47 protein-coding genes, 1 pseudogene and 1 riboswitch (2 of these 49 only partly in view) are annotated in these 57,671 nt (G+C 45.0%); of the genes and pseudogenes, 9 read left to right on the top strand and 39 right to left on the bottom strand.

Annotation, left to right across the window (positions count from 1 at the left end):
- The 9 genes and pseudogenes from AELLOGFF_RS04710 to AELLOGFF_RS04670 form a co-directional block, all read right to left on the bottom strand.
- Positions 1-617 (bottom strand): annotated as a pseudogene (locus tag AELLOGFF_RS04710) (thiolase C-terminal domain-containing protein) (its annotated part extends 385 nt beyond the left edge of the window); the annotation flags it as partial.
- Positions 618-629: 12 nt separating this feature from the next.
- Positions 630-791: a hypothetical protein gene (locus AELLOGFF_RS04705; RefSeq protein WP_200842602.1), complete on the bottom strand. Its 162-nt coding sequence runs from the start codon at positions 789-791 to the stop codon at positions 630-632.
- A 75-nt stretch (positions 792-866) separates the two neighbouring features.
- The gene (locus AELLOGFF_RS04700; RefSeq protein ID WP_159267594.1) at positions 867-3,332 is read right to left on the bottom strand and encodes a TonB-dependent receptor; all 2,466 of its coding nucleotides are present in this window, start codon (positions 3,330-3,332) and stop codon (positions 867-869) included.
- 141 nt (positions 3,333-3,473) lie between these two features.
- Positions 3,474-5,465 (bottom strand): acetoacetate--CoA ligase, encoded by a 1,992-nt coding sequence (locus AELLOGFF_RS04695; protein ID WP_159267593.1) that lies wholly within the window; start codon positions 5,463-5,465, stop codon positions 3,474-3,476.
- 14 nt (positions 5,466-5,479) lie between these two features.
- Positions 5,480-6,292, bottom strand: a complete 813-nt coding sequence (locus AELLOGFF_RS04690; RefSeq protein WP_159267592.1) for a hypothetical protein — start codon at positions 6,290-6,292, stop codon at positions 5,480-5,482.
- 50 nt (positions 6,293-6,342) lie between these two features.
- The gene (locus AELLOGFF_RS04685) at positions 6,343-8,580 is read right to left on the bottom strand and encodes a hydantoinase B/oxoprolinase family protein (RefSeq protein ID WP_159267591.1); all 2,238 of its coding nucleotides are present in this window, start codon (positions 8,578-8,580) and stop codon (positions 6,343-6,345) included.
- A gap of 59 nt (positions 8,581-8,639) precedes the next feature.
- On the bottom strand, positions 8,640-10,766 hold the full coding sequence (locus tag AELLOGFF_RS04680) for a hydantoinase/oxoprolinase family protein (protein ID WP_159267590.1): 2,127 nt from the start codon (positions 10,764-10,766) through the stop codon (positions 8,640-8,642).
- Between the two features lie 14 nt (positions 10,767-10,780).
- Positions 10,781-11,167, bottom strand: coding sequence for an acetone carboxylase subunit gamma (locus AELLOGFF_RS04675; RefSeq protein WP_159267589.1), 387 nt, complete (start codon positions 11,165-11,167; stop codon positions 10,781-10,783).
- Between the two features lie 15 nt (positions 11,168-11,182).
- The gene (locus tag AELLOGFF_RS04670) at positions 11,183-13,117 is read right to left on the bottom strand and encodes a hydantoinase/oxoprolinase family protein (protein ID WP_159267588.1); all 1,935 of its coding nucleotides are present in this window, start codon (positions 13,115-13,117) and stop codon (positions 11,183-11,185) included.
- A gap of 291 nt (positions 13,118-13,408) precedes the next feature.
- Between AELLOGFF_RS04670 and AELLOGFF_RS04665 the strand changes: the two genes are divergently transcribed.
- Together AELLOGFF_RS04665 and AELLOGFF_RS04660 are read left to right on the top strand one after the other, a co-directional pair.
- Positions 13,409-14,425 carry an NADP-dependent oxidoreductase gene (locus AELLOGFF_RS04665; RefSeq protein WP_159267587.1) on the top strand — a complete coding sequence of 339 codons (1,017 nt, stop codon included), beginning with the start codon at positions 13,409-13,411 and terminating at the stop codon, positions 14,423-14,425.
- 154 nt (positions 14,426-14,579) lie between these two features.
- Entirely contained in the window at positions 14,580-17,276 is a 2,697-nt protein-coding gene (locus AELLOGFF_RS04660) for a LuxR C-terminal-related transcriptional regulator (protein ID WP_159267586.1), read from the top strand.
- 57 nt (positions 17,277-17,333) lie between these two features.
- Here the strand turns inward: AELLOGFF_RS04660 and pyk are convergent, their stop codons facing one another.
- The 3 genes from pyk to AELLOGFF_RS04645 form a co-directional block, all read right to left on the bottom strand.
- Positions 17,334-18,755 (bottom strand): pyruvate kinase, encoded by a 1,422-nt coding sequence (pyk, locus tag AELLOGFF_RS04655; protein WP_159267585.1) that lies wholly within the window; start codon positions 18,753-18,755, stop codon positions 17,334-17,336.
- Between the two features lie 475 nt (positions 18,756-19,230).
- A complete protein-coding gene (locus AELLOGFF_RS04650) occupies positions 19,231-19,926 on the bottom strand; it encodes a hypothetical protein (protein ID WP_159267584.1) in 696 nt (231 codons plus the stop codon).
- On the bottom strand, positions 19,913-20,920 hold the full coding sequence (locus tag AELLOGFF_RS04645) for a helix-turn-helix transcriptional regulator (protein ID WP_159267583.1): 1,008 nt from the start codon (positions 20,918-20,920) through the stop codon (positions 19,913-19,915). The genes AELLOGFF_RS04650 and AELLOGFF_RS04645 overlap by 14 nt, the downstream gene beginning before the upstream one ends.
- Positions 20,921-21,000: 80 nt before the next feature.
- Between AELLOGFF_RS04645 and AELLOGFF_RS04640 the strand changes: the two genes are divergently transcribed.
- The gene (locus tag AELLOGFF_RS04640; protein WP_159267582.1) at positions 21,001-21,558 is read left to right on the top strand and encodes a hypothetical protein; all 558 of its coding nucleotides are present in this window, start codon (positions 21,001-21,003) and stop codon (positions 21,556-21,558) included.
- Complete coding sequence (locus tag AELLOGFF_RS04635) at positions 21,551-22,177, top strand: hypothetical protein (protein WP_159267581.1); 627 nt, start codon at positions 21,551-21,553, stop codon at positions 22,175-22,177. Before AELLOGFF_RS04640 ends, AELLOGFF_RS04635 begins: the two co-directional genes overlap by 8 nt.
- 387 nt (positions 22,178-22,564) lie before the next feature.
- Here AELLOGFF_RS04635 and AELLOGFF_RS04630 read toward each other — a convergent pair whose 3' ends face one another.
- The 3 genes from AELLOGFF_RS04630 to AELLOGFF_RS04620 form a co-directional block, all read right to left on the bottom strand.
- Positions 22,565-23,749, bottom strand: a complete 1,185-nt coding sequence (locus tag AELLOGFF_RS04630; RefSeq protein WP_159267580.1) for an acyl-CoA dehydrogenase family protein — start codon at positions 23,747-23,749, stop codon at positions 22,565-22,567.
- A 72-nt stretch (positions 23,750-23,821) separates the two neighbouring features.
- Positions 23,822-24,733, bottom strand: coding sequence for a VOC family protein (locus tag AELLOGFF_RS04625; RefSeq protein ID WP_159267579.1), 912 nt, complete (start codon positions 24,731-24,733; stop codon positions 23,822-23,824).
- Positions 24,734-24,759: 26 nt separating this feature from the next.
- Positions 24,760-25,824: a Rieske 2Fe-2S domain-containing protein gene (locus tag AELLOGFF_RS04620; RefSeq protein ID WP_159267578.1), complete on the bottom strand. Its 1,065-nt coding sequence runs from the start codon at positions 25,822-25,824 to the stop codon at positions 24,760-24,762.
- A 329-nt stretch (positions 25,825-26,153) separates the two neighbouring features.
- Between AELLOGFF_RS04620 and AELLOGFF_RS04615 the strand changes: the two genes are divergently transcribed.
- Positions 26,154-27,719 carry a tetratricopeptide repeat-containing sulfotransferase family protein gene (locus tag AELLOGFF_RS04615; RefSeq protein WP_159267577.1) on the top strand — a complete coding sequence of 522 codons (1,566 nt, stop codon included), beginning with the start codon at positions 26,154-26,156 and terminating at the stop codon, positions 27,717-27,719.
- On the opposite strand, the gene AELLOGFF_RS04610 is transcribed toward AELLOGFF_RS04615, so the two are convergent.
- The 6 genes from AELLOGFF_RS04610 to katG all read right to left on the bottom strand — a co-directional run bounded on the left by AELLOGFF_RS04610 (position 27,686) and on the right by katG (position 34,697).
- On the bottom strand, positions 27,686-28,549 hold the full coding sequence (locus AELLOGFF_RS04610) for a glycosyltransferase family 25 protein (RefSeq protein WP_159267576.1): 864 nt from the start codon (positions 28,547-28,549) through the stop codon (positions 27,686-27,688). The two genes, AELLOGFF_RS04615 and AELLOGFF_RS04610, sit on opposite strands and share 34 nt — an antisense overlap.
- Before the next feature lie 942 nt (positions 28,550-29,491).
- The gene (locus AELLOGFF_RS04605; RefSeq protein ID WP_159267575.1) at positions 29,492-29,908 is read right to left on the bottom strand and encodes a hypothetical protein; all 417 of its coding nucleotides are present in this window, start codon (positions 29,906-29,908) and stop codon (positions 29,492-29,494) included.
- Between the two features lie 253 nt (positions 29,909-30,161).
- Entirely contained in the window at positions 30,162-31,241 is a 1,080-nt protein-coding gene (locus AELLOGFF_RS04600) for a hypothetical protein (protein ID WP_159267574.1), read from the bottom strand.
- 118 nt (positions 31,242-31,359) lie between these two features.
- Entirely contained in the window at positions 31,360-31,797 is a 438-nt protein-coding gene (locus AELLOGFF_RS04595) for a hypothetical protein (protein WP_159267573.1), read from the bottom strand.
- 400 nt (positions 31,798-32,197) lie between these two features.
- Complete coding sequence (locus AELLOGFF_RS04590) at positions 32,198-32,395, bottom strand: CPXCG motif-containing cysteine-rich protein (RefSeq protein ID WP_159267572.1); 198 nt, start codon at positions 32,393-32,395, stop codon at positions 32,198-32,200.
- 133 nt (positions 32,396-32,528) lie between these two features.
- Positions 32,529-34,697 carry a catalase/peroxidase HPI gene (gene katG, locus AELLOGFF_RS04585; RefSeq protein WP_159267571.1) on the bottom strand — a complete coding sequence of 723 codons (2,169 nt, stop codon included), beginning with the start codon at positions 34,695-34,697 and terminating at the stop codon, positions 32,529-32,531.
- A 202-nt stretch (positions 34,698-34,899) separates the two neighbouring features.
- Between katG and AELLOGFF_RS04580 the strand changes: the two genes are divergently transcribed.
- Positions 34,900-35,088 carry a hypothetical protein gene (locus AELLOGFF_RS04580; protein WP_159267570.1) on the top strand — a complete coding sequence of 63 codons (189 nt, stop codon included), beginning with the start codon at positions 34,900-34,902 and terminating at the stop codon, positions 35,086-35,088.
- A 224-nt stretch (positions 35,089-35,312) separates the two neighbouring features.
- Here AELLOGFF_RS04580 and AELLOGFF_RS04575 read toward each other — a convergent pair whose 3' ends face one another.
- The 6 genes from AELLOGFF_RS04575 to AELLOGFF_RS04550 form a co-directional block, all read right to left on the bottom strand.
- Complete coding sequence (locus AELLOGFF_RS04575; RefSeq protein ID WP_159267569.1) at positions 35,313-35,828, bottom strand: adenylate kinase; 516 nt, start codon at positions 35,826-35,828, stop codon at positions 35,313-35,315.
- 259 nt (positions 35,829-36,087) lie between these two features.
- Positions 36,088-36,537, bottom strand: coding sequence for a GNAT family N-acetyltransferase (locus AELLOGFF_RS04570; RefSeq protein WP_159267568.1), 450 nt, complete (start codon positions 36,535-36,537; stop codon positions 36,088-36,090).
- Between the two features lie 81 nt (positions 36,538-36,618).
- Positions 36,619-37,455: a helix-turn-helix domain-containing protein gene (locus AELLOGFF_RS04565; protein WP_159267567.1), complete on the bottom strand. Its 837-nt coding sequence runs from the start codon at positions 37,453-37,455 to the stop codon at positions 36,619-36,621.
- Positions 37,456-37,603: 148 nt separating this feature from the next.
- On the bottom strand, positions 37,604-38,509 hold the full coding sequence (locus AELLOGFF_RS04560) for an AbiJ-NTD4 domain-containing protein (protein WP_159267566.1): 906 nt from the start codon (positions 38,507-38,509) through the stop codon (positions 37,604-37,606).
- A 227-nt stretch (positions 38,510-38,736) separates the two neighbouring features.
- Positions 38,737-39,549 carry a hypothetical protein gene (locus AELLOGFF_RS04555; RefSeq protein WP_159267565.1) on the bottom strand — a complete coding sequence of 271 codons (813 nt, stop codon included), beginning with the start codon at positions 39,547-39,549 and terminating at the stop codon, positions 38,737-38,739.
- A gap of 150 nt (positions 39,550-39,699) precedes the next feature.
- On the bottom strand, positions 39,700-40,032 hold the full coding sequence (locus tag AELLOGFF_RS04550) for a hypothetical protein (protein ID WP_159267564.1): 333 nt from the start codon (positions 40,030-40,032) through the stop codon (positions 39,700-39,702).
- A 341-nt stretch (positions 40,033-40,373) separates the two neighbouring features.
- Between AELLOGFF_RS04550 and AELLOGFF_RS04545 the strand changes: the two genes are divergently transcribed.
- Positions 40,374-41,042 (top strand): phage integrase N-terminal SAM-like domain-containing protein, encoded by a 669-nt coding sequence (locus AELLOGFF_RS04545; protein ID WP_159267563.1) that lies wholly within the window; start codon positions 40,374-40,376, stop codon positions 41,040-41,042.
- Here AELLOGFF_RS04545 and atzF read toward each other — a convergent pair.
- The 10 genes from atzF to AELLOGFF_RS04495 form a co-directional block, all read right to left on the bottom strand.
- Positions 40,999-42,798, bottom strand: a complete 1,800-nt coding sequence (gene atzF / locus AELLOGFF_RS04540; RefSeq protein WP_159267562.1) for an allophanate hydrolase — start codon at positions 42,796-42,798, stop codon at positions 40,999-41,001. The two genes, AELLOGFF_RS04545 and atzF, sit on opposite strands and share 44 nt — an antisense overlap.
- Positions 42,795-46,409: an urea carboxylase gene (uca, locus tag AELLOGFF_RS04535; RefSeq protein ID WP_159267561.1), complete on the bottom strand. Its 3,615-nt coding sequence runs from the start codon at positions 46,407-46,409 to the stop codon at positions 42,795-42,797. Before uca ends, atzF begins: the two co-directional genes overlap by 4 nt.
- 114 nt (positions 46,410-46,523) lie before the next feature.
- Complete coding sequence (locus AELLOGFF_RS04530; RefSeq protein ID WP_159267560.1) at positions 46,524-47,168, bottom strand: urea amidolyase associated protein UAAP2; 645 nt, start codon at positions 47,166-47,168, stop codon at positions 46,524-46,526.
- Positions 47,169-47,183: 15 nt separating this feature from the next.
- Positions 47,184-47,894 (bottom strand): urea amidolyase associated protein UAAP1, encoded by a 711-nt coding sequence (locus AELLOGFF_RS04525; RefSeq protein ID WP_159267559.1) that lies wholly within the window; start codon positions 47,892-47,894, stop codon positions 47,184-47,186.
- Between the two features lie 15 nt (positions 47,895-47,909).
- Complete coding sequence (locus AELLOGFF_RS04520) at positions 47,910-48,671, bottom strand: ABC transporter ATP-binding protein (protein WP_159267558.1); 762 nt, start codon at positions 48,669-48,671, stop codon at positions 47,910-47,912.
- Positions 48,668-49,492, bottom strand: a complete 825-nt coding sequence (locus AELLOGFF_RS04515) for an ABC transporter permease (protein WP_159267557.1) — start codon at positions 49,490-49,492, stop codon at positions 48,668-48,670. Before AELLOGFF_RS04515 ends, AELLOGFF_RS04520 begins: the two co-directional genes overlap by 4 nt.
- Before the next feature lie 74 nt (positions 49,493-49,566).
- The gene (locus tag AELLOGFF_RS04510) at positions 49,567-50,610 is read right to left on the bottom strand and encodes a putative urea ABC transporter substrate-binding protein (RefSeq protein WP_159269276.1); all 1,044 of its coding nucleotides are present in this window, start codon (positions 50,608-50,610) and stop codon (positions 49,567-49,569) included.
- 62 nt (positions 50,611-50,672) lie between these two features.
- Positions 50,673-50,803: riboswitch (guanidine-I (ykkC/yxkD leader) on the bottom strand.
- Between the two features lie 304 nt (positions 50,804-51,107).
- Positions 51,108-51,878: an acetoacetate decarboxylase family protein gene (locus tag AELLOGFF_RS04505; RefSeq protein WP_159267556.1), complete on the bottom strand. Its 771-nt coding sequence runs from the start codon at positions 51,876-51,878 to the stop codon at positions 51,108-51,110.
- A gap of 61 nt (positions 51,879-51,939) precedes the next feature.
- A complete protein-coding gene (locus AELLOGFF_RS04500; RefSeq protein ID WP_159267555.1) occupies positions 51,940-52,914 on the bottom strand; it encodes a Rieske 2Fe-2S domain-containing protein in 975 nt (324 codons plus the stop codon).
- A gap of 270 nt (positions 52,915-53,184) precedes the next feature.
- Positions 53,185-53,769 carry a TetR/AcrR family transcriptional regulator gene (locus AELLOGFF_RS04495; protein ID WP_159267554.1) on the bottom strand — a complete coding sequence of 195 codons (585 nt, stop codon included), beginning with the start codon at positions 53,767-53,769 and terminating at the stop codon, positions 53,185-53,187.
- 92 nt (positions 53,770-53,861) lie between these two features.
- On the opposite strand from AELLOGFF_RS04495, the gene AELLOGFF_RS04490 reads away from it, so the two are divergent.
- Both AELLOGFF_RS04490 and AELLOGFF_RS04485 read left to right on the top strand, forming a co-directional pair.
- A complete protein-coding gene (locus AELLOGFF_RS04490; RefSeq protein ID WP_159267553.1) occupies positions 53,862-55,001 on the top strand; it encodes an aromatic ring-hydroxylating oxygenase subunit alpha in 1,140 nt (379 codons plus the stop codon).
- Between the two features lie 434 nt (positions 55,002-55,435).
- Positions 55,436-55,846 (top strand): hypothetical protein, encoded by a 411-nt coding sequence (locus tag AELLOGFF_RS04485; RefSeq protein ID WP_159267552.1) that lies wholly within the window; start codon positions 55,436-55,438, stop codon positions 55,844-55,846.
- A gap of 522 nt (positions 55,847-56,368) precedes the next feature.
- Here the strand turns inward: AELLOGFF_RS04485 and AELLOGFF_RS04480 are convergent.
- Both AELLOGFF_RS04480 and AELLOGFF_RS04475 read right to left on the bottom strand, forming a co-directional pair.
- The gene (locus tag AELLOGFF_RS04480) at positions 56,369-56,980 is read right to left on the bottom strand and encodes a TetR/AcrR family transcriptional regulator (RefSeq protein WP_235035496.1); all 612 of its coding nucleotides are present in this window, start codon (positions 56,978-56,980) and stop codon (positions 56,369-56,371) included.
- Positions 56,981-57,073: 93 nt separating this feature from the next.
- A protein-coding gene (locus AELLOGFF_RS04475; RefSeq protein ID WP_159267551.1) for an SDR family NAD(P)-dependent oxidoreductase crosses the window boundary here: on the bottom strand, positions 57,074-57,671 show its 3' portion. It continues 281 nt past the right edge of the window; the window shows 598 of its 879 coding nt (coding positions 282-879); its start codon lies off the right edge, out of view; it ends in the stop codon at positions 57,074-57,076.

The raw sequence follows: 57,671 nt of genomic DNA, 5'->3' as shown, positions 1-57,671 counted from the left end.
ATCTCTGCACCGACAAGGTTCATTGGATCATTAAAACTAGCGGGTATATCAGTGACCATGCTTTGCGCCACAATATTTACACCTCTTGTGAGGCCGTGATGCTTAGCAAAATCAGGGCTGCAAATTATTGCTGCAGCAGCACCACACGTAGGAGGACAACACATTAATCGCGTCAGATAGTCCTTATATAAAACTGGCGCAGTCAGAACATCGCTAACAGTCAAAGGGGAATTAAATAAAGCATAAGGATTATTTTGCGCATGTTTTCTTGTTTTCACCGCAACTTGGGCAAATAACTCTGGCTTGGCATTGTACTGCTCAAGATAATAATGGCCAGCCGCACCAAAACATCGTAACGCCAGTGGCCCCATGGGGTAATCAAACTCATTGATTGAGTTATCAAACACATCAAATGGCGATTCTCTATCTGCCCACATTGACGAAATTGCACCGCTAGGCATCTCCTCAAACCCCAGCGCAAGCACACATTCAGCCTGTCCGCTGAGAATGGCTTGACGAGCAAGAAAGATTGCGCTCGAACCTGAGGCGCAATTATTGTTTACATTCACAACTGGAATTCCCGTCATGCCAAGCTCATACAAGGCATGTTGTCCACTGCAGCTGTCGCCTTAGATATATGCTGCAAAAGCTTGCTGAACATCGGTATAAACTAGCCCTGCGTCTGCCAGCGCATCACCAACCGCATCTTTAACCATTTCTCGATAAGGCTTCTGTGTTCCCGGTTTAGCAAACTTCACCATGCCCACGCCGGCCACAACAACATGACTCATACCCAAATTCCTAGTTATTTAAAAATAATCCTCATGCTTAAAGGTCTAGTGCCGTGGAATTACACGGCAACATCTTTAGTCATATTTGTAGTCAAAGGTAATGCCATACGTTCGAGGGTCGCTAACATAGCGAGTGACAATGTCACTAACAACTTGAACATGCCCTGTTGTCGCGTATTCATTAAAGACATTACGACCATAAAGCGTCAGCATCCACTTGGCATCTGAACGCCCAAAACGTAAGCGCGCATTAGTGATACCAAAATCATCATGGGCAAAATAAGGGTCGCCATCTAAGGTCGAGTTAGTTTCATCTTTATAACTATAATCAACGCCGGCACCCATTTCATACGCATCGCCAATCGGAAAGCTGTAATCAGCTAGGAATGTATAAGTCAACTTAGGTGAATAATTGAATTCCGCACCCGTTAAGTCGACAGGCTCACCGCGAGTATTAAATGCGTTTGGAAATTCCTTCACTTCGGTTTTTATATAAGCACCCGCTGCAGATAAATAGAGCCCAGAAAATGGCGAGCCCGACAGCTCAAGTTCAAAGCCAGTCACTTCAGAGGATGGGGCATTTTGTAATTGAGGAAGTGAGCCAAACAAAAAGTCTTGTATCCTAGAAAACAATTGCTTATCAATATAATCGTAATAAAAAGCAGCCGTATTCACTTGCAAGCGACGATCAAAGAAATTCAACTTAGCACCAATTTCATAGGCTTCAACTTGTTCTTGTCTAGCGGGTACATACTGGCCCTGATCCGTTGTATTGGTAACCGGAAATGAGCCAGACTTAAAACCACGAGACCGCGACAAGTACATCAGAACATTATCATTTGGAGTCCAGTCGCCAACCACTCGCCACGACAAACTGTTCTCTTCAAGCGTATCGGTAAAACGGTCAAACTGACCATCTTCAGTTAAGGTAATACATTCACCTGGGGTTGTTACATCTGGAGTCGTAAGCGCAAGCAAGGCACGCTGAACAGAAAGTGCGGTAAAGACTAAGTTAACATTGGTATTATTGTCTCGCTCATCATCTGCAAGACAACCATTAAAATCACGTTCTTCATCTGTGTATCGTGCACCCGCTGTAACCTTTAATGTATCAGTAAACTGCCACTCGACATTACCAAAAGCGGATTGAGACTGGTATTCCATCTCACCATCGCCAATGTAATAGCTACCCAGTACACTTATATCGTCCAGACCGGGTAAAGCACCCACCAAAGGTACAACATAGAAAACACTGTTATTATCACTGGCTCCAAATAAACGATAATCGGTACCAGTTTCATGCGGTGTGGCGTGTAGACCCACCATCCATGTGACAGGAGAAGAGAACAACTCACCACTTCCCTGTAAACGGAACTCTACATCTAAATTTTCTATCTCAGAAAAGAGCGTTGTTTCAATATGACGCTCGGAATAAGAAGAGGCAGGGATTTCTGTGCCGTCAGCCTCAAAATTATTATATGAAACCAATAAAATACTTTCGATAGTCTCTGTTACAAACCAAGAGAGGCGCAAGGCAGCCTGATAAAACGTTTCATTCTGAGTAAAGTCGTAAGGCTTGCCATTTACATCAACACACGAAGAGTGGCCCTTACAAAACTCAGCGGCCCTTGGGTCGTCTGAATCAGGAATATAAGGATAGTTTTGAACATTTACCGATGTCAGCAATTCACTCTGAGGGTTTTGTGCATTGAAATAGACGGGCTGGCCTGCACGCGCATCACTGCGATCTCGCCAGCCGGCCAACATCAGCCTTGCACTTACATCGTCAGAAATATCCCAGTCAAATAACGAGCGAAGTGAAAATTTATCTTGCTCACCCAATTCACGACTGCGGTCAGTATTGCTGTATTGCCAAGGATCACCCTGCAGAATATAACGTCCAGCAAAGCGATATCTAAATTCATCAGTAATCGGCCCGCTAACATATGCTTCTACATCTTTGCGATCAAATCGACCATAAGACGCTGACATACCTGCTTCAAACTCTTGTGTGGGCTTTTGTGCGATATAGTTAATCGCTCCCCCTGTCGTACTACGGCCAAATAATGTTCCCTGAGGGCCCTTTAAAATTTCAACTCGAGCGAGGTCGATGTTTGGACCTTTGGACATTATCGAATACGGCATACTCACTTCATCGATATAAACCCCCGTCGTAGGGCTGGCAAAGTAAGTAGAATCAGGAAAACCTACCCCGCGCAAAGTGTAAACAGGTGCACCGTAACCGCCCTCTGACGCGGAAAATCCCGGAACAATAATGTTTAAATCTCGGGTATCGGTAACACCTAAAATATCAAGTTGCTCACCATTTAATGCTGTGACAGCAATGGGAACATCATTTAAGTTTTCTTCACGACGCTGCGCGGTTACAACCACTTCTTCGAGAAGTACATTTCTTACTCGTGAATTCTGTTTTGACTCACCTTCTTGTGCATGAACTAGCGAGGCGGAACCAAGTAAAATAGGTAGGCAAGTAAATGCCACAAACGCTGGGACATATTTATTAATTATCATCGTAGACATCGTTTAAATTCATCCTTATTGTTATTTTTTTGCTCGATGTATTATCTTGATAAACCGAGCTCTCATTCAGCAATATCATTTTAGATAGTCATTAGCCACATTGGGCACTACCCATTCGAGCAGTATTTAATAATTATTAATTTAGCTATTTGCACTAACGGTTTTTGAAAAATCCACATAAAAGGCTAAGCTATCAGGATTTTTCATAGACCCAGGACTGGCGACCTTCTCAAGCTGATCACCTTTCAACAATTTTCTAACGGGCACCTCTAATTTCTTACCCGTCAAGGTATAAGGGATATCCGGAGCCACAACAATTTCATCGGGAACATGGCGCGGGGAACACTCATTCCTAAGAGCAGATTTGATCTTATTCCGTAACGCATCATTCAATTCAACATCATTTTCTAGAGAAATAAACAGTGGCATATAAAATCCACCACCATCGGTCTCAATGCAGACAATTAAACTATCTGACACACCCTCGATCGACTCTACAGTACGGTATATTTCTGCGGTGCCAATACGAACCCCGAAACGATTTAATGTCGCATCGGAACGACCATATATATAGCAACCACCACGTTGATTAATTTTTATAAAATCACCGTGACGCCAAACACCCGAAATCTCCTCAAAATATGACGAATTATAACGAGTCCCATCCTCATCGTTTAAAAAATAAAGCGGCATGGAGGGAAAGGGTAAATCACAGACAAGCTCACCCACTTGATCGAAAACTTCAACACCCTTGTCATCAAGCGCTTTTATCGACATGCCCAAGGCTCTGGCTTGAATTTCAGCAGCGTAGACTGCTTGGGTTGGCGTTGCGGCCACAAAAGCACTAGCAATTTCAGTTCCACCGCTCTGAGATGTTACCCACATATCGTGTTTTACATTTTGATAAAACCAATCAAACGTCGATGGCATAGACGGAGATCCACCAACCAGCACAGTAGACAAACGAGTCAGTGCATAATGATTTTTTGGCACAATACCGTTGCTTTCCATTAGTTGGACGTAGGTAGGGCTAGCGCCAAAATGAGTGGCGTCTGACTCCTCTGCTAAGCGCCATAATGTATCTGTTTCTGGATATACGGGGCTACCGTCATAGAGAATAATTCCAGCGCCAGTTAACATCATACCCACGAGCAAATTGAACATCACCCATCCTGTCGTGGTATAAAAAAAGCTGTTATCTCCCGGTTTCAAATTCATATGAAGACTCATGAATTTAAGCATTTCAATCAATACGCCTATATGGGAGTGCGCAATAGCTTTTGGTAAACCTGTGGTGCCTGATGAAAAAACAAACCACAATGGGTGATCAGACCCAACACGAGTGAAGATAAAATTCTCACGACCTGGGTCGTCTCCAGTAACAATGTCAGTCCAGCTATTAACACAATATTGGTTTGGAAACGGCTGGCAGCCACCCAATACATCCACCCGAACTACATTTTCAACCGATGGTAAGTGGTCCAATAGGTCAGAAAATTTTTCTACACAATCAAAACGACCACTATTAAATTCATAACCATCGCAAAAAAAGACCAGCTTTGGGCCAACCTGCCCAAGCCGGTCAAGTATCGCCTGAGTACCAAATTCAGGCGCCGCATTGCTCCATACCGCGCCAATACTAATAGATGCTAGCATTGCAACAACGGTTTCCACACGGTTAGGTAATACCGCACTAATTTTATCACCGGCCTCTATACCCAAAGTACGCAAAGACGTCGCAACACGCCGTACTTGTTCATTGAGTTCATTCCAGCTAATAACACGTAAAGCGTCACTTTCGGACATTGCCGATATTGCCGCGTGATTCCCCTCATGACGAAGAATATGTTCTGCAAAATTAACCTGACTACCTGCAAACCATTTAACCCCAGGACCCATGTCACGATGGCTCATAACCTGGGTATAAGGTGTATCTGAAAGAACCTCAAAGTAGCGCCACATTGCTCCCCAAAATGCTTCAGGTTCTGTTACTGACCACTGCCATAATTCCTGATAGTTCTCACATGCAACTAACTGCTGCGTTTCTAACCAGCCTATTAGAGCCATCATATTACTGTCTGCAACAAACGACTTAGAAGGCGTCCACAGACACTGTCCCTCTGATACCTGCATCACTAATCTCCTTGTTATAAGGTACGCAATTTGGAGATGTTTTCGCGAACCACATCGGGTTCGGCGAAGCCTGGTAGCTCTGCGTAAATCCACTTCTCGGCATGAGGTTTCACTGTTGAGCTTGTATTTCTCCAGAAGTCACTAGCTAAAGACACTAAATCTTTATTTTCACTGTCTTTATCATCACCAAGGCAATAAAACTGTTGGCTATTAAATGTGGACGCAACAACTGGCTTGCGAAAGGCAAACTGCCAATGATAATTTTCAGCCACATTAATCAATGGCTGATACACTTCAACAATTGCCCCTACATTGATGTCAGCTTCAGATAGCGTGCTTACAACCCCAGCAATACCCGAAGGTTTTAACTGGCGAACTGTATCCGCTAAGTAAACCGAGGTTGAATCTATATCCAGCTCCGTTAAAACCTCAATAGAAGCATTTGGATTAGCAAGAATATGAGCCCATGATATGAGTGCCGCATTGGACGGAATTTCGAGCACAATCTCTGCATCTACCATCGCACAGCACGTCGTCATCCACTCAGCTAAATCACTTCTTAGCGTTTCATTTGTCAAAAAGCGTTTAATTGCAAAGCGAATACGATTCTTACCCGCCATAGTTTGTAAAACATGTGGATTGCGACTAATCCAGTCATCTAAAAAACCCATCAGCGGCACGCTAAACCTGTCTGCATGAAGAATGCCTTGAAGTTTTTTATACACTTCTGCAAATTCAATGGCATTGTTCCACGGCAATGCTTTGCCACCACAAAGCACATGTTCGGCAAATGCATGAGCATTAAACCAAATAGCAGATTGATTCATAGTTTTCTCTACTAACATAATTTATTACCTGTCTAGAGTGATCAAAATATTTAACTGCGCGCGGCCAGTTGGGCTTTTAGCTGTTGTATTTCGACATCTTTTGGATCAGGTAAAATTATCGGGGGTAATGCTGATGGCAGAGCCTTGCCAAAAGGACCACAATATAATTCCTCAGAATCATTCCAGCCGCCAAAAAACGGAACGGCAGGCGGTGGCTCAGGACTAACTTTTGTTGCCATAAAATAATCCCATGACACGCCTTTTTTCAAACGACCCTGGCGAATATCTTGCCGGCGCGCTGCGGTTTCTTTCTCGTCAATCGCGTAAGTATCTGGGTCATAAACAACGCCATATAAATCACTGGCTGTGACATCCCGAATCAAACCTTCCTCCAAGTCTTTGATGACTAACTCAGGATCACGATCTAACACGTCACCATAGCCACCCCCGCCACCTTGACTTGTCATAAACAATTCACCTTCAGGGTATAATTCAAAAGCGACTGCCATAGAGTGACTGCTATATTCAGCCCCAGGTATCAATTGCTCATTCATGATACTGGCCATTGAGGCTTCAAATAGCTCTGGCGTTTCTTTCATCACCTTAAATAAATTTTTACCGCGAACTCGTACTGTGCCGTAAGTTGGGCAAGCATACCCACCGTAAAGCCCAAACGTTGATGGGAAATACGACCCTCCAGTGAACGTTTGAAAACCAAAGGGTTGCTCTCCATAGCGCATCAAACCGTATTCATACGCCGCCCCACCCCGGAATTTCCCAAAGCCACAATTTCCCGGCCAAATACGCTTAGAAATAGCGTAAATAAAAGGTAATTGCTCCTCTGCATCCTCACTTTCACCAATATCAACATTAGCGCCAAAACAAGGAGCGATACTGTGCTCACCATCTTCATCACATTTGGCGCCACCCGCCATACCGTTTAAATCCCCACACATATTTCCGCAGGAATCCTGATGCTGAGTAACACCACCATAGATAATGGCCGCAGGTTGATTAAACCAGCCCGCCTTTGTTTTTCCGTATTTCACCGGCGCGCCAAAATACAATTTGGCAAAGGCTAGCTCGGCCGCAGTCATAATTTTAAACATTGGCTGAATGCACAATGCGACCGGAACCTGATCTGAACAATCAGCGATTGTTCCGGGGTCAGTAATAAATTCAAAGCAATCTATAATCGCTTGCGCACAAGGCATATCAGGCCAAATATGATGTGCAAGCGTAATGGCAACACCAAGAACCTGTGTACTTAACAAGCTATTAATTGGGCGATTAAATAGCTCTGGTGAACTGCCACGTAAATCCACAATGACTTTGTCGCCCTTCACCGTAAAGCAATACATCACTTTCATTAGCGCAGGTTCGCGCATAGTGTCATCGATATAAAATTGGGTACGCACCGTACCATCGGGTAATTCAGCAATTCTTCGGCGGCCTTCATCGCGCATGTATTCAACATTGCTACGTAAAAAACCAATAATGGAGTCGACGCCGTAACGCTCAATATGCTCTTTTCCTCGGCGCTCCATTCGGCAGCATGCAGCTAAACGCGCCTTTAAATCTGCCAACATGGTCTGAGGTTCGCGACAGCTATTTTGCATAAATGTAACAAGGTCTGTTTTTAGCGCGTAATTCTCAACCATTTTAATTGGCGAACCCCGCAGCCCTTCATCCCACGGCGACTCAATCATTGGTCCCATACCACCGGGCACCCTGGCGCCAATTTCGCCTTCATGCATTGCGCATACACACCAACTCACAATGACACCATCATGAAATATCGGCATAAATAAATGCTGGTCAGGGCTGTGAATACCACCATAGTGAGCATCGTTTAATAAAAACCCATCACCTTCATTGATTTTAACGGTGTCATCAGTTTCAAAATATTTTCTAATAAAACGTATTGGATAGTGCAAGCTCACAGTAAAACCAGCAACACCCCGTGTTGACGCAAGGGATAAGTCACCGGCAGCAGTAAAGTAGCCCGTAGACATATCTGCACATTGTGCCGCAGGGGATGCAACCGTCATCTCAGCAATTTTGAAAGTTTCATCTAATGCAGCGCGTAAACCAGATCGAATTTCAGCATATAAATTACTATCCTGAGTGGTACTCAAAATCTCTTCTTCGCGAGCACTGCGGGGCGCAACATGGTGGTTGCGCTGAATTTCTGGATCGGGTCCTAAAAATGCACGGTTTTTACTTAAAAATCGATCCACCAAGTCTTGGTCATCAGTGGTATCCGGATTTATGGTATTTGTATTCATTGTTATTTTCCTCACTGCCGTTATCGGCGAGCTGTCAATTATCTATTTGCCACTGTATTTCATTCTTGAATAAACCAAACAGCACCCTGCGCTGCGGCCACATACTTCCAGCCTGGTTCAACTAAGTAGGTTGTCTCGCCTGGATTGACTATGGCGGGCCCTAAAATTTCAACGCCAAGCGCCAAGGCATTAGCACCATATATTGGTGTTTTCGTTGCCACTTTGACTCCGTTGAAATGACATTCGCGATAGCCTGACGGTGCGGGGGGAGCGATACGATTAACGGGTGGCCTTAAGTCAGAGAAACGCACTGTGCCCAAATCTACCCTCGATACCACGCGCACGGTAGAAACCCATACACCAGATTCTGGCGAAACAATTTCTTTGCCATAGCGCTTACCAAAATCGGCATTCATATATTCAATTGCAGCCAACACCTCATGGGGTTTATTAAGACGACGGTTTTCTAGGGCAATACTCACTTCCATTTTCTGAATGCCGTATCGCATATCTAACTCAAGGGTGTATTGGATATCTTCTTTCTTAAAACCCTGCCGCAGTAGATCAGCACACCCTTTAGCCTCAAGGGATTCGACCAAGGTGTTAAATGCAAGATAATCAGAATAAAGTGCTTGGGTGTGTTTATTGTAAAAACCTAGCGATACATTTTTTTCATGGATATGCATTTGGTCTAAACCTGCTCCTCCGCAGGCAGAGAAAACACTGCTATACGGTGGCGCTAGTATTTTTTTAATACCTGCTTTTTCGGCTATCCCACAACAATGTAATGGGCCATTACCACCGTAAGCCAAAAACACAAACTCACTGGCCTTGTATCCCCCGCCATTAAGTTCGCGAACCAAACCCGCGGCCATTTCACTATCAGCCATTGATTTAATAAGCAGAGCGGCTTCTACCTCGGGAATATCCATTTCATCACAGATATCTTCTAGCGCTTGATAACTTCGACGAATATTGAGCGGGATTGCGCCATTGGCATAATTTTCTGCATCGAGATAACCCAATATTAAATCTGCATCAGTCACCGTAGGATGCATCCCCCCACGGTCGTAACAGGCTGGCCCCGGATCACTACCTGCACTTTTCGGCCCTACGCGAACGGTATTAAATATGGCATCGTAACTAGCGATAGACCCGCCACCAGCCCCCAATGTGACAAGATGGACCATGGGAAGTGTTACACGCCAACGATCAACGACAGGATTAAAATCGTAATGCTTGGTTCCACCATCGGTAATTAAACCAATATCGAACGACGTCCCGCCCATGTCACCGCATACGATGTTTTGAATATCACCCTGTAGCGATAACTGACCCGCAGCATGAATACCCGCAACAGGCCCAGAGTGTAGCGTTTTCAGGGCATCGGTAGAATTTAATTGCGCCATCCCACCCGAGTTGTGCACCAACAACATGGGGCGGGTGTAACCATTCTCTCTTAGGTTTTGTTCTAGCGCACTCATCGCGAAATACATTGTTGAATGCAAGAACGCATCGATAATAGCTGAGGAGCTACGCACGTATTCACCTTTGCGACCCACTACCTGATGCGATAGCACCATCGGAATTGCGCCTAGCATAGAAGACGGGAATTCTTCTTCAAAAATTTCTTGAATACGCAACTCGTGATCAGGATTTTCAACAGAATTTATCAATGTCACCACAATTGCCTGAACACCGGTATCCACTAATTCCTTGAGCTTTTCACGTACATCGTCCTCATCTAAATCCATGAGCACCTTGCCGCGATAATCCATGCGCTGCTTTACAGAACGAATTCGCGATATGGGTACAATTGGATCAGGGCGCTTAGCGCGAGACATATCTCTCGCCTGCTCGTCTGGCAAACCATCACCATAACCACGACCTCTAGAGATAGGAATTGTGCTTTCAAAACCCGTGGTGATCAGCACACCAACTCGCGGTCCTTTCCTTTCAATTAAGGCATTTGTTCCCAGCGTTGTTGCATAGCGAACCGAATCTACTGATTTCAATAAATCTCGTCGGTCCAACGCTAATATTTCGCAGGTTTGATCCAAGGCATCATTAAACCCTAAGGCCAAATTATGGTGCGTGGTTAACGATTTAGTTTGAATAAACTGCTCGTCCCAACACACAAAACAATCGGTAAATGTGCCGCCAATATCTACTGCTATACGTTTCATTGTTACTTCTCCACTTATGAGCGAAACGTAGCTGCATTCGCAGCACTACCGTTAGTAAGATCAGCAGAACCGCACCACTTCTCTTTTAATGAATCAATGTCTAGCTCCAAGTCGTGTAGCGGTGCATGACCTGGAACGGTATATTCAACATCCATCATCAACCCGCAATGGGGGCAATAGAATTCATAGATCACGCAAACTTCTGGGTCTGGTGAAAAACAAAACCGGTAACGCTCAGGGTCCAGTAAGGGGTGGTGAACTTCGCGCGGGTTTCTGTCGTGAATTAATAAAAATTGTTTATAATTTTCTCTCGCAGAACCAAGTACATGGTTACACCTGTCGCATTCCCACACTTCTTCTTTTAAATCTACTCGCAAATATTCAGTCGCCAACACTTTCATTATTATTTCCTCTTATCAAATAGCGTCATGTTGAGTTAACACGCTAAGCACAATGTCTCGATTTGCGGTGAACTCAAAACCCCAACCCGCTGCAACATTACAAGTCCAAAAAGCCTCCTCAAGAACAACTGGCCCCACGCCAGTAGCGCCGGCAATTTGATCCTCAATACGAAAAACCGGAACGCGCTGACTTTCACCAGTGGGTGTTTGTAATACTCTGTCTGAAAATGCGGTAGGGTCCGAAGGCTCAAACACCTTGTTTTCAGCCAACTTCGCATGGCTTATACCGTGAATCGCCCTAACGCTCAGCAATATTTCGGGGCAATCGATAGCGGCTTCCAATTTACCTTCAGAACTAATTTGTAGCTCATACCGAGTTGATTCATGCTCATACCACGCGTCAATCTCACACTCATCTGCACCGTATCCTTCGGTCTGCATATCTCGTAACACCCGCGCTTTGAGGCGCTGATAGATATCAGTAATTTGTTGTGTGGATTCAACCGTAATTGACTCTGAGGCAAGGTGAGCAATATCACTGAATCCAATACCGTGTGCGCTGAACACCGCCGATAATCGCGGTATAAGAACCCGGGTAATGCCTGCACTTTTGGCAACAGCAGTAACCCCCATGGGCCCACCCCCGCCAAATGCCATCAATACCGTGTTGTCACATATTGTTGTATAAGCCCTAATGCCAGTTGCGATTTTACCCGCCCAAGCCTCCATCATTTGTGCGCAAGCCTGCGGTAGGCTTAGTGATAATGGCTCTGCAATATAACGACGTATAGCGGCCTCTGCCTTATCGTGTTTCAGCTGTAATTTGCCACCAAAATACGTTTTTGGATCCAGCAAACCCATCACCAATAGCGCATCAGTAATGGTTGCCTTATCGCCGCCCATTCCAAAACAAGCTGGCCCCGGGGCTCCACCTACTGATTCTGGCCCGACTTTAATCTCGCCGTCTTCGGCACGAATAATAGAACCGCCACCCACACCCACACTGACTATTTCAGCTAGCGGGTCGCTGCATCTAACCCCTTCAACAAGACCTAATCTGCTATCAACAATGTGTTGCTGGTCGATAAGACCGATATCCGTTGTCGTTCCACCAACATCAATCGTAATGACACGTTGATATCCATAGAATTTGCTATAGGCCAAGGCACCTTCTGCCCCACCCCGAGGACCAGAGCTGTATGTTTTTAAGGCAATGGTTTTGGCAACCCGACCAGAGTAACCGTCGTTTCGATAGACCAATAAAGGGTTTCTAGTCCTAAAATGACTAAGCTCATTCTCAGTGTTATAAAGAAACCGCTCCATTGCGGGGTGTAAAAACGCATTAAATAACGCAGTCCAAAGTCGTATATTGGGATTAGCATGGCGGCACAAAGCACTTGTATATAGCACCGGCACTGAACCCAACAAATGCTTGGGAAATAGTCGCAGCATGGTTTTTCGCAGCGCACTTTCCTGCGCCATATAATCAGATCCGACATAGGCCACCACAACTCGGCTAGCACCAGCTGCGGCAAGCTGAGCAACGGCGTCACTCAGGTTTTTCTGGTAGTCGGCCTCATTCTCACTGGTATTAAGTACAGCCACCCGATTGCCAACTAGATCGTTAAATAACGTCAGCTGGTGATCATCCTCACAACACCAGTCTTTATCTGGAGCATTCAGCAACAAACCCAGTGAAGGTCCTTTTCGCTCTACTAAGGCATTTGTACCCTGAGTAGTGCTATACCGAATATGATCTGTGGATTGGAGTAATGCGCGGATATCCTCATAACCATAAATATCTTCAGATATTTTCTTTAAGCCCTCGAAGAAGCATTTACTTAAATCAAAGGGCGTTGTGATCGTCTTCGTGTGATAGGAGTGATCACCATCGAGAACCCAGATATCAGTCAACGTTCCGCCATTGTCAATATTGATCAGTTTACCCATGCCATATCTCTTCTTATCTAGTTATGTATCGCATTCTCTCGATCACCTGACCTGCCGCCAACTACCCATACGAGCAGTTCTACTCACAACATAATCAAATTTCTTAAGAACGGTAGATGACGACTATTATTGACAGGTAAACTGGTCGCAGAGCACTACCCCAATGGGTAGATGATTACCAAACCGCTTTACGGTAAAAATAGTGGCAGCTGGCGATGTGCTTGGCGGCCCAATTTACGGCAACAATCGGCCCCAAGCCTCGTAAAAATCATAATAAAATAGGACAACACTATGACCACCTCCGAATGCCAATACTGGCGTTTTGATATCCGCCCTGAAAAAAACATCAATAATGAAACGTTTAGCCTCCAAACAAGAAGCCACCTTCATCCAGAAGAAGGGCAAATAAAGGTCAAAAATCGCATTATTTCCATGGATGCCACAAATCGCCTGTGGTTAGGCGAACGCGAAGAACTCTATATGGAGCCCGTTGCGTTAGGCGACAGCATGAAAGGTTTTGGCTTGTGTGAAGTGGTAGAGTCGAAGAGCAAATTGTTTCAAAAAGGGCAGCTAGTCACCGCACTTACCGAGTGGGCTGAATACTCCATTCTAGATGCGCACACCGTGAACCCCTTTATTGTGCCTGACGGTATGCCCTTGGACTTAGCCTTTGGCGCTATGAGCATAGCAGGCCCCACGGCTTATCATGGCTTGTTAAATATTGCCCACCCCAAGCCCGGTGAGACGGTCGTGGTGACTGCAGCCTCCGGTGCCGTTGGCAGCTTGGCTGGTCAGATTGCCAAACTCAACGGTTGCCGTGTAGTCGGCACCGCGGGCAGTGATGACAAGTGCCAATATTTAACCGATGAACTTGGGTTTGATGCTGCCATTAACTACCGCGAAGCTGATTTTGACAAGGCCTTAGCCGAGGCCTGCCCACAGGGCATCGACATTCAGTTTGAAAACGTCGGCGGCAGCATTCTAGATAGCTGCTTAACACTGATGAACAACGGTGGGCGTGTTGTGATTTGCGGCCTAATTTCAATGTACAACTCAAGCCAAAATGTTCCAGGCCCTTATATGTTTCACAATAGCATTATGAAACGGCTAAAAATTGAGGGCTTTGTCATACTTGATCACGCAGCCGATTTCCCCAATATGCAGCAATATTTGGCACGCTGGCTTCAGGACGGTTCTCTCAAATTCAAACTCCACTGCCACAATGGTATTGAACACGCATCCACTGCCCTGCAAAGCTTATACACGGGCGAAAACAACGGTAAAGTTCTGGTAAAAATACAAGAATAATCTATATAAACGCGCTGATTTCACTATAAGCACTGCATTAAAACAAAGTTCAAGGGCAATGCATGAACACGCCAAACCCAGTAAACTGGGTGAAATCAGCGCGCAACTTTATACAAATTACAGCGCCACTCCCTAGTCAATAACGATAAAAATTATGCCAAGCACTGTAAACAATATGGACCTTGAGCAATCTCATCATAAGTTTCACGCCCCCATGGGTGAACCCAAGCAAGTGCTGCGCGGTGACTTACTTAGCCACATCAATAGACCAGACGCCTGCCAATGTGTTGTCTTACAAGCACCTGCGGGACATGGCAAAACCACCTTGCTAAAACAGATAGTGGTAGCCAGCCAAGAAGCTGGCAAATTAACCGCTTGGCTAAAATTAGATGAGGCTGATAACGATTTAAACCGACTTTTACTGCACTTAGACAAAATCGCCAGTGATTTAGAAGAAAGCCAAAAATCAAAGCATAGTGTCACCCCAAAGGAAAACTCATTACCCAAAGGGCGCGCCGAACGCTTCAATAATCGCCTCGCCGAAATCGACACTGAGATACACTTATTCATTGACGACTTTCAATTCATTGAAGAACCCGACATTGAAATCCTATTTCGGCATATATTAAAGAACCTACCAAACCGCGTAAGAGTCTTTATCGCATCAAGATCGTTACCCAAGATTGGATTAACTGAGCTGCAAGTTGAACAGCGATTAGAGCTTCTCCGGTTTGAGGAAATTAAATTCTCACTTCAAGAAACAAAATCTTTTTTTGAAATTGAGCATCAGCTTGAGCTCAGTGATGACGACTTAAGTATTATTTATCATCGCTCAGAAGGCTGGGCAGCCGCCTTACAACTATTTCGGCTTACGTTAGCAAAGCGTAGTGTTAAAGAATCGCTGAACAATCTAGAGTCTTACACGCCGTTTCAAATTACGGAATATTTAGCCAATAATGTCTTACAACAGCAAGACCCAGACACCCAAGAGTTTCTTTTATACAGCTCTTTATTGCCTAAAATATGCGCCCCACTGTGTGAAAAAATAACAGGCCGCAGCGACTCACAAGACATCTTGGAACAACTTGAACGCCAGGGCCTATTTCTCAATAATATTGACCACGAAAGGCACTGGTTCCAATTTCATCGTCTATTTTCGGGTTACATGCAAGACGTGTTAAGAAAACGCTCTCCGCAGCGTTGTAAAAAAATTAATAGCGATGCTGCCACGTGGTTTTTAGAACATCAACTTTATGAAGACGCCTTATTTCACGCCGTTCAAGCGCAAAATTTTCAGCTTGCAACTCAGGCAATGGACATTTGGGCCTCAGAGCAAATATCCATTGCCTGCCTTCATTCAGTGGAACGCTGGGCAGATAAAATACCACTCGAAGATATTTTTAAACGCCCAAGTTTAGTCGTAAAAATCACCTGGGCACTCACCTTTCTAAGACGAAGAGCCAAAGTATTACCCTACTTAACTGAGCTGAGAAAACTCAAGGAACGCCCTTTAGATTGGCAGTTCGCAATAGAGCGTCAAATCACAATGGCCGTGGTAGAAATGGCACTAGATCACCTAGACCACGCTTTTGAGAATGTCGCCAATATAAAAACCGAAGATCACGAAGCGCGAGGTTTCTGGGCCTTTGAATTAGGCGCAGCCGCAAATATTCAGGCATTTCGTCGTATTGCCCACGGAAATTTCGCCGGCGCTCGCTACCATATTGCCGTAGGTCGAAATCACAACCATGGCGACAGCGCGCCATTTTTAGCTGGCTATAATACTGGCCTCACAATCATTAGCAGCTATTTACAGGGCAATATTAACGAAGCCTACGACCGTAGCTTGTCTACCCTAAAAGCCAAGGGACTTAATATTGAAGAGTCTTATGCCGCCACCGCAGCGGTATGCTGCACGCTCTACCCACTCTATGAAAAAGGTGACGCGGATACTGCAATAAAAGTCTTTGAGCAATATCACCAAGAGATTGACACAGGGCTTCTGCCAGACTTCGTCGCCGCGGCCTATCTTCCCATGATCAGAATTTACGACGCCAAGGGTGATGAGAATAAAGCAAGGATGCTGCTAGATACCCTGGAGGACATAGCAATTAGTGCGAACTGGCCGCGAATCATGAAACTTTGTGAATGGGAAAATATTCGCCGCAACCTGCTAAACACTCCCCATCAAAACACCGCTATCCTTGCCAAAGCCCTAGACAGCATAGATCCCACTACCATTAATACTGACTACCTAAGTTTTGGCGACGCTCTAGAAGACATTACTCTGAGTCACTTGCGATTAGAAGTGCACACTCGACCTAGCACCACTACCGCAAGCCGATTACACGATGCCATTTCGCGAGCTCAACATCATCATTTAATCCCAAGAGAAATAAAACTCCATCTACTCAGTGCCATCTATCAACATAATTGTGGCAGTACAGAACAAGCCTCGACGGAACTCAAAACGGCTTTAACGCTGGCAGCAGAATACGGTGTGGTCAAAACCGTTTTAGATGAAGGGCCAAAAGTGGAAGAGCTACTTAAAGCCCACCTAAACGGCAGCTGGTCAAGTAGCTTAAATCACTATATTAAATACCTACTAAGCTATTGCGAACACAGTGCAGAACTAGAAGTAAGCAACACTGAATTGCAGGAAGCACTTACATCCCGTGAGATGCAAATCCTCTCCTTGCTAGCAAAGGGTGAAACCAATAAAAACATAGCCCGAAATCTATTCGTGTCTGAAAACACCGTTAAATTTCATCTTAAAAATATATTCCATAAACTCAACGTGAGCACACGTACACAAGCCATTAGCAGCGCAAGTGCTCACGGTTTAATTTAACAGTATTCGTCAATCTTAGCGGGCAACGGCGTTACGGTGAGAAACATCACCGAAAACTTAATGCACCCGCACTATTTTTAAAGTATTGGTATGACCATCGACACCCACTTCGTCGCCAGTGGTGCCTAGAATTAAATCATTCTGTTGCACATGCCCTTGCGCTTGTATGACCTTAACGCAATCAGCAATCTCTATCCCAGCAGACGGACTTGCGATAGCGTAAACACCACGATACAAACTCACCCGGTTGCAGGTTTCTTCATTTCGACTAAATGCAAAAATAGGGATGCCAGACGTTAGGCGGGACATGAGCAAGGTGGTTTTCCCCGTCTCTGTCATTGATACAATCGCCTTCACACCAACTTGATGATTGGCCGCATATACCGCACTCATGGCCAAGGTCTCTTCTACTGAATCGAACTTTCGTTCCAAGCGATAACTGGATTTACGGGCAGAAGGATACAACTCCGCGCCCTCACAATTCCTTGCCATTGCAAGAACGGTATCAACAGGATACATACCAGAGGCTGTTTCTGCCGACAGCATCACCGCGTCGGTGCCATCCAAAACGGCATTGGCAACATCAAACACTTCAGCACGAGTAGGAACCGGGTTCGCCACCATCGACTCCATCATCTGGGTCGCGGTAATCACCGGACGATTTAAAACTCTAGCCCGCTTAATAATGTGTTTTTGCAGACCGATCAAACTCGCGTCGCCAATCTCAACACCAAGATCACCCCGCGCCACCATGACACCATCACACGCTTCAATAAGCTCATCCAAGTGTTCATCGTTAGCGACCGCTTCAGCGCGCTCAATTTTGCCAATGATATGAGCAAAACATCCCGCAGACTCTAACTTTAGTCGTGCATCCTTTATGTCTGCAGCACTACTCGGAAACGATACCGCAATAAAATCTAAGCCGATCCGGGCTGCTAATTTTATGTCTTCCATATCTTTGTCAGTCAAGGCAGGAGCTGACAAACCGCCACCCAAGCGGTTTATTCCTTTGCGAGATTGGAGCTGACCCACGCTTTCTGAGCGGCAAAACACCTGCTCACCCTCGACTCGATCAACAGACAAGCGTAAGCGGCCATCATCTAACAATAAAATATCACCCGCACTTACTGACCGCGCCAAGGGTTCATAATCCACGCCAATATGGCTAGCATCGCCGGCGCCATCCGCAAGCTGGGTGTCTAAAATCAGCTCGGTGCCCTTCTCAAGAGAAATAGGGTCAACAGCAAGTTTGCGCAGGCGAATTTTCGGTCCCTGTAAATCACCTAATATACCCACATGACAACCAGCCTCTGCAGCTAGTTCTCTAATCATAACCGCCCTATCAGCGTGTTCAGCAGCAGTGCCATGAGAGAAATTCAAACGAAATACATTCACCCCTGCACTAATCATCTCCGCCAGAATTGCGCGAGAATCACAAGCGGGCCCCACTGTAGCTACTATCTTAGTTCGACGCATGAATACCGCTATCCTTTAAATAAATAGTGAGTGAAAATGCTATGTTACACGTCTATTCAGAAGACAGCGACTAGACTGATGAGTAGTTTTTATGACAGCTTGTGGTGAAACGCATTGCTTTAGAGAATGGGGGTGCCATACGCAGTTGCGCATGAGAATGGAACAGTACCCACTATATCTAAGCTTCAATTTACATTTTTACTCATTCCAGCAGATATCAGGGCCTTATTTAGCAATAAGCAGTCTAAAAAGCCCCTATCCGTAGGGTCGATGCATTCGGTGAATGCAATTTAATATGCTCCTGCCCACCATAGCTGGATTTGTATTTCCGAGACTTAGATGATTAAAGTTTGAAGCCTACAAATCTTAAACTCATTGATTAAATTGAACAAAATCTCGCCACATAAGAAACGAATCAGGCTACAACAATTTAATGAACCATCGTATTACTTTGCATATAAGACTGACCAAGGGTTCAGACTATCGCCAATTGAATTGCTTGCTTTCTAGCTTCACGGCCGGGCAACCATCTTGGGTGACTAGTTCTGAAACACTGTATACCATCAATTTTGAACCTCCAAAGTAATCGTGGTATCAAAACTTCACTCTCTGTCAGCTCAAAAACTTCTTTTATAAAACTATCTCCTGTGTATCCGCATGCAAAAAAAATCACGTCTGGCTTAAGTACCTCTATTTGAGCTGACAGTAATTTCTGTGATATAAATTTTATTGACTCAAAAGCGGGGCTCTTTAGCGGACTCCCTTTCTTAAAAGAGACGCAAAAAAGATTTGACCAAACTGCGGAGTTTTCCACCCCACCCACTTCAGATGAAACCTTAAAATAGAATCGTTTAAACCAAGACCTTGATTTCTTCTCTAGATCAAACTTGTTAGCAACACGCATAGATGAATTAATAGAATTAATATCAGTATCTTTGCCAAGCTTATAAGGACAGCTAGCGTCTCGCCACCCCATTGGTTCTCTGCCAACTACCATCACCCGCTTTTTTGCCAAAAAAAATGCAATCGGGGGACTTGATAAGAAAACACCAGAATGCCCCTTTACTGTATAAATATCTAGCATACAATGATCTTCTAAAATCTGAAAATATTTTTCGGACAGCTGTGATTTAGCAGCTTCCCATAAATTTACTGCTTCATTCTTCTCCATATAATTCCCTCATCCTCTTTGCAGTAATTATAATATTCTTCCGGAGAGCTAGAGGTTTTATCACCTCCACCTGCTCACCAAACCCAAGAATCCACCAGCGAAAATCTTCACGATCCGGCAATGTCCCTGAAACAGTTACCCAACCTTCCATGTCAGGTTCTGTAATCACCTGATCATCTGAAATAGGAGTGTCTCTAAGATGTTTCGCCGCTGCGATTCTCATTTTTAATTCCAGGTTAATCTTTTTATTTGACTTAAGACATCCAAGAGCTCCAGTTTCTTCATACTTTTGAAGATTGAAACCTACTGGCACCTTTAAATCGCTATCTGTAACAATGCAATTTTTAATTCGATGTAGCGCTAACTGTCTCACATCTTTATAATTCCAAAATGTACCAACCAGATAGGTAATCTGATCTTTGAATATTAAACCCAGTGGATGAACTCTGACTCTCTTTTTTAAAGTGTAATCAAGCTCCAATATTTTCTCTCGAAGTAAACCGTCATAGACCGCATCTAATATTGAATGATTGATTTCAGCAGGTTGCAGTTTAAAACCTGCTGAAATTCGTACTACTTTTTTATCAAATGCCGCTAAATTTGATGAATAAGATTCAAGAGCACGCTTTGCCACAATCACTTGAGGTGTAAGGTATTGCGCAACTCCACTTGGTAAACGACTTGAAAATTCTCTGGCTGCAATAATAAATGCAAGCGCTTCAAACGGATTCATAGTCACACCCTGGTAGCTGTACCCAGCCATATATGACCAACCAAAGGGCTTACTTCGCTCGTCCAATACAATTGGATAAGTAGTGCTAATTTCATGAAGATCTCGTTGTATCGTTCGCTGAGTAACTGCAAGTCCAGCATCAGATAGGTAGCCCATAAGACGATCTGTTGAAATTTTAGCCGGCTCGCGTGGTATCAAACTCAACATTGCCATTATTCTCTGGATTTTCTTACCCATATCTAAATCTCCGACAGGAATCACTTTAACGACTCCCTGCGACAAAAATTGTCGCAGACTTGTAGACAATATGCCCATTATTAAAAAAAAGCGAGTAAAGGCATATGAATATAGTAATTGGTTTAGGTGGTGCCGGAAAAAATACTTTAGATAGAATTGTAATGGGCTTGCAAGTTCACGATATCAAATACCTATATGTGAATACAGACTCGAAATCCATCGAATCGGTACCAGAGAAGAATCGCATTATCCTCAAGGAAAGTGACTTCTCCCTGATCCGAAATAGTTTTTATCACCATATACAGTCTAATTTACTTGAATTAGTAACGGGAGCACGCCAGTGCTTCATAATTTGTGGACTTGGTGGAAGCTGCGCTAATGCAATACCTGCTTTAATCGAAGCTCTAATTCCAATTCGAGCGGAACTACATTTAATCGTTTTTTCGCCATTTGTGTTCGAACATGTACGAGTTCATAAATCAAAGGTTCAGTTCCAGAAAATATCTAATAGCCTAATTAATATTAATAGTTTCAAAAAGATAGCGTTACAAGATCGCCTAGAAAATCACCCAAATGAATCTCTGACTCAATTTTTGGAACGTATTGCGATAGAGGTTGAACAGTATATCTACAGAAACGTCAGGACCAAGAGTTATGATTGATCACAACGATACTCCAATCTGGGCTTTCGAGCATCTAATATTTATCTCTAGCACACCAATTATTTACATTGGATCCTGGAAAGAAAAATTAAACGTTATGTATCCCGACAACAATGGTAACTTTCACAATAAACATCTTTACGATTATGTAGGTATATCTCTTCGATGGAATAAAAACAACTGTGCATCGACAAATTCTTGGCTTGAAACCATACCTAAAGAAATTCGAGATATATTTAGCATTTATCCAAGTAACCAGTTCTATTTAGCTCGTGTCGCAGCGATGGAGCCTATTTCTTTAGACCTTGCTCGTCGAAATTTTATTTTTTTCGTGATCTGGCTAGAGCATTGCCGAAGAAATAACCTAAGGCCCGAAAGAATGCTCTATTATATTCGTGAAGGTGAATACACAATACTTAAGAAGCTAGGTGTTCAACGAGTCGATCAGGCTTTATTTTCGTGTAAAAGAATCGAGAACAATGTTGTGTCTGCAATTCCACCAGAATACATACTCAAATGCTTACTTAACGATGCTTGTCTAAACTTTCTTTCTCAAACCAAGCAAATCAAAACTTATCACTTCACCCGCCTTTCAACTGATTCGTACCTATCACATTGAATATGAATCATTTTTTATTGTAGGCAATGGCTCCACTTAACACCAGAAATTCAGATTTCATCCGCCCCTACTCGTATCAACTGCAAAGCAGTCGCAAATTTATAGTATATGCCATTTATCTGACAGAAAAATTATTTACCTTCTAATAAAATTCAGAAAAAGAAGAACTGAAATGGATATCAATAGTAGAGAAAAATTCTTTGATGGTCGCTTAATTCCACCTAATCTGAAGCGTGATGATTGCCCAACCACATAACAGTCGACAAAAAATATGTACACCTATATTCGATAAAAATATTCACAAGAATACCCCAAGCCCCCAATATCCAGGCATAAAAAAGCCCAGCTGAGCTGGGCTTTGATAACACAATGACCTAAACGGCTATATCATACAAAGAAATCGCCGTTCTCCATTCCTAGCCCCAAACCGCCCAAGTTCCTTGCAAAGCTTGTTGGATTATTGGCGACGTGCGCTCTAGCAGTATGAATATCAAGGAAGCGCTGTTGGATTTCACTGCCCAAGAATACCGACTGCCCTCCCGCCACTTCAAACAGGGAATCGACAATACCAATGCTCTTGGTAATCACCAACGATGCGTGATAACGGTAACGGACACGGTCCTCAATTGGCACTGGTTTACCCGCCTCAACCAAAGCCATCATGGCATCAAAATTCCGATAGAGCAGTGCTTCCATCTCATCGATACCATTTTGCGCGGCAGCAATGCGCTCTTGTACTTGGGTATCTCCCGCCAACTTAGTTGGGTCACCGCTAGCCTTATTGAGCACAGCGTGTTTATACAAATCCACAGCAGCTTTACAGGCACCAATTGCCGGTGTGCAAACCACGCGAATAAAGGTTTGCGCCCAAGGTAGCTGGTATAGCGGCGCCGTATTTACCTTCTGCCCGGGATTGGTACAGGCAAAGCCATCACTTTGTTTGTGGGTCATGTAATCTGGAACAAACACATCATCCACAACAATATCATTGCTTCCAGTACCCTCTAAGCCCATAGACTGCCAAGTATCAATAATCTCGTAGTCACCCTTGGGGACAAGAAAAGTACGGTATCCATCACCCGGTATGATGGCGCCAAGTAAAGCCCAGGTACAGTGATCACTGCCGCTAGACCAGCCCCAACGACCACTCAGCTTAAACCCTCCATCAACAGGCGTAACCTTGCCCATAGGCGCGTAAGACGAAGAAACTCGGGTATGAATGGAGTCTCCCCAAATTGCCTGCTGAGCACGATCATCCATGACCGCAATTTGAAAAGCGTGCACTGCAATAATGCCGCTGGCCCAAGCCGTAGACATACATGCCTCTGCCAAGGCAATCTGCATTCGGAAAAAATCTTGCGGCGTAAGCTCAAGGCCGCCATACCGTTTGGGCTGCAAGGCAAGGAAAAAGCCTATCTCTTGCAGCTCATCAATCGACGCCTGTGGCACTTTACGCAGTGCCTTTGTCTCAGCTGCACGCTCTCGCAACCTTGGCTGCATCGCCGTTATCGCGGCCATCATTTCATCTACAGACAGCGTGCCAGTGGCTGTTTTTGCTTGCACTACGCTCATCGAATTTCTCCTGTGTTCTTTATTATTGGTAAGGCAATAACCGCTTGGACACCCAAATTTAACTATGAATATCTAGGCATCTGGCATGTTAAATTTATGCCCCCACAAACTGGGCAGGCTAGTGACGGTGGGGGTAAACCCTTCCCAATCCATTTGTAAACCGTCAGTCCCAAACTCCATGGCAAAACCGGTTGGTGTCGCCATATAAAATGACAGCATATTGTCATTGGTATGGCGCCCAAGCGTAGACACTATAGGAATTTCTGCGGCTTCCACTCTATCCAGACAGTAACCGACCTCATTAACATCCTTTACTTCTAGCATTAAATGCACGCAGCCCAGAGGGTTTGCCTGATCTTCATACAACGCCAAGCTGTGATGACGAGGGTTATTAACATGCATAAAGTTTAAGCCCTGCCCTGGGTCTGCGGGATCGGGCGAAAATTTAAAATGCATATAGTCGCTGTCGCCAAAACCCAATACATTTTTATAGAACAAATGCGTTTCAACGAGTTTAGCGGCTGGCAACACGGCATGACCTAGCCCCATATTGCCATTGTCTCCAGTTTCAAATCCGGCAATTCCCATGGGGGAGATAAACTTGGCGTAATCCAGCTCGCCGCCCCAAAACAACTCCAAACCATTGCCTGAAGGGTCTTGTAAACGAATCAAGCCTCTAACCCGCCGTGCTTGTGCTTCTGTATTAGAAGCTTCTTCAAATGACACACCGGCGGCATTAAGCTCATCTTTTGCCGCCATAAAACCGGCTTCATCAGGCAGCTCCCAACCACAATAAGCCAGCTTATTGACATCAGATTTAACAACGGCAAACCGATAAGGTCGCGAATCTAATTTTAAATACACGTTGTCATCATTGGGCATGGTTGGCGCAACCATTAACCCCAAAATATTGGTTCCGTAATCCAACCACTGCTGAGGCTCGGTTGATTCAATGACCACATATCCTAAGCTGCGAATATCCATGTTATTCCCTATTATTTTTACTTTAGTTATGGATTGCGGATTGCATAATCAACAACGTACTCACGCTTTTCATTAAACGTGTCGGGCACGTCTGCAATATCTAAGTAAAATTGTTGGTACCACTGGCGAAGGCGGTTGATTGGCCCATCACCATCACACAACACCGGATTATCGACGCGAGTTTTGGTGTGCCAAATATGTACATCCTGGAAAAAGGCCTCGCGATTCTGCTGGGTATATTGGCGAGCCATTTCCTCATTTTGTTCATCACTCATACCGGCAATTTTCTTCACCGCCACACCAAAACGCAGATCAAAACTATGGGTATCAATGGGCACATGGGTCACTAACAGTCTAGACGCCACATCCATCCCGTCCACTTGCCCAGTCATAAACGTGTTCATGTAAGCCGGACCATAATAGGTCGCTTCTGAGCTAAGTTCACCGTCTTCAGCCAACAGCTCAGAGCCACCTGTTAATTCTTGGCGATACGCATGCTTATAAACGATATTTTTAAATTGTTTAATCGGCGCACCATGAATAGGACCAAAATGCGCCACGTCTGCCATATTATCGATTAGCTCGCGAGCATTGGTTTGGATCGTCATTAAATCCATTTGCCATATTGTCCAATCATCACTGTACACGTCATCAATACGTGGCGGGCGTTGGTCTTCTATTGGTGGATTACCTTCAGGGTCAAACCACATGAACAATAAATGGTTTTCCTCCAAGGTAGGGTAGGAACGAATCACCGCCTTAGCAGGAATTCGCTTCGCATAAGGTATGTCATCACAAACACCGTCTGCACCCCAGCGCCATGCGTGGAAAGGGCAACGAATAGAATTTTCTTCAACACAGCCCTCACTGAGATCGGCGCCCATATGCGGACAGTATCCGTCAAGAATATGCACCTCACCATCTTCACCACGGTAGGCGACCATACGGGTGCCAAAATAATTGAGCTTTACTGGCTTATTGGTATATTCACTGGCCAGACCGAGACAGTACCAACCACGGGCATAACGGTCGGGTAATTCCGCTGCCTCAATAATATGTGGCTGGCGCGGCACTTGCGCTACCTGACTCATTGATATTCTCCTTCGGACGCGTTTTTCATAGGGTTCTGCATGGTGAAAAATTCTCACACATGCCCCACAGCCACACCATCCTCCGTTTAGACGAGCCACAAAATATCTGTAAGCGCTTGTTTTTATTATGCTTTTATTGATTAACGAAATTTGGAAAATATACCTTCGCCGGCTTTGCCTGCTATATACATGGCTGGCTTTCCTCGCTACCACCTAAAGCGAGCTACCGTTACAATAGCGCTTTAAGCACCATGAATTCAGGCAAAGATTTAAACTATCACCACTTAATATCATGGCCGCGCCACTCTTATGAATAAATACAGGTAACAATGGCAAGCAAGAAAAACCCAAGTAAATCTGCCGCTGACAAACACGAGCGTAAAACCGTCAATATCAGCCTTCCTGGCAGACCGGGACAAAAAGCAATGACGGCTGGACAAGCCATAGATTTCACCCTGCAACTCGCTGAAAACAACAAGTGGCCTGCCGTGACCTTACTGAGCCGACAGCTCATTTCACAAGTGCCGCAATTAAGCCGCGCTTGGTATTTATTATTTAACAGCCTTCAACAAAGCAATGACTTTATCGGCCTGCTACAAGCCACAGAACAATATCTTAAGGATAAACCACGCGATGTTCGCGCCCTGCTTTCACAGGCAAGCGCGTTAAGATTATTAAATCAACATGACCGAGCACTAAGCATTATTGAAAAGGTTATGAAGCTTGCCCCCGCAAATACCAACGCCCTGAATCAACACGGCATCATCCTTAAAGAAATGGGCAATATGTCCGCCGCGCTCGCAAGCTTTAATCGCTGCCTTCGGCTATCACCATCAAATAGCTTTGCGTATTGGAATCGGTCAGATTTGTATAATGAGATTGACGATAGCGAACTTAGCAAAATGGAAGCGCTGCTCAGCAAACCCAGCCTTAATGCAGATAGCAAAGTCAGGCTGCATTATGCCCTCAGCAGAGGCTATGAATTTAGAAATAATATATCCAAACAATGCTTCCATATTGAGCAAGGAGCAAAGCTAAAGCGCAGCGTGGTCACTTATGACCACGCAAAAGATATGCAGGAAATTAAAGATATCCCGTCACATTTTTCCGCTGAGGTTTTAAACCAAGCTGTCACAGAAACAAGCCCAGAGACAACGATATCTACACCCATTTTTATTTGCGGCCTACCAAGAAGCGGCACCACCTTAATTGAGCAAATCATTTCCAGTCATTCAATGGTCACCGCTGGGGATGAAATAAATGCACTCCCTCGCGCTGCCGCCGCTTTATTACATGAAAAAGGCATTACCAAACCCTTTCCCTTTTGGGCAAAAGATTTACAAGTAAATGATTGGAAAAAAATTGGCGACAATTATCAAAAATTCACCCAAGAACTTCACGCCACCCCATTTTTCACAGACAAGAATTTACAAAATTATAAAGCTCTGGGGCTTATCCATTTGGCAAGACCAGATGCAAAAATAATCTTTTGTCGCCGCGACCCCATGGATAATTTATGGGGCTGCTATCGCCAATATTTTGCCAACGGGCTTAATTTTACTTATGACCAAGAAGAACTAGCCGACAGTTATCACGGCGCGGCAGAGCTTTACCGCTATTGGCAAAAAGTCTTACCAGATAAGGTATTCTTTCTAGAATACGAGACGTTGATAAACCACTACGACGATACGGTTAAGTCCTTGCTTGAGTTTATAGGTCTTCCTTGGGAAGAAAACTGTCTTCACTTTTACAACAATCCTCGACCTGTAAAAACAACATCAACCACGCAGGTCAGATCGCCTATTAGCACAAGTCGCATTGGGCAATGGCAAAAATACCAAGACCATCTTCAAGCCATGCATCAGCGACTTAAGGTGTTAGGCGAATTAGAATAACGTGTCTTTTTATTTGATTTAGAACGAGCAAACTTAACACTGTCATCGGGAAAAGCATTGGGATAAAAATCTGAATAATGTGCCAAGCGGTAATAACGCATCAACACACCGCGGTATAACTTAAATACTTGCCAACGAAGATTCGTCCAAGCATTCGGTTTCACTTTACCCCATTGTTTGGCAATACTAGATGGATGCGCTCTTTCCACAAGCACATGAGGTTCTATCCCATAGCAGCGGATACCGGTTTCCCAAAAGCAGTCATAAAAACTGTCTATCGCCATGCTAATAACATCGGCATGTTGGATAAACTTAGCCATACCCGCCCGATTGATAATATACCCCTGCGTACCACACCACCCCCGCAACGGCCTAACTAGCGACCATTTTGATGCCAGTGTCGCAATGACTTTGCGGCGTCGGCGTTTTAGCCCCATTAAACGTACTAATTCGGCTTCGGCTGGTAATGCAGTAACCGCATGAACAACATCGGCAAAGCCAGCCAGAATCTCTACATCGTCTTCCAAGATCAATAAACGCTCATCACCGCGCGCATACGCTTGTTTAATGGCTCTGGAATGCGATAAAAAGCATGCAATTTCACCCGTATACAAAGTGGCTCGGCGACGCAGCAAAGCCTTGCGATGATCTACCGATTCACCGTCTTCCAGTACCGGCATGGCCTTACGACCATCAACCGCGGGAAAAATAGTCGCATCAAAACCCAGCTCCGCGAGTGTAAAAAGCAGGCGACGAACTTCTGGTGCCTCGGGCGCTAAGGAAATAACAGCAATAGATAAAGCAGACATGGCGAGACCTGAATGTGTCACTGAATAAACCATAACAGTGACCCACCGCATGGCTACGATGGTTTTTTATTTAACCCAATATCCATGACAACCATGTTACGCAACAAGTAATGCGCTGTGCCGACTCACCCATAAGATGTCCGCCTTGGCCAGCTTTGCAGAAAGTAGTGATATCGCCCATTAACCGCAATACGAAGTCTGTCAATTTGGGATGACTATTTCATGAAAATAGTCTTTCGATAACGCCCGCGATTACCGGCGAACTGTAGTTGATTGGTTTTTTGTGCTATTCAAGTACAAAACCTAGCGACGGAAATAAAGTCCAGCAAAGCCTTATTAGCTGAATATGTTGGGGTGATACCTTGGACATATATAATGTTTTGTATCCCTTGGTGGATCTATAAGATTATTCTTAAGTTCACCGAGGTGACGTTCTAATTTTTCAGCTGATTCTACGTGCTCGGCTGTTACAATGTAGCTACTAGGGCTAGCAGATACCTTAATAAGATCACTCTCACACCAAACATGAACATTTACTCCAAATATTACGCAATGACTCGGTTGCTTAATCCACTCAGTTGCAGGAATTAAACAGGGAAAAGCATTGTACTCGCCTAGACTGTATCTTTTTCCAGGTATAGGTTGTTCAGGCTTCTTCAAATAAATAGTGGGCTCTATTCCTAGCTTTCCAAATATATTAAGAAGAGATTCTGAGGTTTCGTATTTCAAAGCAATATCTAGAGAATCTACGTCATTTGCGTGTCCGCCATATGCTCTGAAATATCGAAAATATTTTAACCGTGACGCCCAATTTTTCAATTCATTTTCGGAATGCTGTTCATATAAATATGAAATCCACCGATCCATTTTTTCCTCGCTTCAAGCTAACACCATGCGAAAAACTCGCCGCGAAGTGGCGAGTCCAGTCCGAAGGGCTATTTTTCCGCACCTTGTTATAAATATTTATTCCGGGATATTTTTGCATTGCCTCCAACTCTTAGGGTCACCGAAAACCTTTTTCATACCATCAAGTTTCAAGAACATCGCAGAGCCTTCTTTAATACGCTCACCTCCTTCGAGACGATATAGATTTCCATTACACCCACCAAATACATTATCAAAAGTCGCAACGTATTCCGCTCCTTGCTGAGGGGAGATACTCCAATTCAACATGCAGTGATTCAAAATTCCGTACGATAAGTATATTTTTTCAGAAATTGGTAAATTTACGCCATCAACATTGAAACTAGACTCTTTGATCGTTAACGACCCCAGTACTCCGTCAGAACTTTTTTCCTCATAGCACTGACTGTACAACTCAACATTAAGCTTTCTTTGCATAAAGGGAGGTGGTGTCATATCAGAGCCATCAAAGTACATTTTAGCTTTAGAGCCTCCTATAGGCTCTTGCTAGGGCTGCATTCCACAGGATGCAATTAGAATGAGGGATATGAAAATTATGGCTCTATTCATCGAGGTGTCCTTTGATATTTTTATTTATAACGCCTTGCTCATTTGCGTTTTGGTTGGAGTTGAGTTTTGGTGTAAAGTGGCGCAGCCACCCCAAAACGGAGCGTAGACCAAAACGTCAAATGGAGCAATTTGCTATGTGCAGATACAATAAAAATTCGCACTAGTCAAAATTTTTATCAAAAAATTCTTCTTCTTTTAGTCTTTCAATCTTTGGCTTCATCATATTATTCTCTATAGCCCATTCCCTTATACTATCTATCCTACGAATGACTTTCTCCTTTGCCTCATCACTCATTTTTTCTAACCACTTTAATTCTTGCTTTTCCCATTCGATAAATCCTTGCCCATTCTCAATCATTGATTTATCGAAATCGACTATTTGTTGCTCTTTTTCTTTCTCTGTCATGTCTGGCAGATTCTTAATATGTTCTAGCAACTCTTGAGTATCAGGATCAACGCTAGCAATAGTCTGAATTTCGCGGAAATAAGAGAATGGCAATATTTCTTTAATTCGATCTATTTCGTATGGCTCTAATACAGGAAAAGGATTGTCTATTCCGACTTTATCATCCCATTCATATTCAATCGAAGCTATTGGATACTTCAGCATATGTAGCGTAGCCACAATTATTACGACCTTTTCATACGCATCTAACCACTTTAGAAATATTGTTTCCTCGAACGTTTGGTAATTGGGCTTCATTAACCCTAGTTTATTTGAATATTTATACCCCTTCGTGTGAACAAAATTATGTAAATAACTCAGATCCTCAAACCTTTCCTTGAGGTTGAGTTTGAGGTCGAAGTTTTCTATGTTTTTATTCTTTTTTAATATTTTCCAGATTTTATCTGATCGAGGTGTATTGGCTTCCCAGGCGTCTTTGGAATTGAGCCAGTCTTTAACAATCTTATGCCCATCATCATTTATGTTGTAATAGACGGACAACATGCCTACTTCAAGAGCGCTTCTCAATGACATAAATGCTTGCTTATACAAGCCGAACATCACCAGATTAAAAGATATTTGAAGTTCCTCGCTCGACTCCACAAATGGAAAGAAGTGACCAGACCAGAAGTTTTCCATGGTTTGAGGTATGGATTTTCCAATACTCTGATAACACCAACCCAAGTTGGTAATTTTTTCCTTTAAAAGAGGGTTGGTATTTAGATATTTTTCAGAAGCCTCAAAAACCTCAATGCTCTTTGCTGGCTCATAAATATATGACGGGTATTGATTCATAGCGGTTTTCTACTTTGGCATCCTTAGCTTATTTGCACATAACGCCCGTATTTGGAGCCGTAGTGAAGCGCAGCGGAACGGAGGTCCCAGCCTCGAAGGGGCGAACAACATGCGCTTGTTAAGTGTTGTCCCACATTTGGCTCCATGCTTGCTCCGTAACCTCATTGTTCTTAATTAAGTAACAACACCCCATCAGTTCACTGCTAACTGGTTCAAACCAAATTAAAAAGTAACCTAGACCAGGCGATTTTATACGAGCCGTTTTGAGTTGTTTTGGATCTCGAAACTCAATCGCATCTACTAACTCTTTTGTGCTTTTAGCCAGTCTTTGAGCGTGCTCACCAGACCTATCTGAAATATGTTTACCTCTAATCCGATAAGTTTCTAGAATTCCAGAGGAAGCAACATCAATAACGCTTTCGTCAACCACCAATTCAGAACCACTTGCTAATAGCTCGTAAGCTTTGCCTGCCTCACATAAAGACGAACTCTTTAATTTATTCTTGATGATTTCTGCGTTCATCACGAAAACACCTAACATTTCAATCGTGCGCATGCGCGTTTTGCCAAAATTGATATATCATCGAAGCTAGCGCAACCCATTAATTTACTTAAGAAAAACAAGGGATTCATACTCAGGCGCATTTCGACTAAACAAGCATGCGCACAAGTAATTTTGGAGGGATCTCATATGTATTACCTCACTTCCTTATGTTCTTGTTTTTAAATCCATTTTCCGAGCTGCTGTCGAGAAATCGAGCATAGCATACTGGAAATAATATGAGCATAAATCCTTGCTCAGCAAAAATATACTATTTATTTATGCCGCTGGCTTGTTACAGCAACCGTGATTTCCAGCCTTCAAAGCTCCGCTTGAGTGTCTATATTAGTCTAGTAAGTCCAAAGATAAGCCAGTGTTTAGATGAATCAACAATTGACCTTAATTAAAGACGCCTTTAAAACACGTCATTTTCTGAGAATACGTCTACCCTGACGCCTAGCTCTTCATCGCAGGTTAAAGCGATGGATATTGCTTGGCAACACACTTCACAATCCTCTATGTATCGCTGGTCTCCAGCCGAGCCATCCACGACTAATTCAATATTTTCACCGCAATATGGACATTGCGCTGCCACCGTTTCTATCGTGTTCATCTGCGTCTCCTATAACAAAGAATATCGCGTCAGGTGCGCTGCTTGGTACTGTTACTGTAGAGTAAATCTGCAAATAGTTATATTTAGACAAAAAAAAGCCCCAGCAAGCTGAGGCTTATATCAGTTACAAGTACTAGGCCAAATCAAAGCGATCAAGGTTCATCACTTTGGTCCACGCTGCCACGAAGTCATTAACAAATCGTGTCTGTGCGTCGGAGCTACCATAAACTTCAGCCAGTGCACGCAGCTGCGAGTTAGAGCCAAAGACCAGATCCGCGCGGGTAGCGGTCCACTTGACCTCACCCGTTTTACGATCACGTCCCTCAAACTCTTCCTCAGAGGCAGATGTCGCCTTCCATTCAGTTGCCATATCAAGCAGATTTACAAAGAAATCATTGCTTAGGCTACCCACGTTATCAGTGAACACACCATGTTTCACCGAGGCAACATTTGCTCCCATTACCCGCATACCACCGACCAGAACTGTCATCTCTGGCGCAGTCAGGGTCATTAACTGAGCACGATCCACCAAGAGTGCTTCAGTAGGTACAGAGTAGCGACCTTTGATGTAATTGCGGAAGCCATCAGCAATCGGCTCCAAGGCAGCAAAAGAGTCAACATCGGTTTGCTCTTGGGTTGCATCCATACGGCCTGGCGTAAATGGCACCGTGATGTCTTGACCGGCATTTTTAGCCGCCAGCTCGATGCCAACGCTACCTGCAAGTACGATCAAGTCAGCTAGCGATACTTTCTTATTACCGCTGTTAAACTCACTCTGAACGCCCTCAAGTACGCTTAACACCTTGGCCAACTGCTCAGGCTGATTTACCTCCCAGTCTTTTTGTGGCGCCAAGCGAATACGAGATCCGTTTGCGCCACCGCGCATATCTGAGCCACGGTATGTTGATGCAGAGGCCCATGCCGTTGACACCAATTCACCCACTGATAAACCAGCAGCAGCGATCTTAGCTTTAAGGTTGGCAATATCACTATCATCAACTAAATCGTGGTCCACTGCAGGAATGGGATCTTGCCAAATTAACTCTTCAGCAGGCACCTCAGGTCCAAGAAAACGTACGCGTGGACCCATATCACGGTGGGTTAATTTAAACCACGCTCTAGCAAACGCATCCGCAAACTGGTCAGGGTTTTCGTAAAACCGACGAGATATCTTTTCGTAGGCTGGGTCCACACGCAGCGACAAATCTGTCGTTAACATGGTGGGCACTTTGCGTTTAGTGTCATCAAACGCATCTGGAATCACGCCTTCGCCAGCACCATCTTTTGGCTGCCACTGGTGAGCGCCAGCAGGGCTCTTGGTTAACTCCCATTCATAGCCAAACAGGTTCTCAAAGAAGTTATTACTCCACTGAGTTGGGGTGCTAGTCCAGGTGACTTCCAAGCCGCTGGTGATTGCATCAGCGCCTTTACCGCTGGCATAGCTGCTTTTCCAACCCAAGCCTTGCTGTTCGATTCCAGCTGCCTCCGGCTCAGCGCCTACTAGATCTGCATCGCCAGCACCGTGGGTTTTACCAAAGGTGTGACCACCGGCAATCAACGCCACTGTCTCTTCGTCATCCATGGCCATACGTGCAAAGGTTTCACGTATATCGACTGCTGCCGCGAGGGGATCAGGCGTGCCATTTGGGCCCTCTGGGTTAACGTATATCAATCCCATTTGTACTGCCGCAAGCGGGTTCTCTAGATCGCGCTCACCTGAGTAACGTTTGTCATCTAGCCACTCGCCCTCTGTGCCCCAGTAGATATCCATCTCGGGTTCCCAGATGTCTTCGCGGCCGCCGGCAAAACCGAAGGTTTTAAAACCCATGGTCTCTAAGGCTACGTTGCCGGTAAGAATCATCAAATCTGCCCAAGAAATTTTCTTGCCGTATTTTTGCTTAACAGGCCATAACAGACGACGCGCCTTATCTAAGTTGCCGTTGTCGGGCCAGCTATTTAACGGTGCAAAACGCTGACTACCACTGCCTGCGCCACCACGGCCATCGGCTGTACGGTAGGTACCCGCAGAGTGCCATGCCATACGAATAAACAAGGGACCATAGTGACCAAAGTCCGCTGGCCACCAATCTTGAGAGTCGGTCATCAGCGCGGCAATGTCACTTTTGACTGCCGCCAAATCTAGGCTGTTAAATTCTTCTGCGTAATTGAAGTCATCACCCATTGGATTGGATTTATCCGAATGCTGGTGCAACATATCTAGTCGTAGTTGATTGGGCCACCAATCACTATTGGTAGTACCGGCACCCGCTGCGTGCTGGACTGGACATTTGTTATTGGACATAACGATTCTCCCTTGAGGTTGTTTTGTTGTTACTGGGTACATTTATAGACATGTAGCGGTCTTATTTCCAACTGTACGTAACAATCGTGACAATAGGTTTTAACTGTTGAACTTCTAATTTGGCCTCTAAGCTTAGGTAATGTTGCTTTATCATGTACGTCACTATCGGCCCGTAGATCACTGCACAGCTAGGATTAGCATCATGCCAGACGAAAAAACCAAGAAAATACAAGACACCGCCGCCGCGCTTTTCAATGGTTATATAGAAGAAAAACCCTATGAATTGTGGCTGAGTTTCGACACGAAGCTAGCCAAAGAGATGTCCCGCTTTGTCGTCGGTGCCATGTATGCCCGTGACGTGCTGCCGCTTACTCAGCGTGCTAATACATAAATAAAAAAGATGGTTCAACCATAAATATGGAGGCGAGCTGGATAGATTTTACACATTCAGGCGATCGCCTCGAATCACCCATTAGCGGCCCTACGAAATCATAGAATTTGACATGACAATTTCAGGAAAGCAGTCATTCGTTAACGCCGCCAGCAGGGGAATATTATGCGTTTTGAGCGTAGCGAAGCAAAATATTTCCCACTGCCTTGGATTGTTATATGCATTTACTTGACATTCAGGTATACAAAGTTATTTAGCTCAGAGACTGACTTAACAATGTATAATGACTTTTTATCTGACATTGCTTCTAATCTGGCAGTGAAGTCATCATTCCAGAATTTTGGGCATAGCCGTAAAACTTTATAGCTCTCAAAAGTACCTTTTAGTACCGAACTGCCCTCAGGCCAACCTTCAGGTTTGACAAAAAGCCCTTTTAAAAGTCTCTTTGTCACAAACCAGTAGCTTGTTATGTATGGCAAATCAACGTAAACCAATGTATCAGCTGCTTCCAAACGCTGGTGAAATGAGTTTATTGGTCCAAACCCATCAACGATCCAATTTCCAGACGATAAGATACGCTCATGTGCTTCATCGAATGAACTCCGATCTACCAGTTCCCCATTCTTTTTGTACACTATCGAATCTAGCTGGTGTAACTGTATACCAGTTGCCAACGCGAGCGCTTTGCTTAAAGTAGATTTGCCGCTTCCGGGCTTACCAAAAACTGCTATTTTTTTCATACTGCCTCCTTTATGTAAATTACTCCCATGAGGCAGAAACAGAAAACCCACCTCTATGGGGTGGGTTTGATAAACTACAGACGCATCAAAATTCCCACCATTCCTATGGAATGATGATAATTCGAGATACTTTGTACGTGAGATTTAGATTCATATTTTTATCCTGCTAGAAGAACAATATAATGTCAACTGAAAGTCGGATGAAGATGCTCCCGAAAGCATATAACGCCGCCAACACAGGTGCGAGCTTGCGAGCATCCTAGAGCCTGGCCTTGTTAGCAGTAAATTTCAGACGCAACACTTGCTGCCCTGTTGGCTCATGGAGCTTTTCTTCTAGCTGTTCAAAGCCATATTTTGAATAGAAGTTACGGCCTAGATTGTTTACTTTAAATACTTCAACTTCAAGATTTCCATGAATTGCTTGGGCTTTATCCATTAAGGCCTTACCAATACCTTGTCCATGACAAGTGGGTTGAAGAAAAATTGCTCCAACTTCATTGCCCATAAGAGCAATAAAGCCTTTAATTTCACCTTTAAGTTCGGCGACCCATGTATCTGTATTGGGCATATATATTTCAGCTACGTTTTTCCGCTCTTGAGCAATAAACTCGTCGGTCATGAACGGATGAGCTAATCGTGTTGCAACCTCCCATGAACCAAGTACGCCCTCTAAATCTGAAACCTTGTACTGACGAATGTCTACTTTCATAGTTTAACCCTCTATGCATAATTTAATAGCGGCCATTCTAATGAGCAGCAATCAATACAGATTGAAGAAAAACGACAATTTTCAATCAAATTCGAAATCGCCATAGATATCTATTGTGAGATCTCGATCCAGCGCGTAATTAACAGGTGTTTTGCCAATAGTACTCTTGAGATGGCGAATCAAATGAGATTGGTCTGAAAAACCGAACTTGTTGGCAACATAAGCCCAATTTATGTCTTCTTTATTAAGCTGATACAAATAGTTAAGTATTTCCTCTAGGTGAATCATAGATTGAGCTTGCTTCATGGATAGGCCGGTTACTCTTGCAAAGCTTCGCTCAATAGTACGTTGTGAACGATGTAACTTTTTCCCGATTTTAGATATAGCTGTATCACCAAGAAATAACATAATCTGACTAACTAAATGGCTGTGATTGTCTTCTTGACAGTCCGATAACCAGGGTGAGAGCACTTCGTCCAGAGTATTGCATACTTGTTGTTTTTGTTCTGCAGCATTCATTAAAAGCTGATCTGGGTTAAATGCCGCAGAGCCAATGAGATGATTCACATCAATCATCTCAACCATATCTAACTTAGAACTAAAGTTATTCAATTTTAAAGAATAGAGCGCTCCAATTTTAAATTTGACCCCAACAATCTTAAAGGGAGCCGAGTGATCCATCGTAAATGTTTTTAGATGAGGAAATATCCAATGACTTCCACTAACATTTTGAGCTTTAGCGCGATGCGTATACTCATATGTACCAGTCAAATTCGAAATAATTAAATGAGAAAAAGGATCTGGATTCAGTTTAGGATAGCTAGGGCTCTGATCATGTAGTTCTTTTTCTAAAAACCAATAACACTCAACATATTTAGCTACATCCTCTATTTTCGGCGTTAGCTTCCAGCTTTTCATTCAGGCTCTCTTTCTCGTTGCTGACTATGTTTTTGACTGCTAACGCCTTGCTCATTTGCGCAGCGGTTGTAGTGGATTTTTGTGCAACAATGAGCGCAGCGAATGCACAAAAAGGAGCGTAGACCGCTGCGTCAAATGGAGCAATTTGTTAGGCCAAACTCCTCGAAGCCAATAAAATAAAACTAAATAACCGATGGAAGATGTAGTCTATCTGAGCACTTGTTTTAATCTCGATTTGACCAACCTCACTATGGCGAATGTGAAACTTATTGCCAATAGCAGTAAGTACCTTCGCCTCTTCATTTAAGAGTTCTCTAAAATTTTCTTCAGATGCACACTTTTCCAGAAGAAGCGTAGCTGATAATTTTTTACTATCAGGATTCAGTATTGTTTTGATTCTTTCCCACGCATCCCACAAACGCTTTAAACTCTCGCGACGTATAGTTTCGTCAGGGCTTAAAAATTTATCTCGTGATTCTTCGAGCATTCGATTTAGAGTAGAATCTGGAGTGTTGAACCTAGCAGCAGTGAGAGTTTCAGATAAGACTTCAGGTGCTAACCTGATAATATTTCCGGTCTCCTTTAGCTCATAAGAAATGCCATTTCTTGAGAAAATTCGATTCACTCTATTTCTGAAATCATCTTTCCCCTCATCGCATTCAAAGCTCAAATGGTAGTGATTAAAATAGCTGTGATGAGAGCCCTGAATTGGCTTTGATACGTGTTCATAGCAAAACTGAACGAAGTCTAGTATCGATAGATAATTGGGCGAGAAATCCTTCATTCTTGAAGTCCAATCCTCGGCATCTGATTTTTCAGTGACGAAAGGATATTCGATATCTGGAACTTCAGCCTTTAGAGCCAATTTAAAAGCTTCAACATTTGTAGCAAATATTCCCTGCCCGTCAGGACATTCTTCTGGAAAGTACTTACCGAAGGCACCCGATGCAACCAATCCGTTTACGATTGCTACAATCCCTCCCCAAGCATTTGGAGGGATAATTTCAATATCTCTAGACTTAGAACCATTTAGTTGATCGCTATAGTATTCCATACGTCCTCGAAGTGGCCTAACGCCAACTATGAGGGGCGCATTTGGAGTGAAGCCCGAAGGGCGTAGCGGAAAATGCGTCCCTCTCCATGGTTTTGTTGGGCCTCTGCGGCTTAATTGTTATGACCCTACTAGGCATGGACTCCGACACCATATGATGAAGGAGGCCACACCGACAGCACCTCGCACCCTCATTGAAATTTATGGGGAGGGCGTAGGGAGTTGCTCGGTTAGCAACGAAACTGGGGCTGTGCTTGAGCACCATCTTGCCTACGTTTCGTTTGCGGATTCGTAATTTCGAAGTTGTCATTGAACCATTGCAACTCTTTAGGAGCAATGTCTTTATCAATTAGTTGGCCTGCTATGTAGCGTTGCGAATTTACTACCACACCACAATGCGCGCCCCCTGAATAGGGTTTACGGATAACCGTTGTAATTTGCGGAATATTTCCGACGGAGTAGATAGCAGTGTTTGATATTGTTTGGTTGAAAACGTGGAATACGTCACGACTGGTTGACTTGTTCGGGTTCTCAACTGACTGGTGACGCTCATACCGATCACCAAATTCACTTGCGCCACTTCCGGCAACAACTATCGGGCCGGATTGTTCTGGCAGCTTCAGAAACTTCTTAGTTGTTTTGTCAAAAGTCGAGTCAACTTGATAGCAAGCGAATTCGCCGGCAGATTCTGTACGACTTTTTCCGCAGATAACCACTGTGAAGCTGCCACTAGAAAGTTCTGCCGGATATTGAGAGTAATTTCGAACTGCAAACCTAATCAAAACATCAACTAAATTTTCCAAATTTTGGCCGTGCGACTCTGGAACAGCTTCCATCAGTGTAATGGCCTGTGATATGAGCATTAGACTTGCCATGGAGTCCCCACAATACCCTATGATTGCAGGGAATTTTTGCAGTGCAAATGTTTTATTGGCGTGATCAAAATGACCCTTTGAACCCCAAGAAACGCGGCTATCTGTTGCGATATAGACAGACGCAGGACCACGCGAATCAATACCAGCCCATGCAACGAGAAGAGTCACGATTCAGAGGCCCAACGCCGGCAACAGGGGCAGGCAAACTGGAGCGGATTTTTGTGCAAAAATGAGCGGAGCGATTGCACAAAAAGGCGCGGAGGTTTGGCTGTCCCGCGACTGCAGGGAGCATACTGGTTGCCTTTGTTAGAGCCTTGACTAATTAAACATTGCATTTGTAAGTTGACCGCCAGCGATTAGCGACAGCAAAACGAGTGAAATGATGTACAACCAGCCATGCTGAATAAAAACCAATGTGCTTGGACGCGCTTCGGGCCTTATAAATCTTAGCATTCGCCTGTACTCAATTCCTTGCTTAAAGGCCCAAATACTAAAAACGAATACCGCTCCGTATGCCAGAATTTCTGGGCGCTTGAACTGCAACAGTGAAATCGCGACAGCAAAGGCGACTGCACCAACGGTATTATTTAGGGATGAAAAATATCTGATAGCCACCATTTCGTCTTGCGAGCTAAATATGATTCCGTTCATTTATAAATCCTCGATATTGAATTGCTCTAACATTTGTATAACAAGCGCGCTCGGTTTGCCGAGAATGTGTTTTTACACAACACGACGCAAGTCGCTAATTTATAAAAAGAAAATGAAAACGCCCCGTTATAGGGGATTGGGAAAGCGTGCGCGCACGCATGTACGGTTTGCGGTGTCCCCATATTTATTGTTCTCACTTCCTATGTGATTGATTTTCTAGAACACATTCAAGTCGTTGCCAACAAAGCGTGCGCTTCAATTTTGCAAACCGAGCATAATACTTGACGATGCAAAAATATACTGTATATTTGAACAGTATTCGAGACAAGGAGTGTTTTGATATGTCTAGCCCATTTTTAGAATCTCTACGCCGTGAAATGCGTCTACGTGGCTACAGTATTAGAACCGAGAAAACTTATCTTCACTGGATTAGGCAGTACATATATTTCATTAATAAGCGGCATCCAAAAGATGCCGGCCAAGACGAAGTAAAATCATTCTTGTCTATGTTGGCCAATGACCGTCATGTGGCAGTAAATACCCAAAAGGTTGCACTCAACTCTCTAGTCTTTATGTATCACAAAGCCCTTAACATGCCTTTGGGTGAGCTAGACTTTTCTCTCGCGACAAAACAACGCACCCTTCCAACCGTGTTATCGGCTTCCGAAGTCGCTCGTATAATCGATCAGCTAACTGGCCGAAACCGACTTATCATTATGCTGCTCTATGGCAGCGGGTTGAGAGTCAGTGAGTGTTTACGAATACGCGTTAAAGATGTCGACTTACAACGCCAAGCCTTAACGATCCACGATGGCAAAGGGCGCAAAGATCGACAAACTCTGATAGGAGAGTCAGCGTTAGACAATCTTAAAGAAGCCATTGAACAGGGTATATCTCGCCAGCCCTACTTAGACAGGATCTCTGCCGGCAATCAGACCATGTTTAAATACTCGCCGGCAGCAAGGTTTACTTTGCTGCCAGATATTTGCTCCAGCCACCAAAATGACTAATATCCTCAGCGCCCGCCAAGCCGGATGCCTCACATATAAAGCCGCTCACCACACTGCCATCCTGCAAGCTGACTTTGCCGATACCCAAGGGCGCGGGAATACCGGCAACAAAGCTACCAAACTCGCTACTTGGCACCGACCAGACTTCAAGCTCAATGGCGCAGCCCTCTCCCTCAGGCGCAACGACCATCCCAGGCCGGTATGGCGGGCCACCCGCCAAGGCATACAATTTGTAGTCCGGTGCCGAGCTAGTTTTTGCCAGTAAATAAGCACCGCGCTCCGCTAATTGCCAATTCAAAGGCTGGCCCTGTAAATGCGCACCACACACCGCCACAGCAATACGCTGTTGATCGCTAACGGGCAACGTCGCAAGTTGCTGATAAGGCGACTGCTCCTTGCCAAGCGGCAATGTAAATAACTGCTGCAAACGATTGGCAACCGACAATAAACGCCGGTCAGTGAAGGCCTCACCCACCAAGGTTAAACCAAAGGGGAAACCACTTGAGGTAAAGCCAGTGGGAAACGCCACACCGGCTAAATCAAATAGATTCATATAATTGGTGTAGTAACCAAGATGACTATTAAGGGTAATGGGGTCGGCGTTTACCTCATCAATACTATATGGCCGCGCCGCCGTTGGTGTGAGCAAGCAGTCCACGCTGGCCAAGATCGCCGTGGCCGCTTTACGTAATTCTTTTAAGCGATACTGTGCTCTAAAAGCCTCTACCGCAGAACCTTTATCACCCGCCGAAATAATCGTCCGTGTCACATCCAGTAATGCCTCAGGACGTTTTTGAATTAATGGCGAGGTTGCGATAAAACGCTCAGCAACCCAAGGGCCTTCGTACAGCAACCTTGCAGCCTCTATGAATGGCGAAAAATCAACCTCGACCAATTCCACACCCTGTGAGCCAATAGCTGCTAGGGACTGTTGATAACACTGCTCGTAACCCTCGTGGCCAAAAAACGCTAGCTGTGACGCCGGCAATACGCCCATGCGCAAGGCCCCTTGCCACTGGCCATAGTGGCGGGTGCTATTTGCAAAGGGGTTGGCTCGGCTGTAGGCGTCGGATGAATCTTCACCCTCTGCCACACTTAATACCGCATTGGCGTCGTCGCACTGCAAAGCAAAAATGGTGATGCAATCCAAAGAACGACAGGCGGGCAGCATGCCGCTAGCCGACAACAAACCGATACTGGGTTTGACGCCCACTAAATTATTGAAACACGCCGGTACACGCCCTGAGCCGGCAGTATCGGTACCCAAAGAAAATGTCGCCATGCCCAGAGCTACCGACACAGCAGACCCCGCACTGGAACCGCCACTGACCATGCTGGGATCAAAGCTGTTTTTGCAGGCTCCCCAGGGCGAACGCGTACCAACCAAACCGGTCGCAAATTGGTCAAGATTGGCCTTGCCCACAGGAATAGCGCCCGCATCTATTAAGCGCTGTACCACAAAGGCCGAGCTCTCTGGGGTGTAGGTAAAATCTTCGCAGGCCGCTGTTGTTGGTATGCCAGCCAGATCAATATTGTCTTTTATCGCAAAGGGAATACCGTACAAGGGCAGACTTGTCGGCTCAAGGCCCTCTAAACGCTGAAAATAAGGCTCTAGCTCGGCACTGCTTAATTGATGAATCCAAATATTGTGATCTCGATATTGCTCACAGCGTTCGCCAATAATGGCAAACACATCACGGGGGCTGAGCTCTTTGTCAGCATAAGCGGCGCGTAATGTTGATAGTGATAAATTCATGCGATGTCCTCCAGAATAAGTACAGATTGACCGGCACTTACCCTTGCGCCTTCTCGTAATAATAATTTTTTAACGCGACCGGCTTGCGGGGCAAAAACAGCAATTTCCATTTTCATTGATTCGAGCAGCAACAGCGCTTGCCCTGCTTCGACTAGATCGCCTTCTTTCACCAATAATTGCCACACACTGCCAGCAACAGAGCTATCCACCGGTACCTCTCCCTCTTGCAGGGTCACCACATCGACGTTGTCATCAATTTCTGGGGCTTCATAGTGGAATTGACCATCGGCATGCCAGCGCGCCAGCTCTTCCGCAAAGGCCTGTTCTCGCTTTGCCGTGTGGGCGGTGATTTCTGGCTCTTTCTCCTGCAGCATTTGTTGATAGGCTGCCAAAGAGAATGTGCCCTCCTCAATACGTAGCGGATATTTTCCAAGCGGAAAATCATTACGGATTTTAAGCAGCTCGTCCTGACTCACTTCATAAAAACGAATCTGATCAAAAAAGCGCAGTAAATACGGCTCGGTAAATTCTGTGGTGCGACGATAGCGATTCCACATTTGCAAGGTTCTACCAATAAACTGATAACCACCTGGCCCCTCCATACCGTAAACACAGAGATATGAGCCGCCAATGCCGACGGAATTCTCTGCGGTCCAAGTACGCGCCGGATTGTATTTGGTGGTCACCAAGCGATGTCGCGGGTCAACTGGCGTTGCCACCGGCGCGCCCAAATACACATCCCCCAAGCCCATCACCAAATACGAGGCATCAAAGACAATCTCTTTCACGGTGTCGATACTTTCTACGCCGTTGATGCGGCGAATAAATTCAAGATTACTTGGGCACCAAGGCGCATTTTCGCGTACCGATTGCTGGTATTTCACTATGGCTTGGCGACACGCTTCGTCGTCCCAGCTCAGGGGCAAATACACCGTGCGAGACGGCACACTGAGTTGCTCTAACTGGGTAGCGAGTTGACGCTCAGCGGCACTTAATATTTCTAGCAATGCTGGCAAGGAAATAACTTGGGAGTCGTAATGTAACTGCAGAGAGCGAATGCCTGGTGTCATCTCTCGCACACCAGCAATGGGATTTTTCTGCAAATATTGCATTAGGGCGTGCGCCCTAAATCGCAGACGAATATCCAATTCCTGCGGCCCGTATTCGACCAGTAAAAAATGATCACCGGCTACTCGGTAGACAACTTCATCCCCGACTTCATCGGCACTTAAGCGCTGAACAATCGGAGAGGGTAAGGCCTTTAATGGTAAGGAACTGGGCAGCGTGCCACTCAAAGAGCTAATACAGGCTTGCTGTGCTTGTTCAGCGCTTACGGCATCTTCCACCGTGACGGCTTCAAAGCGCAATTTATCACCTGCCCGTAACTGACCAAGCTTCCAAAGGTCTGCGGTGATGACGGTTGCCGGACACACAAACCCACCCAAGGACGGACCATCGGGACCGAGAATAACCGGCATGTCGCCGGTAAAATCCACGGTGCCAAAAGCATAGGCATTGTCGTGAATATTTGACGGGTGCATCCCCGCCTCGCCACCACTATCCCGCGCCCATTTAGGTTTTGGACCTATAAGTCGAACTCCGGTACGACTAGAGTTGTAATGTACTTCCCAGCTCGCCGAAAAGAACGCCTCAATATCTGGCTCGGTAAAAAAGTCTGGTGCGCCATGGGGGCCGTAGATTACCCGCAAGGTCCACTCATTACTGATTTGCGGCAGAAGTTGTTCGGGAAGCACCTGCGGTGTGGCAACTGTGTCACTTAATGACAGCACATCACCCACCCGTAATGCACGACCGCTATGGCCACCAAATTGACCAAGGGTAAACGTCGATCTTGAGCCTAAATACGCGGGACATTGAATCCCACCCGCAACGGCCAAATAGGCTCTAGCGCCCTGGTTTATTCGACCAAATTGAAGTATTTGACCTGCTTCAATATGAATCACTTGCCAAGGCGCAATGGAAATGGGGTTGCTGTCTGCGACACTGCTGCAAAGGGTGACGGGGATTTCAGCACCGCCAATGACAACATCTGTGGCCTCGCTAAATTGCAAGCTTGGCCCTTGCAGGGTAATTTCTAAGCCAGCGGCATCGGCGTCATTGCCCAATAAGCGGTTTACCAGACGAAAAGAATAATTATCAAAGGGACCAGAAGGCGGCACCCCAACATCCCAATATCCGCTACGGCCAGGATAATCTTGCACCGTCGTTTGCGTACCTGCTTGTAAGACATCAATGCGGTGAGGCTGCCACACAAAATCATTTAAGTAGCGCGTGGTGACCAGACCCTCTTTCAATAATGGGTCATGCAGTAATGCCCGCAAATAATCGCGGTTGCTGACAATCCCGTACAGTTCGGTTTCATCCAGCGCCGCAATCACACCTTTTAAGGCTGCATTACGCTCGGGAGCATGGAAAATAACTTTTGCCAGCATCGGGTCAAAATATGGAGACACTTCAATGCCGCTGTCTAACCAATGATCAATACGTAAGCCTTTTGCTGTTGGAAACGCCACTTTACTCAACAAACCCGCACAGGGCTGGAACTGACGATAGGGATCTTCGGCATAAACACGCACTTGCACGGCATGCCCATTGGGAACTAATTTTTTACGCAGCTCTGCCAAATCGGGTAAATCGCCACTGGCTAGCATTAACATCCATGCCACCAAGTCGATACCCCACACCGCTTCGGTAACACCATGCTCAACTTGCAAACGGGTATTTACTTCTAAGAAATAAAACTCACGGCTATCTTGGTCGTATATAAACTCTACGGTACCGGCGTTGCGGTAGCTGACAGCAGAAAGCAAATCCTCAGCTTGGGTATACAGTAAGTGGCGGACCGAATCAGGTAAATTAGGGGCAGGGCACTCTTCAACCACTTTCTGATTACGACGCTGGGCGGAGCAATCTCGCTCGCCAATGGCTACCACTTGACCATAGCCATCACCAAAAACCTGAACTTCTATATGTCTTGCCCGAGCAATAAATTTTTCGATAAAAACACCGTCGTTAGAAAAATTATTGCCGCCTAATTTTTTAACTTTGTCATACGCATTGCGAAGGTCGGCTTCACTATGACAAATCTCCATGCCAATGCCGCCGCCACCAGCAGTGCTTTTTAACATTAACGGATAACCAATAATTGCTGCATGTTCAACAGCACTGCTTAAATCCGTTAATAGGCCAGTTCCCGGAGGTAAGGGTACGCCAACAGATTCGGCAATTTCTCTGGCTTTGTGCTTTAGGCCAAAATCCAGCATATGCTTGGCCGTGGGACCGACAAAGGCAATTCCAGCAGCTTCACAATCACTGACAAAAGACGCATTTTCACTGAGGAATCCGTAACCGGGGTGAATGGCTTCAGCACCACAACGTGAGGCAATTTCTAATATTTTTTCAATATTAAGATAGGTATCCGCCGCACCGCCGTCACCTAAGCTGTAGGCCTCATCGGCGTCACGCACATGCAAGCTGCGGGCATCCGCTTCGGCATACACGGCCACGGCAGTGATATTGAACTGCTTAAGGGTGCGAATAATCCGGGTGGCAATGGCACCACGGTTTGCAATCAATACTTTCTGAAACATAGCAATCCGGTAACGGGTCGTCCCGTTATGTCATACGACAGTGGTCGTCCACTGAAGCGTTAACAAAGTCACTCTTGTGTGCTACTTGTTGCCGCTAACAATCATCACCAAAAATTACGCCGCATCCCATACCAAGTATTCTATCGGTGTAGGGTTGTAAGCATTACAGGGATTATTAAGTTGAGGGCAATTAGAAATTAATACGTAAACATCGACCAAGGCTTTTAGCTCAACGTATTTTCCTGCCGCCGATATGCCGTCAGCAAAAGTCAATCCACCTGCTTCGGTAATCGGAACGTTCATAAAGAAATTAATATTGTGACTAATATCGCGCTTACTCAAACCGTATTCAGGCTTCTCTGCAATGGCCAGCATCCAACTATCTCGGCAAGCATGCATGCAGCGTTTTTCTAAATCGTAGCGCACAGTATTACTCTCTGTTGCACAGGCGCCACCCAAGGTGTCATGGCGACCACAGGTATCTGCGACGATTTCTAACATTGCTCGATTTTCATTACTGCGCAACACCGAACCGGCGGTCAAATAAACATTGCCCTGCTCTCTAATCGTATCGGTTGCGCTGTAGCGCTCGGCAATATTATCTGCACAGTAAAACAAGGTGTCTGCCGCCTGATTACCCTCAATATCGAGTATTCTAAAGGTCTGACCCGCAGTCACTTTACCCAAATAATAATCACCAGCACCAAGCTCTTCTCGTAGCATTGCCGTATCTACTGACAGCGTACTTTCTTTAATCATTGTCACTCTCCATGCTTAGCCACCAAAATGGTATAACGCGTTATTTTTAAAACCACGACGGTTTTCGTCGCAGTGATTAAGACACACATCGTCATCCGTCAGTGGTGAGGCAAGACCCAACTCTATGCCAATGCGATAACGAGGGTAGGCCTCATCGCTGCACAAAGGATGCGGACAAGCGTGCATAACAACCAAGGTATCCATTTCAAAACGCAGGCTAACGGACTTAGCGGCACCGCTACGCTTTGACCCAAGAGAGAGATTCCCGTCGGCATCCGTTATCACCTTACTAAACCAGTTAATATTGGCGGCCATATCCGGAGCACTTAAACCATATTTAGAAAATTCAGTAAGAAAGGCATCGTAACCATTTTGATGCCACTGATTTCTATCCCGCTGGTAGTTTCGTGCACCCCATTGCTCGGCAACATGGGCGGCATGACTGTTTCCACAGACGGTGTCGTGCCAGCCGTGATCATCTTCAATCACTGAGGCAAAAATACGCCCCATATCAGAGTAGAGACAATGGCCTTTACTCAACTTAAAGGTATGCTGGCATTTCAGGGTGTCTGGTGCGTTATAGCGCTCCAACAAATTGCGGGGATTAAAAAACAGCATACCGGCATTGCCGTTACCATCTACATCTCGCAAGGTTAATTGGGTACCGCGTTTCATTTCTAGTGACCAGTGGCCACCAACTGGGATTTCCGTTTCGTAGTGTTGCATGTAAATCTACTCCACCTAATTCTTAACCATTAGGCTACTATCAATTTCATCGAGTAGTTCAGGTTCACAAACCCCAACAGGCAGGTCATAGGTAATACCTGCACCGTATGCATTTGGCGCCTGAAGATCGACTCGACGTTTATCAAATACCCACAGCCGAGTGCCTAAATGAAAGCCCTCTTTCAAATCGTGAGTGACCATAAATACAGTGAGCTTATGCTTGCGCCATAAATCCAAAACTAGGTCATGCATATCTGCCCTAATGCCTGGATCTAAAGCGCCAAACGGCTCATCTAATAATAATATTCTGGGTTTTAAAATTAATGCTTGCGCAATTGCCAAGCGCTGCCGCATACCGCCAGATAGCTCGTCAGGATAGCGGTTCTGCATATGACCAAGGCCGACAATATCCAGCAACTCAGCGGCTTCGGTGCGCGCTGCTTTTTTGGCGCTTCCCCACAAGAAACCTATTTTGGTTTTTTCAAATGCTCTGGCAATAACGACATTGTCTAATACGCTAAGATGAGGGAACACCGAGTATTGCTGAAACACAACTCCGCGCTCAGCATCAGGTTCAGAGGGAATAGGCTTACCATCTAACAAGATATCTCCTTGCGAGGCAGTATCTGTTCCCAACAGCATTTTTAAAAAAGTACTTTTTCCGCAACCTGAGGCACCAACCAAGGTAATAAATTCACCTTCTTTAACAGTGGCAGAAATATTTTCTAAAATGACGTTGTCACCATAACGCTTCCATACATTATTTATTTCAATCATGACTTACCCTCCTGTTGCGCATGCCACGGAAACGCATAACGACTAAGCCGAGTGAGGGCATAATCGATAACAAAGGCAAGCAAGGTGATCCATGCCACATAAGGTAAAATGACATCCATCGACAAATAACGACGAACCAAAAACACGCGATATCCCAGACCATCTGTTGACGCTATGGCCTCAGCGGCGATCAAAAACAACCATGCAGATCCTAGTGACAGACGCACGGCATCAATCAATCTGGGCATCAGCTGGGGAATTAACACTCGAAGAATAATTTGGCCGCTATTCGCCCCCAAGGTTTGCGCTTTAACTAATTGTTCTCGGGGTATCTCTAAGGTCCGCTTTTGAATATCTCTGGCAATAAACGGGGTAACACCAATAGCGATCAAGGCGACTTTTGACACCTCACCCAAGCCAAACACAATAAACAGTACCGGCAGCAACGCCATTGGCGGCACCAAGGAAACCACGGTAAGCAAAGGCGCAAAACTGGCATTAAGTACCGGTAAGGCACCGGTCATTAATCCAAACAACATACCCAATGAAGCGGCTATCAGCATACCCAAGCCTAGACGACGCAAACTACTTAGCGTGTCTTGCCAAAATAAATAATCGCCACTGCGCTTACTGGGCTCAAATGCCAAACGCTGAATCGCATCCCCCATTTGACTAAAGCTTGGTAACAATTTGTCTTGTGGATTTTCTGCAAGCCTTGCGTCTGATGCTGAAATATACAAAAGAAGAATGACAGCAAACGGCAGCAAAGCTAATCCAATTCGCCATATTTTTGCGGGGGTAAAATTAATAAGACGCTTCATAAAACCATTCCCTTGTCAGACCGTTTTGTAAATGACACGCCACGCTAGCTCAAAACTAGCGTAGCGGTTCGTTCTTACAATTTGCCGTCGGCAGCCATTTGCATATAGCTGGGGTCAAAACGGAATTTAATATTCGCCTTATTACCAAACACACCAGCGGGGGTTTCTATGCCGATAAATCCAGCATCTGGCGCACCGTCACCCAACAAGCCATGCTGGAATGAAAACTCAGCAACGTTTTTCATTGTTGTTTTCAAGGCTGCACTCTCGGTAAACTCGACCGCTTTCTTGGCACTGTAAAACATTTCAGTACTCGCTAGCTGAGCCTCGTAGCCGGCCAAGTCAGTACCCGACGCCATGCCCATCTCAGTGCGTGCAGCAATACCGTTCTTACCGCTATCACTCATCGTGGCCATGATTTCATACCACGCTCCGGTTAAGGCCTTCGCTAAATTAGGGTTGGCTTTCAGCACTTCGGTATTGATCACGAGTAAATCAATAATTTCACCGGGGATTTTTGAAGAGTCGAATACCATATTGGCACCCGGCATAGTGAGGATTTCACTTAATAAAGGATTCCACGTCGCTACAGACGTCACGCCAGCCGTGGGAAACACCGCAACCATGTCGGCATCAGAAGTATTGACGACAGTCACGTCGGCCTCACTCATACCCACGCTTTCCAAACCCCGCGCCAACAAATAATGAGAGACACTTAGCTCAACCAAGTTGACCTTCTGACCCTTAATATTTTCTAGCTTGTTGTCACCTTTCAGCACCACCCCATCGTTACCGTTGGAAAAGTCGCCAACAATAAGTGCTGTGCTGTCCACCCCGCCCGCAGCAGGAATTGTCAGCGCATCCATATTTGTCATGGCACAAGCAGCAAATTCGCCGGTGGTGTATTGGTTTATAGATTCGATGTAATCGTTGATTTGTACAACTTCGATATCGACGTTGTATTTTTTGGCCCACTTATCAACAATTTTTTGCTCGGCGGCATAACCCCAAGGCATCCAACCCACGTAAATGGACCAGCAGATTTTAAAACTGTCAGTTGCGGCAGAAGAAAATGACGAGAACGTCAAGGTAAGAAGTAAAGCGGCGAATCGCTTCATGGGTAAACCTCCAGCTGTGTTACACAGATTCATAGAGCACTCCTGGCGATATGTCGCCAATCGTCTCCCGGGCTTTTATCCCGCCGTGTAACCTTGTGATTTAGCGATGCCGCCAAATGCGCCGAAGGTCGAAAGCTCTCGGACCAGTCATCTCAAAAAACGCATTGAGATCGGAACCCTAGCTTTCCATTTCCAAATTGTAGTTAGTCCAATACCACCAAGAGTGCGGACAATAACACTAATACAGATTCCATGCCAAGCGGCTGTATCGCCCATGAATCAACAACTTTGCTAAATTTTCTAAAAACTCACCCTACAGCAAAGTAGTATTTTTGAACCAAACAAGGGCGTAACGCGCACCAAAAGTAAGCGCAAAGTCCTATCTCAGGGCCTCAGGTGGCGTGTGATTAAGCTAATATTTTCACCATTTACCGCTTACTAGAAGCAGCGCGTGCCCCTGCAATCAAGCTGACCTCTTCATTACAGGGGCACCTGCCCTACGCTTTTTTAGGTGCGCCATATTCACCAGGCCAACGTGAACCACCAATGGTATCAGCAAAGGGCTGAAAGCCTTCTGGGTCTAAAGGCCCTTCCAAGGTGATCTGACGGTCGAGAAAAATCGGCGTCCATAGATGCGCCTCAGGTTCACTACGCACCGGCAATTTGCTGGCAACAGGATCCCATGGGCTATCGTTAAGGGTGAGCTTTCCGTTTAATTTCTCAACGTAGGCTGTGCCATATTTACTATAAACGCGTACCACATGGGGCGGAAAGTCGTAGTCATTGGATGTCATATCAACGCCACGTAAACACTTGATCCACCATTCATTAGTTTCAAATTCTGGGGGAATCTCGCCCTCCCCAGTCACTTCTCCGCTGTACTCCAAAAAGGTATAACCACGATGGGTGACACTTGCACTAACATAATTCATTAGCCGAAAATATTTAGTCTCACCATAATATTTGGGCTGTCCCCAGCGTTCATGGCTGCCATATATGGCCGCCTCTTGATCAATCGCTATACCTAGGGTGTACTCGCCCTCTATACCATTGTATGTCGCGTCCACATTTACAACACAACCGTACTCAGGCTCGTTAAGTACGGGGAAATTATAAACCGTTAACGTTACTCTAGGCGTTTTTCCTGGGCTAATTCCCGGTGGTAAAAGCGCCGCAATATTTTCCGGATCAGTAAGATAACTTATCTTTAGCATGGGCCAATTCAATATATCGCCAGGGGTGCCAACAGGCTTTACTGCGTTTGTCATAATCTTTTCCTTGTTATTATTAATTTTAAAATTTACTGCTTTGCTGTTTTGGTTTTACGCTCTAAACAACATAAAATTGCTGAAACCATTTTCGATATTTGGCAATGGGGCCATCACCATCACATAATGTTGGCTCATCGAGATAGACCTTGTTCTCCCAAATGGGGATGTCCTGCTCTACTTGATGGACAATCTCGTCACGGAAGGCGTTGNCGTAAACTTTGTGCTCATCTGATTGCTGTTTGGGCATACTAAAGCTAAACCGCATATGCAGGCTTTGCTCATCAATGGGAGTCACTGTTCCCATCATTACGATGTCAAATAAACGAGAAAATTTTTGAAAGGTTTGCCCCGGCCCATATGATGAAGTCACTAAGCGGCCCATATCGTAATTTTCACCGCTGCGATCAATATTGCCATTTTCATCAATTGCCTCGGACAGGCTGTCCATCATTGTGCTCCGCTGATATCCCTTAATGGTTACCTCACCCATAGGCATTTCGGGGGCTGAGTGCACGGTGACAAAATGGGCAATATCCACCGCATTTTCGCCGGTCTCTTGAATGATAGAGTTAATCCGCCAATCGTAGACATCCATACTCGTCCACTCCCGCGAATGCAGCTCTGGATGCACCTCAACCTCCCAAAGTGGCTCGGCCTTCTCTGGGTGATACCAAGCCCAAATCATTTGATTGCATTCAAGCACGGGATAGCGACCAATGGCTTGCTTACCATCAATCTTGGGCGGCATATTCTTGGCGTAAGGCACCTTGGTGCAAAACCCCTCACCATTGTATTCCCAAGCATGAAAAGGACAGCTGATGCTCTCTCCCTTCACGACACCACCGTGACCAAGGTGAGCCCCCAAATGAGGGCAATGCGCATCGAGCAATGCCGCTTCACCAGACTCGGTACGAAACAGCACTAAATCACGGCCAAAATAACGCAGCGGTTTAACATCACCCACTTTTAATTGCGCAGTATATTCAATTGCAAACCAACCATAAGGAATTGGCTTGTCGTAACGCGTTGTCATACATATCTCCCAGACTGGCCCAAATAAGGTAACCGTAGTGTAAAAAAAGTATACGGTTTATATTTTTACGTCAAGTTAAGAATGGGTTTAGATGCATTAACATTACGTCACCCAATAAAATTGTGGAGAATCTCAGTGAAATTGCGAATGTGTCTCATATTCGCAGTTGCGCATGCGGATGGAGCCATCTATCCACCCGAAGGCCTAAGCCTCGCCGGTCTCATCGACAACGATACGAACAGTTTTCGGTACACTTGCGCGAGCGACAAACTACCTCCCCCTCTCCCGGCCCGTAGCAAGCTTCTGAAGTAACTCAGGGAAGCTTTCTCGCATCGCTTCAACATGCTGAGTTGAGTACATATTCCCAAGCGTGACGGTTGAAACAGCAAAATAGTTGATCGCCCCAAGTACTTGGTAAACATGAACAAAAATTGAAGCGTCGTTAGCATCGCTCCAGCTTGGGTCTCGACGCAATAAATTAGCCAAACCATCCAAGAAAGGCCTGAGGTACCAGTTTCCGGCCTTTGCGGCACGATCACGGTTATCAAGAAGCTCACGCATAAGTACAAGCACATCCTCTCTATGCTCCAAGGTGCTCTGATAAATATATAAGACAGCATCAGTAAATGACCTCTCCGATCCAGCATCTTGCGTTTGGAAGACTCCAGGAATTAGTCGCCCAGAGATATCCACAAGCACCGCGCCATATAATTTTTCTTTTGTCCCGAAATGATGAATTAGAGCTTGCTTAGTGAGCCCCAACTCTCCGGCAATCTGATCCATACTGGCACCGTAAAAGCCTCTCTCAGCAAATAGTTTTAGTGCAGCTACCAGTATTCGTTCAGGCGTATTCATAGCTCGCTCCAAGGAATTTGAAAGACAGTATAACTTGACACCTACCAATTGGTAAGTGAATATCGACCTACCGCTTGGTAAGGAGCCGAAAAATGCAACATAAAGATGAAGTAGCACTGCTCGAAGAACTCATTGGTTTAAAACAGAAGAAGCGACTTTTTTTGGACGATGTGCCCACCTGCAATCCAGTTGACGACTACACCAACCCAGAACGCTTTGATTCCGAGCGGAATAATATTTTCCGTCGAATGCCTTCGATTATCGCGCATGTCAGTGAGCTGGATAGCCCGAACAGCTTTCTTCGCCGCACCATCAACGACCAGCCACTTTTATTGCTTCGTGGGGATGACAATGAAATCCGTGTCTTTCTCAATGTGTGCCGCCATCGCGGAACGCGTCTAGTTAGTGAGCAAAGTGGCTGCAAGAACCGGCATTCGTGCCCTTACCACGCATGGACTTGGGACAGTAAAGGCCAATTCATCAATGGCCCGCATCTAGAAACGGGGTTTCCTGGTGTGGATAGAAGTAGCCTAAACCTAAAATCAGTACCCACGACTGTGAGGCACGGCTTCATTTGGTTGCTACCCAAAGATAGCCCACAGAATTTAGTGGAGTATCTCAATGCGTTCGATTCAGAACTAACTTGGGCCGGAATAGACCGACTTAAAGTTTATAAATCAGAACTTCAATTGCGACACTGCAACTGGAAAATACTGGTAGAAGGCGGTATCGAGGCCTATCATTTTCGCGTCGCGCATAGAAAGACTATCGCCTCCCTGTTCAACGATAATTTATCTAGCTATCAATGCCTAGGGGTACACATGCGTTCGGTGTTGCCACGGTCGTCAATTACGGATTTAACTGGGCAACCTCGAGACCAATGGCGCATCAGAGAACATGCCAATGTTTTACTAAACATTTTCCCGAGTAATTCGCTATTGTTGCAGTCAGATCATGTGATTTGGATCTCGATAACACCACTATCTGCAGACCAAAGCGAAGTTCGAATAGTCACTCTGATGCCTACGGACTCGAAACAGTCGCACGCCTACTGGGACAAAAACCACCAACTAACGGTAACGACTCTTAACGAAGATTTTGATATCGGTGAAAGCATTCAGTCAGGCCTTCTTAGCGGAGCTAACGAAACACTTCTATTCGGCCGGTTTGAAGGGGCGCTACATCGTTTCAATGAGTCAGTTAGATCTAACCTACCTCCGCTAGAATTATAAATGTAACAGAAGTTTCAGTATTACAACTAAACGGAACTAGGGATCGTCATGGGTATTACGCCGCTGTCCTACAATCAAAGAGTAGAACATTCGCAAGTATATTGAGACACTTTCAGATCATTCATTCGCAACTACCGTTGAGTCCCCCGAAATATCGAAGGAGTCGTTCGCAACTACTTTGAGATTCTCCATTACGTCACCCAATAAAATTGTGGAGAATCTCAGTGAAATTGCGAATGTGTCTCATATTCGCAGTTGCGCATGCGAATGAAAAACGTGCCAACAGGATTCAGTACCCCCTGGGCCAATAACGTTTAGGGGTTAAGTCAAACCGTGTAATTTGCAGTCGGATATGGTTATACTTGGGCCGCCGCGGTGTCAGTGCGAAGCTTAAGTAGTCATAATAAGGCTAAATAAACTTGGAATAATTGAGAATGAAAAAGTTTGCCGTATTTTCTGCAATCGCGATATTGTCAGCCTGCGCAACTAGTACAGTGCCTACTCAAAACCCCACCCACGTTCTGGCAGGCCTTTGGAAAACAGGAAAATATCGTGCGCCCGGCGAAAACACAGGACTGCTTGTAGTTACCCGTGATACCGGCATGAGAGGTGGTGCGTGCATTCCTATAATCACTATTGGTAAAGAACAGATCGCGCCAATCGATCAAGGGTCGCTGCTAGAGCTACACCTACCTGCTGGGCAACACTCACTTCGTGCATATCCAAATCGCAATTGCGGCGCGAGCGCGATTGAGACCCTTATAGAAATTGAGCACGAGCAAGTGACGCACTATCGTTTAGGGTTTGTTAAACGGGCAATGGTTTTCACTCCGACTGCTAATTAGCGATGAGTGAGGGCTGGCAAAAATCTTATGGGTGGATGTTTATTTTATATTAGCTCATCCGCCCTTAGTAACGCTCTTAAGCTAGTCCGAAAGGCTATTTTATTACAAAGCATATGATTATCAGCTAGTTAGAATATCCGCAATTACCCGCTTGAGACCCCTAATATTCGCAAGTATGTTGAGATATTTTCAAAGAATTCGTTCGCAACTACTGCTGAATCTCTGTTTTACCAAAATCCTCATTCGCAACTACTTAGAGAATCTCCATTACGTCACCCAATAAAATTGCGGCCCAATTTGGCCCTAGTAACAGCTAAACGGATATAAGAAATGTTCGACGATGAGTAAGAGAAAAGGTAAAGACCGGTCTAAAGAGATAAACCTATTATGCTCGCTACATCCTTAAAAACACCTAAAACACGACGTTTTGATCGTTAATCGTGGTGGTGCAGACAAGTAAGTATGAACAATCAAAAATTGATAGCTGGCAGGATAAGAGCGTTAATACAGCTTATAGATGACTTACTTCAACATGCTGTTTTTTAAATAAGCTTGCAACATGTGAAAACTTGCCAAGGTATCGTAACTGTCATCATGCAGCCAATTCAAGGTGATGATATTGGTCATGCCCACCGTCATTTCAGCACAAAATTGGGGGCTTAAACCGGCCTTGAGTTGCGACTTGCTGTGATTAAATAAGCGCAAATAGCAATCACTCATAAATTGTAGCTGCCCAGCACCCTGACTTAAGTTGGTAGACAGTGAGCTGACTAAATAACCAATTAACTCACGCTCCAGTTTACTCGCTGTGCTGTTGCGTGTTGCAAGTACACCCAGCACAAATTCGAGCTGTGTAGCTAAATCATCGCTTTGCGACATAGCCTCTGAAATAATGTCTTCGGTGCGCTGCAACAGTTCTGACTGGCAAATATCAACCAAAAGGTCATGCTTAGAACTGTAGTAGTTATAAAATGTTTTTTTGGCAATATCGACACAATCGCAGATAGCATCAATGGTTGTACCGTCTACGCCATAACGATTTATAAGAAGTAGGGTCTGCTCACAAATATTATCGCGAACCGCTTTTTTCTTCCGCTCTCTACGTCCAAGTTGTGCTATCGCCAAAATACTCACCTCAAATCCTTATTTCGGAAGGGATAGTAACGCAAGCCTTGGGGTATAACCAAGCTGGGCTGGCGCCACGCACCAGCCGATGATAACGCCACCTTACAAAACGTTGGGAACAACAGGGGTGGTTTTATTTAATATGCTATCCACTCTGGCAACAAATGCCGCTCGGGCCTTGTCCGACATGGGTGAAATCCAAAATATCTCATCGCGAATCCCCTGTATTGCGAATTCTGCAACCTCCTCTGGCTCGGTGGTCTGCAACTGCATATCGTACTGGGCCATAATGGCTTTCATGTCTTCTACTGAATGAATACCAGAATCCGGCTTATCAGGATTACCAGGCAAGGCATCTGGACGATTTCGCTCAGAGTTAAAGATCCCCGTATTCACGACATTGGGACCGGGAAACAAGGCGTTAACCTTTACGGGTGACTGACTCGCTTGCAACTGATAATGCAAATTCTCGGTAATGGCCTGTACTGCCGCTTTGCTAGCCGTATAAATTGGGGTGTCAGGCAACATTAGAAAAGCACCATTACCCGAGCCGGTCACCACAAAGTGAGCCTCTTCATTTTGAGCAACTAACTTAGGCATAAATGCATTGATAGAGTGAATCAATCCCCAGGTATTTACCCGAAATCCCCACTCCCAGTCATTAAGTTCATAATCCCACATATTGCCGGCTTCACCGGTG

The sequence above is a fragment of the Zhongshania aliphaticivorans genome (assembly GCF_902705875.1).
GTDB lineage: Bacteria > Pseudomonadota > Gammaproteobacteria > Pseudomonadales > Spongiibacteraceae > Spongiibacter > Spongiibacter aliphaticivorans_A.
The sequence above is the reverse complement of the archived record's forward strand: the minus strand, read 5'-3'. Positions and strand labels throughout refer to the sequence as shown.

Bases quoted from the DNA above. Each gene is read 5' to 3' on its own strand.
- AELLOGFF_RS04705 (WP_200842602.1), bottom strand. From the start codon at position 791: ATGAGTCATGTTGTTGTGGCCGGCGTGGGCATGGTGAAGTTTGCTAAA.
- AELLOGFF_RS04700 (WP_159267594.1), bottom strand. From the start codon at position 3,332: ATGTCTACGATGATAATTAATAAATATGTCCCAGCGTTTGTGGCATTT.
- AELLOGFF_RS04695 (WP_159267593.1), bottom strand. From the start codon at position 5,465: ATGCAGGTATCAGAGGGACAGTGTCTGTGGACGCCTTCTAAGTCGTTT.
- AELLOGFF_RS04690 (WP_159267592.1), bottom strand. From the start codon at position 6,292: ATGAATCAATCTGCTATTTGGTTTAATGCTCATGCATTTGCCGAACAT.
- AELLOGFF_RS04685 (WP_159267591.1), bottom strand. From the start codon at position 8,580: ATGAATACAAATACCATAAATCCGGATACCACTGATGACCAAGACTTG.
- AELLOGFF_RS04680 (WP_159267590.1), bottom strand. From the start codon at position 10,766: ATGAAACGTATAGCAGTAGATATTGGCGGCACATTTACCGATTGTTTT.
- AELLOGFF_RS04675 (WP_159267589.1), bottom strand. From the start codon at position 11,167: ATGAAAGTGTTGGCGACTGAATATTTGCGAGTAGATTTAAAAGAAGAA.
- AELLOGFF_RS04670 (WP_159267588.1), bottom strand. From the start codon at position 13,117: ATGGGTAAACTGATCAATATTGACAATGGCGGAACGTTGACTGATATC.
- AELLOGFF_RS04665 (WP_159267587.1), top strand. From the start codon at position 13,409: ATGACCACCTCCGAATGCCAATACTGGCGTTTTGATATCCGCCCTGAA.
- AELLOGFF_RS04660 (WP_159267586.1), top strand. From the start codon at position 14,580: ATGCCAAGCACTGTAAACAATATGGACCTTGAGCAATCTCATCATAAG.
- pyk (WP_159267585.1), bottom strand. From the start codon at position 18,755: ATGCGTCGAACTAAGATAGTAGCTACAGTGGGGCCCGCTTGTGATTCT.
- AELLOGFF_RS04650 (WP_159267584.1), bottom strand. From the start codon at position 19,926: ATGGAGAAGAATGAAGCAGTAAATTTATGGGAAGCTGCTAAATCACAG.
- AELLOGFF_RS04640 (WP_159267582.1), top strand. From the start codon at position 21,001: ATGAATATAGTAATTGGTTTAGGTGGTGCCGGAAAAAATACTTTAGAT.
- AELLOGFF_RS04635 (WP_159267581.1), top strand. From the start codon at position 21,551: ATGATTGATCACAACGATACTCCAATCTGGGCTTTCGAGCATCTAATA.
- AELLOGFF_RS04630 (WP_159267580.1), bottom strand. From the start codon at position 23,749: ATGAGCGTAGTGCAAGCAAAAACAGCCACTGGCACGCTGTCTGTAGAT.
- AELLOGFF_RS04625 (WP_159267579.1), bottom strand. From the start codon at position 24,733: ATGGATATTCGCAGCTTAGGATATGTGGTCATTGAATCAACCGAGCCT.
- AELLOGFF_RS04620 (WP_159267578.1), bottom strand. From the start codon at position 25,824: ATGAGTCAGGTAGCGCAAGTGCCGCGCCAGCCACATATTATTGAGGCA.
- AELLOGFF_RS04615 (WP_159267577.1), top strand. From the start codon at position 26,154: ATGGCAAGCAAGAAAAACCCAAGTAAATCTGCCGCTGACAAACACGAG.
- AELLOGFF_RS04605 (WP_159267575.1), bottom strand. From the start codon at position 29,908: ATGTACTTTGATGGCTCTGATATGACACCACCTCCCTTTATGCAAAGA.
- AELLOGFF_RS04600 (WP_159267574.1), bottom strand. From the start codon at position 31,241: ATGAATCAATACCCGTCATATATTTATGAGCCAGCAAAGAGCATTGAG.
- AELLOGFF_RS04595 (WP_159267573.1), bottom strand. From the start codon at position 31,797: ATGCGCACGATTGAAATGTTAGGTGTTTTCGTGATGAACGCAGAAATC.
- AELLOGFF_RS04590 (WP_159267572.1), bottom strand. From the start codon at position 32,395: ATGAACACGATAGAAACGGTGGCAGCGCAATGTCCATATTGCGGTGAA.
- katG (WP_159267571.1), bottom strand. From the start codon at position 34,697: ATGTCCAATAACAAATGTCCAGTCCAGCACGCAGCGGGTGCCGGTACT.
- AELLOGFF_RS04580 (WP_159267570.1), top strand. From the start codon at position 34,900: ATGCCAGACGAAAAAACCAAGAAAATACAAGACACCGCCGCCGCGCTT.
- AELLOGFF_RS04575 (WP_159267569.1), bottom strand. From the start codon at position 35,828: ATGAAAAAAATAGCAGTTTTTGGTAAGCCCGGAAGCGGCAAATCTACT.
- AELLOGFF_RS04570 (WP_159267568.1), bottom strand. From the start codon at position 36,537: ATGAAAGTAGACATTCGTCAGTACAAGGTTTCAGATTTAGAGGGCGTA.
- AELLOGFF_RS04565 (WP_159267567.1), bottom strand. From the start codon at position 37,455: ATGAAAAGCTGGAAGCTAACGCCGAAAATAGAGGATGTAGCTAAATAT.
- AELLOGFF_RS04560 (WP_159267566.1), bottom strand. From the start codon at position 38,509: ATGGAATACTATAGCGATCAACTAAATGGTTCTAAGTCTAGAGATATT.
- AELLOGFF_RS04550 (WP_159267564.1), bottom strand. From the start codon at position 40,032: ATGAACGGAATCATATTTAGCTCGCAAGACGAAATGGTGGCTATCAGA.
- AELLOGFF_RS04545 (WP_159267563.1), top strand. From the start codon at position 40,374: ATGTCTAGCCCATTTTTAGAATCTCTACGCCGTGAAATGCGTCTACGT.
- atzF (WP_159267562.1), bottom strand. From the start codon at position 42,798: ATGAATTTATCACTATCAACATTACGCGCCGCTTATGCTGACAAAGAG.
- uca (WP_159267561.1), bottom strand. From the start codon at position 46,409: ATGTTTCAGAAAGTATTGATTGCAAACCGTGGTGCCATTGCCACCCGG.
- AELLOGFF_RS04530 (WP_159267560.1), bottom strand. From the start codon at position 47,168: ATGATTAAAGAAAGTACGCTGTCAGTAGATACGGCAATGCTACGAGAA.
- AELLOGFF_RS04525 (WP_159267559.1), bottom strand. From the start codon at position 47,894: ATGCAACACTACGAAACGGAAATCCCAGTTGGTGGCCACTGGTCACTA.
- AELLOGFF_RS04520 (WP_159267558.1), bottom strand. From the start codon at position 48,671: ATGATTGAAATAAATAATGTATGGAAGCGTTATGGTGACAACGTCATT.
- AELLOGFF_RS04515 (WP_159267557.1), bottom strand. From the start codon at position 49,492: ATGAAGCGTCTTATTAATTTTACCCCCGCAAAAATATGGCGAATTGGA.
- AELLOGFF_RS04510 (WP_159269276.1), bottom strand. From the start codon at position 50,610: ATGAAGCGATTCGCCGCTTTACTTCTTACCTTGACGTTCTCGTCATTT.
- AELLOGFF_RS04505 (WP_159267556.1), bottom strand. From the start codon at position 51,878: ATGACAAACGCAGTAAAGCCTGTTGGCACCCCTGGCGATATATTGAAT.
- AELLOGFF_RS04495 (WP_159267554.1), bottom strand. From the start codon at position 53,769: ATGAATACGCCTGAACGAATACTGGTAGCTGCACTAAAACTATTTGCT.
- AELLOGFF_RS04490 (WP_159267553.1), top strand. From the start codon at position 53,862: ATGCAACATAAAGATGAAGTAGCACTGCTCGAAGAACTCATTGGTTTA.
- AELLOGFF_RS04485 (WP_159267552.1), top strand. From the start codon at position 55,436: ATGAAAAAGTTTGCCGTATTTTCTGCAATCGCGATATTGTCAGCCTGC.